The 57671-nt window shown below is 73.9% G+C and carries 37 protein-coding genes and 1 pseudogene (1 of these 38 cut by a window edge); 24 read left to right on the plus strand and 14 right to left on the minus strand.

Going from position 1 to position 57671, the window contains the following annotated elements:
- Positions 1 to 2784 carry the final stretch of an SDR family NAD(P)-dependent oxidoreductase gene (locus ACIQCH_RS00535; RefSeq protein ID WP_402576370.1) on the plus strand. 19959 nt of this gene lie to the left of the window's left edge, so only the last 2784 of its 22743 coding nucleotides appear in the window; the start codon falls outside the window, past its left edge; the stop codon is at positions 2782 to 2784.
- Between the two features lie 82 nt (positions 2785 to 2866).
- Positions 2867 to 20035: a type I polyketide synthase gene (locus ACIQCH_RS00540; protein ID WP_402576372.1), complete on the plus strand. Its 17169-nt coding sequence runs from the start codon at positions 2867 to 2869 to the stop codon at positions 20033 to 20035.
- A gap of 110 nt (positions 20036 to 20145) precedes the next feature.
- Here the strand turns inward: ACIQCH_RS00540 and ACIQCH_RS00545 are convergent, their stop codons facing one another.
- On the minus strand, positions 20146 to 21183 hold the full coding sequence (locus tag ACIQCH_RS00545; protein ID WP_402576374.1) for an ACP S-malonyltransferase: 1038 nt from the start codon (positions 21181 to 21183) through the stop codon (positions 20146 to 20148).
- A gap of 692 nt (positions 21184 to 21875) precedes the next feature.
- Between ACIQCH_RS00545 and ACIQCH_RS00550 the strand changes: the two genes are divergently transcribed.
- Both ACIQCH_RS00550 and ACIQCH_RS00555 read left to right on the plus strand, forming a co-directional pair.
- Positions 21876 to 22526: a thioesterase II family protein gene (locus tag ACIQCH_RS00550; RefSeq protein ID WP_402576376.1), complete on the plus strand. Its 651-nt coding sequence runs from the start codon at positions 21876 to 21878 to the stop codon at positions 22524 to 22526.
- A gap of 80 nt (positions 22527 to 22606) precedes the next feature.
- Complete coding sequence (locus ACIQCH_RS00555) at positions 22607 to 24016, plus strand: class I adenylate-forming enzyme family protein (RefSeq protein ID WP_402576378.1); 1410 nt, start codon at positions 22607 to 22609, stop codon at positions 24014 to 24016.
- 139 nt (positions 24017 to 24155) lie between these two features.
- Here ACIQCH_RS00555 and ACIQCH_RS00560 read toward each other — a convergent pair whose 3' ends face one another.
- From ACIQCH_RS00560 to ACIQCH_RS00575, 4 genes are all read right to left on the minus strand, one after another.
- Positions 24156 to 25817 carry a flavin monoamine oxidase family protein gene (locus ACIQCH_RS00560; protein WP_402576379.1) on the minus strand — a complete coding sequence of 554 codons (1662 nt, stop codon included), beginning with the start codon at positions 25815 to 25817 and terminating at the stop codon, positions 24156 to 24158.
- A gap of 178 nt (positions 25818 to 25995) precedes the next feature.
- Positions 25996 to 26745: a 4'-phosphopantetheinyl transferase gene (locus tag ACIQCH_RS00565; RefSeq protein WP_402576381.1), complete on the minus strand. Its 750-nt coding sequence runs from the start codon at positions 26743 to 26745 to the stop codon at positions 25996 to 25998.
- A complete protein-coding gene (locus ACIQCH_RS00570; protein WP_402576383.1) occupies positions 26742 to 27704 on the minus strand; it encodes a metallophosphoesterase family protein in 963 nt (320 codons plus the stop codon). The genes ACIQCH_RS00565 and ACIQCH_RS00570 overlap by 4 nt, the downstream gene beginning before the upstream one ends.
- The gene (locus ACIQCH_RS00575; RefSeq protein WP_402576385.1) at positions 27685 to 30534 is read right to left on the minus strand and encodes an AAA family ATPase; all 2850 of its coding nucleotides are present in this window, start codon (positions 30532 to 30534) and stop codon (positions 27685 to 27687) included. The genes ACIQCH_RS00570 and ACIQCH_RS00575 overlap by 20 nt, the downstream gene beginning before the upstream one ends.
- Before the next feature lie 711 nt (positions 30535 to 31245).
- Here ACIQCH_RS00575 and speB point away from each other — a divergent pair.
- The 5 genes from speB (at position 31246) to ACIQCH_RS00600 (ending at position 34600) form a co-directional block, all read left to right on the plus strand.
- Positions 31246 to 32235: an agmatinase gene (gene speB, locus ACIQCH_RS00580; RefSeq protein WP_402576387.1), complete on the plus strand. Its 990-nt coding sequence runs from the start codon at positions 31246 to 31248 to the stop codon at positions 32233 to 32235.
- A gap of 74 nt (positions 32236 to 32309) precedes the next feature.
- Positions 32310 to 33104, plus strand: coding sequence for a VOC family protein (locus tag ACIQCH_RS00585; protein ID WP_402576885.1), 795 nt, complete (start codon positions 32310 to 32312; stop codon positions 33102 to 33104).
- Between the two features lie 227 nt (positions 33105 to 33331).
- Complete coding sequence (locus tag ACIQCH_RS00590) at positions 33332 to 33604, plus strand: hypothetical protein (RefSeq protein WP_402576389.1); 273 nt, start codon at positions 33332 to 33334, stop codon at positions 33602 to 33604.
- Positions 33605 to 33620: 16 nt separating this feature from the next.
- Positions 33621 to 33908, plus strand: coding sequence for a hypothetical protein (locus tag ACIQCH_RS00595; protein ID WP_402576391.1), 288 nt, complete (start codon positions 33621 to 33623; stop codon positions 33906 to 33908).
- 488 nt (positions 33909 to 34396) lie between these two features.
- Positions 34397 to 34600, plus strand: a complete 204-nt coding sequence (locus tag ACIQCH_RS00600; protein ID WP_402576393.1) for a CsbD family protein — start codon at positions 34397 to 34399, stop codon at positions 34598 to 34600.
- 139 nt (positions 34601 to 34739) lie between these two features.
- On the opposite strand, the gene ACIQCH_RS00605 is transcribed toward ACIQCH_RS00600, so the two are convergent.
- The gene (locus tag ACIQCH_RS00605; RefSeq protein ID WP_402576395.1) at positions 34740 to 35063 is read right to left on the minus strand and encodes a hypothetical protein; all 324 of its coding nucleotides are present in this window, start codon (positions 35061 to 35063) and stop codon (positions 34740 to 34742) included.
- A gap of 992 nt (positions 35064 to 36055) precedes the next feature.
- On the opposite strand from ACIQCH_RS00605, the gene ACIQCH_RS00610 reads away from it, so the two are divergent.
- The 3 genes from ACIQCH_RS00610 (at position 36056) to ACIQCH_RS00620 (ending at position 39253) form a co-directional block, all read left to right on the plus strand.
- Positions 36056 to 37234 (plus strand): zinc-dependent alcohol dehydrogenase, encoded by a 1179-nt coding sequence (locus ACIQCH_RS00610; protein WP_402576396.1) that lies wholly within the window; start codon positions 36056 to 36058, stop codon positions 37232 to 37234.
- Positions 37235 to 38151: 917 nt separating this feature from the next.
- Positions 38152 to 38427, plus strand: coding sequence for a hypothetical protein (locus ACIQCH_RS00615; RefSeq protein ID WP_402576397.1), 276 nt, complete (start codon positions 38152 to 38154; stop codon positions 38425 to 38427).
- A 388-nt stretch (positions 38428 to 38815) separates the two neighbouring features.
- Positions 38816 to 39253: an acyl-CoA thioesterase gene (locus ACIQCH_RS00620; protein WP_402576398.1), complete on the plus strand. Its 438-nt coding sequence runs from the start codon at positions 38816 to 38818 to the stop codon at positions 39251 to 39253.
- Between the two features lie 58 nt (positions 39254 to 39311).
- On the opposite strand, the gene ACIQCH_RS00625 is transcribed toward ACIQCH_RS00620, so the two are convergent.
- On the minus strand, positions 39312 to 39668 hold the full coding sequence (locus ACIQCH_RS00625; RefSeq protein ID WP_402576887.1) for an STAS domain-containing protein: 357 nt from the start codon (positions 39666 to 39668) through the stop codon (positions 39312 to 39314).
- A gap of 471 nt (positions 39669 to 40139) precedes the next feature.
- On the minus strand, positions 40140 to 41441 hold the full coding sequence (locus ACIQCH_RS00630; RefSeq protein ID WP_402576400.1) for a hypothetical protein: 1302 nt from the start codon (positions 41439 to 41441) through the stop codon (positions 40140 to 40142).
- Between the two features lie 243 nt (positions 41442 to 41684).
- Here ACIQCH_RS00630 and ACIQCH_RS00635 point away from each other — a divergent pair, with 243 nt between their 5' ends.
- The gene (locus tag ACIQCH_RS00635; RefSeq protein WP_402576402.1) at positions 41685 to 42026 is read left to right on the plus strand and encodes a VOC family protein; all 342 of its coding nucleotides are present in this window, start codon (positions 41685 to 41687) and stop codon (positions 42024 to 42026) included.
- 285 nt (positions 42027 to 42311) lie between these two features.
- Here ACIQCH_RS00635 and ACIQCH_RS00640 read toward each other — a convergent pair whose 3' ends face one another.
- Positions 42312 to 43208, minus strand: coding sequence for a hypothetical protein (locus tag ACIQCH_RS00640; RefSeq protein WP_402576404.1), 897 nt, complete (start codon positions 43206 to 43208; stop codon positions 42312 to 42314).
- A 411-nt stretch (positions 43209 to 43619) separates the two neighbouring features.
- On the opposite strand from ACIQCH_RS00640, the gene ACIQCH_RS00645 reads away from it, so the two are divergent.
- The 3 genes from ACIQCH_RS00645 to ACIQCH_RS00655 all read left to right on the plus strand — a co-directional run bounded on the left by ACIQCH_RS00645 (position 43620) and on the right by ACIQCH_RS00655 (position 45608).
- A complete protein-coding gene (locus ACIQCH_RS00645; RefSeq protein ID WP_402576406.1) occupies positions 43620 to 43886 on the plus strand; it encodes a hypothetical protein in 267 nt (88 codons plus the stop codon).
- A gap of 176 nt (positions 43887 to 44062) precedes the next feature.
- Positions 44063 to 44704, plus strand: a complete 642-nt coding sequence (locus ACIQCH_RS00650; RefSeq protein WP_402576408.1) for a TetR/AcrR family transcriptional regulator — start codon at positions 44063 to 44065, stop codon at positions 44702 to 44704.
- A 79-nt stretch (positions 44705 to 44783) separates the two neighbouring features.
- Positions 44784 to 45608 carry an endonuclease/exonuclease/phosphatase family protein gene (locus ACIQCH_RS00655; RefSeq protein WP_402576889.1) on the plus strand — a complete coding sequence of 275 codons (825 nt, stop codon included), beginning with the start codon at positions 44784 to 44786 and terminating at the stop codon, positions 45606 to 45608.
- Between the two features lie 13 nt (positions 45609 to 45621).
- Here ACIQCH_RS00655 and ACIQCH_RS00660 read toward each other — a convergent pair whose 3' ends face one another.
- Positions 45622 to 46278 carry a hypothetical protein gene (locus tag ACIQCH_RS00660; protein ID WP_402576410.1) on the minus strand — a complete coding sequence of 219 codons (657 nt, stop codon included), beginning with the start codon at positions 46276 to 46278 and terminating at the stop codon, positions 45622 to 45624.
- A gap of 110 nt (positions 46279 to 46388) precedes the next feature.
- A complete protein-coding gene (locus ACIQCH_RS00665) occupies positions 46389 to 46721 on the minus strand; it encodes a thioredoxin family protein (protein WP_402576412.1) in 333 nt (110 codons plus the stop codon).
- 269 nt (positions 46722 to 46990) lie between these two features.
- Between ACIQCH_RS00665 and ACIQCH_RS00670 the strand changes: the two genes are divergently transcribed.
- Both ACIQCH_RS00670 and ACIQCH_RS00675 read left to right on the plus strand, forming a co-directional pair.
- On the plus strand, positions 46991 to 47446 hold the full coding sequence (locus ACIQCH_RS00670; protein WP_402576414.1) for a hypothetical protein: 456 nt from the start codon (positions 46991 to 46993) through the stop codon (positions 47444 to 47446).
- 340 nt (positions 47447 to 47786) lie between these two features.
- The gene (locus tag ACIQCH_RS00675; protein WP_402576416.1) at positions 47787 to 49205 is read left to right on the plus strand and encodes a hypothetical protein; all 1419 of its coding nucleotides are present in this window, start codon (positions 47787 to 47789) and stop codon (positions 49203 to 49205) included.
- 124 nt (positions 49206 to 49329) lie between these two features.
- Here ACIQCH_RS00675 and ACIQCH_RS00680 read toward each other — a convergent pair whose 3' ends face one another.
- Together ACIQCH_RS00680 and ACIQCH_RS00685 are read right to left on the minus strand one after the other, a co-directional pair.
- Complete coding sequence (locus ACIQCH_RS00680) at positions 49330 to 49527, minus strand: hypothetical protein (protein WP_402576418.1); 198 nt, start codon at positions 49525 to 49527, stop codon at positions 49330 to 49332.
- 107 nt (positions 49528 to 49634) lie between these two features.
- Entirely contained in the window at positions 49635 to 50375 is a 741-nt protein-coding gene (locus ACIQCH_RS00685; protein WP_402576420.1) for an SDR family oxidoreductase, read from the minus strand.
- Positions 50376 to 50499: 124 nt separating this feature from the next.
- Here ACIQCH_RS00685 and ACIQCH_RS00690 point away from each other — a divergent pair, with 124 nt between their 5' ends.
- Both ACIQCH_RS00690 and ACIQCH_RS00695 read left to right on the plus strand, forming a co-directional pair.
- The gene (locus ACIQCH_RS00690; RefSeq protein WP_402576422.1) at positions 50500 to 51429 is read left to right on the plus strand and encodes a helix-turn-helix transcriptional regulator; all 930 of its coding nucleotides are present in this window, start codon (positions 50500 to 50502) and stop codon (positions 51427 to 51429) included.
- A pseudogene (locus ACIQCH_RS00695) lies at positions 51312 to 51557 on the plus strand (GNAT family N-acetyltransferase); the annotation flags it as partial. The gene ACIQCH_RS00690 and the pseudogene ACIQCH_RS00695, both read left to right, overlap by 118 nt.
- A gap of 426 nt (positions 51558 to 51983) precedes the next feature.
- Here ACIQCH_RS00695 and ACIQCH_RS00700 read toward each other — a convergent pair.
- Entirely contained in the window at positions 51984 to 52583 is a 600-nt protein-coding gene (locus tag ACIQCH_RS00700; RefSeq protein ID WP_402576424.1) for a hypothetical protein, read from the minus strand.
- 185 nt (positions 52584 to 52768) lie between these two features.
- Here ACIQCH_RS00700 and ACIQCH_RS00705 point away from each other — a divergent pair, with 185 nt between their 5' ends.
- The 4 genes from ACIQCH_RS00705 (at position 52769) to ACIQCH_RS00720 (ending at position 57584) form a co-directional block, all read left to right on the plus strand.
- Positions 52769 to 52984 carry a hypothetical protein gene (locus tag ACIQCH_RS00705; RefSeq protein ID WP_402576426.1) on the plus strand — a complete coding sequence of 72 codons (216 nt, stop codon included), beginning with the start codon at positions 52769 to 52771 and terminating at the stop codon, positions 52982 to 52984.
- Positions 52981 to 54036, plus strand: a complete 1056-nt coding sequence (locus ACIQCH_RS00710; protein ID WP_402576428.1) for a cation diffusion facilitator family transporter — start codon at positions 52981 to 52983, stop codon at positions 54034 to 54036. Before ACIQCH_RS00705 ends, ACIQCH_RS00710 begins: the two co-directional genes overlap by 4 nt.
- 277 nt (positions 54037 to 54313) lie before the next feature.
- Positions 54314 to 57031, plus strand: coding sequence for a rifamycin-inactivating phosphotransferase (gene rph / locus ACIQCH_RS00715; RefSeq protein WP_402576430.1), 2718 nt, complete (start codon positions 54314 to 54316; stop codon positions 57029 to 57031).
- A gap of 121 nt (positions 57032 to 57152) precedes the next feature.
- Positions 57153 to 57584, plus strand: a complete 432-nt coding sequence (locus ACIQCH_RS00720; RefSeq protein WP_402576432.1) for a lipocalin/fatty-acid binding family protein — start codon at positions 57153 to 57155, stop codon at positions 57582 to 57584.
- The last annotated feature ends 87 nt before the right edge of the window (positions 57585 to 57671 follow it).

The following is a 57671-nucleotide window of genomic DNA, read 5'->3' on the forward strand; positions in this document are numbered from 1 at the left end:
GGCGCGGCCGTCGAGCTGCCGGACTCCGACGGCTTCCTCTTCACCGGCCGGCTGTCCGCGGCCACCCAGCCCTGGCTCGCGGACCACGCCGTCCTCGGCTCGGTCCTCCTGCCCGGGACCGCCTTCGTGGAACTGGCGGTCCGCGCCGGCGACCAGGTCGGCTGCACCGACCTGGAGGAGCTGACCCTGGAGGCGCCCCTGGTCCTGCCCGAACGCGGCGGGGTCCAGCTGAGGCTCTCCGTCGCCGGGGCCGACGGCTCCGGACGGCGCGCCCTGTCCCTGTACTCCCGCGCCGAGGACAGCGCGGCCGACCTGCCCTGGACGCGCCACGCCACCGGCGTCCTGGCCCCCGCCACCGGCGGGGCGGCCCCGGCCCCGGCGGCCGACCTCACGGCCTGGCCGCCGGCCGGCGCCGAACGGGTGGACCTCGACGGGCTCTACGACGGCCTCGCGGCCGCCGGCTTCGACTACGGTCCGGCCTTCCAGGGCCTGCACTCCGCGTGGCTGCACGGCGACGCCGTGTACGCCGAGGTGGACCTGGACGAGGAGACCGCGGGGTCGGCCGACTCGTTCGGCCTCCACCCCGCCCTCCTCGACGCCACCCTGCACGCCGCCGGACTCGGATCCCTCGTCGAGGACACCGGCCGGGGCCGACTGCCCTTCGCCTGGAGCGGGGTCCGGCTGCACGCCGCCGGCGCCTCCGCGGTACGGGTCCGACTGGCCCCGGCAGGCCGTGACGCGGTCGCGCTGGAACTCGCCGACCCGGCGGGGGCACCCGTCGCCTCGGTCGCCTCGCTGGCGCTGCGCGCGGTCTCGCCCGAGCAGATCGGCGCCGCCCGAGGCGGCCGCCAGGACGCGCTGTTCCAGGTGGAGTGGACGGCCGTACCGGTCACCCCGGTCCCGGCAGCCGAGCAGCGCCCCTGGGCCCTGCTCGGGGACGGCCACCCCGCTCTGGACGCCGTCGGCGTCCGTTACCAGGCCCACGACTCCCTCACCACCCTCGCGGAGCCGTCCGTCGTGTGCCTGCCGCTGTCCGCGGTGACGGGCGGCGAGGAGGTCGCGGGAGCCGTGCACGCGGAGACCGGACGGGTGCTGGCGCTGCTCCGGCAGTGGCTCGCGGACGAGCGGTTCACGGACTCCCGCCTGCTGGTCCTGACCCGGGGCGCGGTGGCCGCCGTACCCGGCGAGGGCCCGTCGGACCTGGTGCACGCCCCGGTGTGGGGCCTGGTCCGGTCCGCACAGTCCGAGAACCCGGGCCGGATCGTCCTGGCCGACACCGACGGCAGCGACGCGTCCCACCGCGTGCTGCCCGCCGTCCTGGCCTCGGGCGAGTCCGAGGTGGCGGTGCGCGGGGGTGAGGTGCTGGTGCCGCGGCTGGCCCGGGCCGGTGTGGCGGTCGCCGACGAGACCCCTGCGTGGGGTGGGGACGGCACGGTGCTGGTGACGGGTGCGAGCGGTTCGCTCGGCGCCCTGTTCGCCCGTCACCTCGTCACGGAGCACGGGGTACGGCGCCTGCTGCTGGTCAGTCGTCGTGGTGGAGCGGCCCCGGGTGCGGTGGAGTTGGCGGCGGAGCTGTCGGGTCTGGGCGCCGAGGCGACCTGGGCGGCGTGCGACGTGGCCGACCGGGAGGCGCTGGCGGCCGTTCTGGCCGGGGTCCCGGCCGAGCATCCGCTGACCGCCGTGGTGCACACGGCCGGCGTCCTGGACGACGGTGTGGTCGGCTCGTTGACGGCCGAGCGGCTGTCGGCAGTGTTGCGGCCGAAGGTGGACGCGGCGTGGCACCTGCACGAGCTGACCCGTGACCTGGACCTGTCGGCGTTCGTGCTGTTCTCGTCCGCCGCCGGTGTGTTCGGTGGTGCGGGGCAGGCCAACTACGCGGCGGCCAACACCTTCCTCGACGCCCTCGCCGCCCACCGCCGGGCGACCGGCCTCGCCGGCACATCGCTGGCCTGGGGCCTGTGGTCCGAGGTCGGCGGCGGCATGGGGGCCGGCCTCGACGCCGACGAGGTCGCGCGGCTGGGACGCGGTGGTGTCCGGGCACTCACCGCCCCCGAGGGCGCGGTCCTGTTCGACACCGCCACGGCCACCGGTCGGGCCCTGCTGGTCCCGGTGAAGCTGGACCTGCCCGCGCTGCGCGCCCAGGCGGGCAGCGGCATGCTCCCGCCGCTCCTGTCCGGCCTCGTGCGTACGCCCGTACGCCGGACCGCGGGCAGCGCCGAACCCGGCGCCGACGGCGCCGCCGCACTGCGCGAGCGCCTCACCGCACTCGCGCCGGCCGCTCGCGACGAGGCCCTGCTGGAGCTCGTGTGCGGCTACGTCGCGGGGGTCCTCGGTTTCGCCGGCCCCGAGGCGGTCGACCCGGCACGGTCGTTCAACGAGGTCGGCTTCGACTCGCTGACCGCCGTCGAACTGCGCAACCGGCTCGGCGCCGCCACCGGCGTCCGGCTGCCCGCCACCCTCGTGTTCGACTACCCGACCCCGACGGCCCTCGTGGCGTTCCTGCGGGGCGAGCTCTGGCAGGACGGCGCCGCCGCGGTACCCCCGCTGCTCGCCGAACTGGACCGGCTGGAGAAGACGCTCGTCACCTCCGCCCCCGACGACGCCGGCCGCGACCGCATCACCGAGCGGCTCCAGGCCCTGCTGGCCGCCTGGAACGACGCCCGTGCGGCGGCCGACGGCGCACCCGTGGACGGCGCGGACGGCGCGGACGTCGCCGAGGCGCTGGAGGACGCGACCGATGACGACCTCTTCGACTTCATCGGCAAGGAGTTCGGCATCTCGTGATCCGGCATCTCACGACGCGGCGGCTGCGCCCCACCCCTTCCCCCCTTTCCCACCTTCCGGCTTCTGTACGAGGGATGCACGCATGAACGAGGAAAAGCTCCGGTACTTCCTGAAGCGGGTGACCGCCGATCTCCACGAGACGCGCCGCCGGCTCCAGGAGGTCGAGTCGGAGGAGCAGGAGCCGATCGCGATCGTCGGGATGAGCTGCCGCTACCCGGGAGACGTCGAGTCCCCCGAGGACCTGTGGCGGCTGGTGTCCGAGGAGACCGACGCCATCTCTCCGTTCCCGACCGACCGGGGCTGGGACACGGGCCGGCTGTTCGACGAGGACCCGGACGGGCGGGGCACCAGCTACGTGCAGGAAGGCGGCTTCCTCCACTCGGCGAACCGCTTCGACCCGGCGTTCTTCGGGATCTCGCCCCGCGAGGCCACGGCCATGGACCCCCAGCAGCGCCTCCTCCTCGAGATCTCCTGGGAGGCCTTCGAGCGGGCGGGCATCGACCCCACCTCGGTGCGCGGCAGCCGCACCGGCGTGTTCACCGGCGTCATGTACCACGACTACGCGGCACGGCTGCGCGCCGTGCCGCCGGAGGTCGAGGGCTACCTCGGCACCGGCGCCTCCAGCAGCATCGCCTCCGGCCGCGTCTCGTACACGTTCGGCCTGGAGGGCCCGGCGCTCACCGTCGACACCGCCTGCTCGTCCTCCCTCGTCACCCTGCACCTCGCCATGCAGGCCCTCCGCAAGGGCGAGTGCTCGCTCGCCCTCGCGGGCGGCGTCACCGTCATGCCGACCCCCGGCACCTTCACCGAGTTCAGCAAGCAGCGCGGCCTGTCCTTCGACGGCCGCTGCAAGTCCTTCGCGGACGCCGCCGACGGCACCGGCTGGGGCGAGGGCGCGGGCATGCTCCTCGTCGAACGGCTCTCCGACGCCCGCCGCAACGGCCACCGCGTCCTCGCCGTGGTCCGCGGCTCGGCCGTCAACCAGGACGGCGCCAGCAACGGACTGACCGCCCCCAACGGGCCGTCCCAGCAGCGCGTCATCCGCCAGGCCCTGGCCGACGCCCGCCTCACGGCCGCCGACGTCGACGTGGTCGAGGCGCACGGCACCGGCACCACCCTCGGCGACCCCATCGAGGCGCAGGCCCTGCTGGCCACCTACGGCCGGGAGCACACCGAGGACCGCCCGCTGTGGCTGGGTTCGGTCAAGTCCAACATCGGTCACACCCAGGCCGCCGCGGGCGTCGCCGGCGTCATCAAGATGGTCATGGCGATCCGGCACGGCCGGATCCCACGGACGCTGCACGTCGACCGGCCGTCGACCAAGGTCGACTGGGCCGCGGGCGCCGTGACGCTGCTCCGCGAGACCGTGGACTGGCCCGAGACCGGACGCCCGCGGCGCGCCGCGGTGTCCTCGTTCGGCATCAGCGGTACGAACGCCCACACCATCATCGAGCAGGCGCCGCCCGCCGCGGCCGCCGGACCGGCATCCGCCGCCCCCGGCACGGACGGGGACGCCGACCCCGCCGCCGGTCCCGTCGAGACCGCCGACGCCGGTGCCGAGGCGCGTGCCGCCGCCACCGACGCCACCTCCACCGACGCCACCTCCACCTCCACCGGCACCGGCGGCACCGGCGCCGCCGGCCCCCGGCCGCCCCGCCCGGTCGTCGTCCCCCCGGTCCTGCCGTGGCCGGTGTCGGCCCGCACGGAGGAGGCCCTGCGCGCCCAGGCCGACCGCCTGCACACCCACCTGCGCGCCCACCCCGGCCACACGCCGCAGGACGTGAGCCTGACGCTGGCCACCGGCCGCGCCGCCCTCGAACACCGCGCCGTCGTCCTGGCCGGCGACCGGGAGCAGGCCCTCGCCGACCTCGCCGACCTCGCCTCGGGCGGCGACACCTCCCCGCGGGTCGTCCTCGGCGAGGCCGGGGTCCGGGGCAGGACCGCATTCCTCTTCACCGGCCAGGGCAGCCAGCGCCTCGGCATGGGCCGCGAACTGTACGACACCCACCCGGCGTTCGCCGAAGCCCTCGACGCGGTGTGCGCCGCCCTGGACCCGTACCTCGGTACCCCGCTCCGGGACGTGCTCCTCGGGGACGACGCGGCGCTGCTCGACCGCACCGAATACGCGCAGCCCGCACTGTTCGCGCTCGAGGTGGCCCTGTTCCGCCTGCTGGAGTCCTGGGGCGTGAAGCCGGACCTCCTGGCCGGCCACTCGATCGGCGAGATCGCCGCCGCGCACGTCGCGGGCGTGCTGTCGCTGGACGACGCGGGCACGCTCGTGACCGCCCGCGGCCGGCTGATGCAGGAGCTGCCGACCGGCGGCGCGATGATCGCCGTCCAGGCCACGGAGGACGAGGTCCGGCCACTGCTCGGCGACCGGGTGGGCATCGCCGCCGTCAACGGCCCCCGGTCCGTCGTCGTCTCCGGCGACGAGGCCGCGGCGGTCGCGATCGCCGGGGCCTTCGAGGCGCAGGGGCGCAAGTCCAAGCGGCTCACGGTCAGCCACGCCTTCCACTCGCCGCACATGGACGGCATGCTCGACGCCTTCCGCCGGGTCGTGGAGGAACTGTCCTTCGAGGCCCCGCGCATCCCGCTCGTGTCCTGCCTGACCGGTGCGCTCGTCACCGACGAGATGACCTCCGCCGACTTCTGGGTCCGGCACGTCCGCGAAGCCGTCCGCTTCCTCGACGCCGTCCGCGCCCTCGAGTCCGCCGGCGCGACGACGTACCTCGAACTCGGCCCCGACGGTGTCCTCTCCGCCCTCGCCCAGGACTGCCTGACCGGCGACACCACCGCGGCCGCCTTCGCCCCGGCCCTCCGCAAGGGCGCCTCCGAAGCCGCCGCGGTCACCACCGCCCTGGCCCTCGTCCACGCCCGCGGCACCGCCGTCGACTGGCACGCGTTCCACGCCGCCACCGGTGCCGCGCAGGTGGACCTGCCCACGTACGCCTTCCAGCGCGACCACTACTGGCTGGACGCCGGCACCCTCGGCGCGGACGTCGGCACCGCCGGCCTCCGGTCCGCCGACCACCCCCTCCTCGGCGCCTCCGTCGCCCTCGCCGACGCCGACGGCCTCCTCCTCACCGGTCGGCTGTCCCTCGCCACCCACCCCTGGCTCGCCGACCACCGCGTCGCGGGCGCCGCGCTGCTCCCCGGCACGGCCTTCGTCGAACTTGCGCTCCAGGCCGGTGAGAAGGCGGGCTGCGACCTGGTCGACGACCTGACCCTGGCCGCCCCGCTCGCCCTCCCCGAGGAGGGCGGCGTCGAGCTCCAGATCACGGTCGCGGCGCCCGACGCGTCGGGCCGCCGGGCCGTCGCCTTCCACTCCCGCGACGGCTTCGCCGCCGACGACGAGCCGTGGGTGCGCAACGCCACCGCGGTACTGGCCACGGCGGGGGAGGAGTCCCCGGCGTTCGACCTGACCGCCTGGCCGCCCCCCGGCGCCGAGGCCCTCGACGTCGAGTCCCTGTACGACGTCCTCGCCGACGCGGGCTTCGGCTACGGGCCGGTGTTCCAGGGGCTGCACGCCGCCTGGCGGCACGGCGACGACGTGTACGCGGAGGTCGGCCTCGGATCCGGGACCGAGCCCGGCGCCGAGCGGTTCACCCTCCACCCGGCCCTCCTCGACTCCGTCCTGCACGCCGTCAACCTGGGCTCGCTGGTGGCGGACACCGGCCGGGGACGGCTGCCGTTCTCCTGGTCCGGGGTCTCGGTGTACGCGGCCGGGGCGGACGCCCTCCGCGTCCGGCTCTCGCGCGCCGGCCGCGACGCGGTCCGGCTGGAGCTCGCCGACGCGGCGGGCGCACCCGTCGCCTCGGTCGACGCCCTCGCGCTGCGCGCCTTCTCGCCCGAGCAGTTCGGCCGGCCGGCCCACGGCCGCGCCGACGCCCTCTACCGCGTGGAGTGGGTCGAACCTGCTGCGGCGGGCGGCCCCTTCGACGACTGGATGCTGCTCGGCGAGGGCACCCAGGCCTTCGCGGACCTGGCTGCCCTGGGCACCGCCGTCGTCAACGGCGGCCGGATCCCGTCGGCGCTCGTCGTACCCTGCACGGAGTCCGCGGCCGGCGACGTGGCCGCCGGCGCGCACGCGGCGGCGGGCCGCGCCCTGTCGCTGGTGAAGGAGTGGCTGGCCGACGACCGGTTCGCGGACGGTCGCCTCGTCCTCCTGACGCGGGGCGCGGTGGCCGCCGTACCCGGCGAGGGCCCGTCGGACCTGGTGCACGCCCCGGTGTGGGGCCTGGTCCGGTCGGCGCAGTCCGAGAACCCCGGCCGGATCGTCCTGGTCGACCTCGACCTCGACCCCGACCTCGACGCCGATGCGGACGCCGCCCAGGGGATCGCGGCGGCGCTCGCCCCGGGCGAGTCCGAGGTCGCCGTGCGCGGGGGCAGGGTCCTCGTGCCGCGGCTGGCCCGTGCCGACGCGGCCGCCGGCTCCGCTCCTGAGTGGGGTGGGGACGGCACGGTGCTGGTGACGGGTGCGAGCGGTTCGCTCGGCGCCCTGTTCGCCCGTCATCTCGTCACCGAGCACGGCGTACGGCACCTGCTGCTGGTCAGTCGTCGTGGTGGAGCGGCCCCGGGTGCGGTGGAGTTGGCGGCGGAGCTGGCGGGTCTGGGCGCCGAGGCGACCTGGGCGGCGTGCGACGTGGCCGACCGGGAGGCGCTGGCGGCCGTTCTGGCCGGGGTCCCGGCCGAGCATCCGCTGACCGCCGTGGTGCACACGGCCGGCGTCCTGGACGACGGTGTGGTCGGCTCGTTGACGGCCGAGCGGCTGTCGGCAGTGTTGCGGCCGAAGGTGGACGCGGCGTGGCACCTGCACGAGCTGACCCGTGACCTGGAGTTGTCGGCGTTCGTGCTGTTCTCGTCCGCCGCCGGTGTGTTCGGTGGTGCGGGTCAGGCCAACTACGCGGCGGCCAACACCTTCCTCGACGCCCTGGCCGCCCACCGCCGGGCGACCGGTCTCGCCGGCACATCGCTGGCCTGGGGTCTGTGGTCCGAGGTGGGCGGCATGGGCGACGCGCTCGCCGCCGACGAGGTCGCGCGCCTGGGCCGCGGCGGCGTCGGCGCCATCGGTGCCGCCGAGGGCGCGGCGCTCTTCGACGCGGCGTGCGCCGCCGACCAGGCGCTCCTCGTCCCGGTGAAGCTGCACCTGCCCGCACTCCGCGCCCGGGCCGGGACCGGCATGCTCCCGCCGCTCCTGTCGGGCCTGGTGCGGACGCCCGCACGCCGTGCGGCCCGCGCCGCCGGCGGGGCGTTCGCCCGCCAGCTGGCCGCTCTGCCGCAGGACCGGCGGCAGGCCGCCGTCGCCGAGCTGGTCCGCGGCCAGGTGGCCGCGGTGCTCGGCTTCGCCGGCCCCGAGGCGGTCGACCCGGCACGGTCGTTCAACGAGGTCGGCTTCGACTCGCTCACGGCGGTCGAACTGCGCAACCGGCTCGGCGCCGCCACCGGCGTCCGCCTGCCCGCCACCCTCGTCTTCGACTACCCGACCCCGGCCGTCCTGGCGGAGTACCTCCTCGCCGAACTGCTCGGCGCCCGGGAGACCGCGGCCGCCACGACGCCGGCGCCCGGCGCCGCGTACGACGACGAGCCGATCGCGATCGTGGCGATGTCCTGCCGCTTCCCGGGTGGTGTGCGGTCCCCCGAGGACCTGTGGCAGCTCGTCCTCGACGGCCGCGACGCGATCACGGACATGCCGGACGACCGCGGCTGGGACCTCGCCGGCCTGTTCAGCGCGGACCCCGACGAGGCCGGTACGAGCTACAGCACCGCCGGCGGCTTCCTGCACGACGCCCACCACTTCGACCCGCTGTTCTTCGGCATGTCGCCGCGCGAGGCCCTCGCCACCGACCCGCAGCAGCGGCTGCTGCTGGAGGCGTCCTGGGAGGCGTTCGAGCGGGCCGGCATCGACCCGGCGTCGATGCGCGGCAGCCGTACCGGCGTCTTCGCCGGCGTGATGTACAACGACTACGGCACGCTCCTGCACCGCGCCCCCGCCGGTCTCGAGGGCTACATGGGGACCTCCAGCTCGGGCAGCGTCGCGTCCGGCCGCGTCTCGTACACCTTCGGGCTGGAGGGGCCGGCCGTCACGGTCGACACCGCCTGCTCCTCCTCCCTCGTCACCCTGCACCTGGCCGCCCAGGCGCTGCGCAACGGCGAGTGCGACCTCGCGCTCGCCGGCGGCGTGACCGTGATGGCCACCCCGGGCACCTTCATCGCCTTCAGCCGCCAGCGCGGCCTGGCCACGGACGGCCGTTGCAAGCCCTTCGCGGCCGGGGCCGACGGCACCGCCTGGGGCGAGGGCGTCGGCATGCTGCTCGTCGAGCGGCTCTCGGACGCCCGCCGCAACGGGCACCGGGTGCTGGCGGTGGTGCGCGGTTCCGCGGTCAACCAGGACGGTGCCTCCAACGGCCTGACGGCCCCGAACGGCCCCTCCCAGCAGCGCGTCATCCGGCAGGCGCTGGCCAACGCCGGTCTGACCGCCGCGGAGGTCGACGTGGTCGAGGCGCACGGTACGGGCACCACGCTCGGGGACCCGATCGAGGCGCAGGCGCTGCTGGCCACCTACGGCCGGGAGCGCGCCGCCGACGAGCCGCTGTGGCTGGGTTCGGTCAAGTCCAACATGGGCCACACGCAGGCCGCCGCCGGTGTCGCCGGTGTCATCAAGATGGTCGAGGCGATGCGCCACGGGGTGCTGCCGAAGACCCTGCACGTCGACGAGCCCACCCCGCACGTGGACTGGTCCGAGGGCGCCGTCGCGCTGCTCACCGAGACCGTGACCTGGCCGGAGACGGGCCGCCCGCGCCGCGCGGCCGTGTCGTCCTTCGGCATCAGCGGCACGAACGCCCACACGATCATCGAGCAGGCCCCGGACGAGGCCCCGGTGCCCGACGCCGCGGCGACGGGCCGCTCGACGCCGGCCCCGTCCGTGCTGCCGTACCTGGTGTCCGCCAAGTCCGACGACGCGCTGCGCGCACAGGCGGCCCGCCTGCGCGCCCGCCTCGCCGACGCGTCCGAGACCCCCGAGATCGACGTCGCCTGGTCGCTGGCCACGCGCCGGGCGGCCTTCGACCACCGTGCGGTGGTCGTGGCCGGGGACCGGGACGAGCTGCTGCGGGGCCTGTCCGCGCTCGCGGACGGCGACCCGGCGGAATCCGGAGTCGCACGCCACACCGTGGCCGCCACGGGGGCGGGGAAGCTGGCCTTCCTGTTCACGGGTCAGGGTAGTCAGCGCCTCGGTGCGGGGCGTGAGCTGTACGACACTCAGCCGGCGTTCGCGGCGTCCTTGGACGCGGTGTGCGCGGAGCTGGACCCGCGGCTCGAGCTGCCTCTGAAGGAAGTCCTGTTCGGTGCGGACGCGACCGTGCTGGACCGGACGGAGTACGCCCAGCCGGCGCTGTTCGCGATCGAGGTGGCGCTCTTCCGGCTCCTCGAGAGCTGGGGCGTGCGGCCGGACTTCGTCTCCGGTCACTCGATCGGCGAGATCGCCGCCGCCCACGTGGCCGGCGTCATCTCCCTGGCCGACGCGTGCGAACTCGTCGCAGCACGCGGCCGGTTGATGCAGGCCCTGCCGACCGGCGGCGTGATGATCGCGGTCCAGGCCTCCGAGGCGGAGGTCGCGCCGCTGCTCACCCGGGGCGTGGGCATCGCCGCGGTCAACGGACCGCAGGCCGTCGTGGTCTCCGGCGATGAAGACGCGGCCGCAGTGATTGCCGGGGCCTTCGAGGCGCAGGGTCGCAAGACCAAGCGGCTCACGGTCAGCCACGCGTTCCACTCGCCGCTCATGGACGGGATGCTGGCCGACTTCCGCGAGGTCGCGGAGGGGCTGTCGTTCGAGGCGCCCCGCATTCCGGTCGTGTCGAACCTGACCGGTGCCGTGGTGACCGACGAGATGGGTGCGGCGGACTTCTGGGTGCGGCACGTCCGGGAGGCCGTCCGCTTCCTCGACGGCATCCGCACCCTGGAGACCGCCGGGGTGACGACGTACCTCGAACTCGGCCCCGACGGCGTGCTGTCGGCGACGGCCCAGGACTGCCTGACCGCCGAGGACACCGGATCGGCCGCCTTCGTCCCGACCCTGCGCAGGGACCGTACCGAGGCGGAGAGCACCACCACCGCCCTCGCCGTGGTCCACGTCCGGGGAGGCTCCGTCGACTGGGGGAACTGGTTCGAGGGCACCGGTGCCCGGAGCACCGACCTGCCGACCTACGCCTTCCAGCACGAGCGGTACTGGATCGACGTCCCCCCGGGCGCCTTCGCCGACGCGGCGGCGGCCGGCCTGCGGTCCGCCGCCCATCCGCTCCTCGGCGCCGCCGTCACCCTCGCCGACGCCGACGGCCTGCTCCTCACCGGCCGGCTGTCCCTCGCCACCCACCCGTGGCTCGCGGACCACCGGGTGATGGGTTCGGTGCTCCTGCCCGGCACGGCCTTCGTCGAGCTGGCCCTGCGGGCGGGGGAGCGGACTGGATGCGACCTCGTGGACGAACTGACCCTCGCCGCACCCCTGGTGCTCCCGGAGGACGGCGCGGTCGAGCTGCAGGTCTCCGTCGGCGCGCCCGACGACGCCGGTCGCCGCCCGGTCGTCTTCCACTCCCGTGACGCCCGGGCCGAGGACGAGGAGCCGTGGACCCGCAACGCGACCGCGACGCTGGGCGCGGCCGAAGGCGCGGCACCGGCGTTCGACCTCACGGCATGGCCCCCGGCGGGGGCGGAGCAGGTTCCCGTCGACGGACTGTACGAGGGCCTGGCGGACGCCGGCTTCGGGTACGGGCCGGTGTTCCAGGGCCTGCGGGCCGCCTGGCGGCGCGGCGACGACGTGTTCGCCGAAGTCGCCCTGGACGCCGGAACGGAGTCCGACGCCGCACGGTTCACCGTCCACCCGGCGCTCCTCGACTCCGTCCTCCACGCCATCGGGCTCGGCCCGCTCGTGGCGGAGTCCGGTGAAGCACGGCTTCCGTTCTCCTGGTCCGGTGTCGCCGTGCACTCCGCCGGGGCCGACGCCCTCCGCGTCCGGCTCTCGCGCGCCGGCCGGGACGCGGTGCGCCTGGAGATCGCCGACACCACCGGCGCACCCGTCGCCACGGTGGACGGCCTCGCCCTGCGGGCCTTCTCGCCCGACCGGCTCGGCGCCGGGGCGCCGGGGCTGCGCGACTGCCTCTTCCGCGTGGACTGGGTCGGTCAGGCTCCTGCCGACCGGTCCGCGGCCGCCGGGGACTGGCGGTTCCTCGACGCGGGCGAGGGCGACGACGCGGTGCGTGTGCTCGCGGACCTCGACGAGGTCCCGTCGGTGCTGGTCGTGTCCTGCGCCGAGCCCGCCGCTGCCGCTGCCGCTGCCGCTGCCGGCGCGGACGCCGACGCCGACGTCGCCGGGGCGGTGCACGCGGCGACCGCCCGCGCGCTCGCGCTCGTCCGGCAGTGGCTGGCCGACGAGCGGTGCGCCGACGCCCGCCTGGCGTTCGTGACGCGGGGCGCGGTGGCCGCCGTACCGGGGGAGGACCCCGCGGACCTGGTGCACGCCGCCGTGTGGGGACTGGTCCGGTCGGCGCAGTCGGAGAACCCCGACCGCTTCGTCCTCGTCGACGTGGACGAAGCGGCGGGGGTCGAGGCCGGCCTCTCGTTCGTCCTGGCCTCGGGTGAGTCCGAGGTGGCGGTGCGCGGGGGTGAGGTGCTGGTGCCGCGGCTGGCCCGGGCCGGTGTGGCGGTCGCCGACGAGACCCCTGCGTGGGGTGGGGACGGCACGGTGCTGGTGACGGGTGCGAGCGGTTCGCTCGGCGCCCTGTTCGCCCGTCATCTCGTCACGGAGCACGGTGTGCGGCGCCTGCTCCTGGTGTCGCGTCGTGGTGGAGCGGCGCCGGGTGCGGTGGAGTTGGCGGCGGAGCTGTCGGGTCTGGGTGCCGAGGTGACCTGGGCGGCGTGTGACGTGGCCGATCGGGAGGCGCTGGCGGCCGTTCTGGCCGGTGTTCCGGCGGAGTATCCGCTGACCGCCGTGGTGCACACGGCCGGTGTCCTGGACGACGGTGTGGTGGGTTCGTTGACGGCCGAGCGGCTGTCGGCGGTCCTGCGCCCCAAGGTCGATGCGGCGTGGCACCTGCACGAGCTGACCCAGGACCTGGACCTGTCGGCGTTCGTGTTGTTCTCGTCCGCCGCCGGTGTGTTCGGTGGTGCGGGGCAGGCCAATTATGCGGCGGCCAACACCTTCCTCGACGCCCTGGCCGCCCACCGCCGGGCGACCGGTCTCGCCGGCACATCGCTGGCCTGGGGCCTGTGGTCCGAGGTGGGCGGCATGGGCGACGCGCTCGCCGCCGACGAGGTCGCGCGGATGAACCGGGGCGGCGTACGGGCCCTGAGCGCCGCCGAGGGCCTGGCCCTGTTCGATGCCGCGTCGGGCGCCGGACGTTCCGCCCTGCTCGTCCCGGTGAAGCTGGACCTGCCCGCCCTCCGCGCCGCCGGGGGCGCCGGGATGCTGCCGCCGCTGCTCTCCGGCCTGGTACGGGTGCCCACGCGCCGTGCCGCCCGGAACGGAACGGCCGCGGGCGGTGCGTTCGCCCGCCACCTGGCCGGACTGGGTGCCGACGAGCGGGCGGTCGCGGTTCTGGAGCTGGTTCGCGGCCAGGTGGCCGCGGTGCTCGGCTTCGCCGGCCCCGAGGCGGTCGACCCGGCACGGTCGTTCAACGAGGTCGGCTTCGACTCGCTCACGGCGGTCGAACTGCGCAACCGGCTCGGCGCCGCCACCGGCGTCCGCCTGCCCGCCACCCTCGTCTTCGACTACCCCAACCCCTCCGTCCTCGCCGACTTCCTGCACGCCGAACTCCTCGGCGGCCAGGACACGGCAGCCACCGCGACGCCGGCCGCCGGCGCCGCGCACGACGACGAGCCGATCGCGATCGTCGCCATGGCGTGCCGCTTCCCGGGCGGCGTCAGCTCGCCGGAGGACCTCTGGCGGCTCGTCAGCGAGGGCCGCGACGCCATCTCCGACCTGCCCGACGACCGCGGCTGGGACCTCTCCGGAGTGCTCGACCCGGACCGTCCGGACACCGGATTCAGCCCGACCGGCGGCTTCCTCTACGACGCGCACCACTTCGATCCGACCTTCTTCGGCATCTCGCCGCGCGAGGCCCTCGCCACCGACCCCCAGCAACGCCTGCTGCTGGAGACCACGTGGGAGGCCTTCGAGCGCGCCGGCATCGACCCGGCGAGCATGCGCGGCAGCCGCACCGGCGTCTTCGCCGGCGTGATGTACAACGACTACGGCACGCTGCTCCACCGCGCCCCGGAAGGGCTCGAGGGGTACATGGGCACCGCCAGCTCGGGCAGCGTGGTCTCCGGCCGCGTCTCGTACACCTTCGGGCTGGAGGGGCCGGCCGTCACGGTCGACACCGCCTGCTCCTCCTCCCTCGTCACCCTGCACCTGGCCGCCCAGGCGCTGCGCAACGGCGAGTGCGACCTCGCGCTCGCCGGCGGCGTCACGGTGATGGCCACGCCGGGCACCTTCCTCGCCTTCGGCGTCCAGCGCGGTCTGGCGACCGACGGCCGTTGCAAGCCCTTCGCGGCCGGGGCCGACGGTACCGCCTGGGGCGAGGGCGTCGGCATGCTCCTCGTCGAGCGGCTCTCGGACGCCCGCCGCAACGGCCACCCCGTCCTCGCCGTGGTCCGCGGCTCCGCCGTCAACCAGGACGGCGCCAGCAACGGCCTGACCGCCCCCAACGGCCCCTCCCAGCAGCGCGTCATCCGGCAGGCCCTCGCCTCCGCCGGACTCACCGCGGCCGAGGTGGACGCCGTCGAGGCCCACGGCACCGGCACCACCCTCGGCGACCCGATCGAGGCCCAGGCCCTGCTGGCCACCTACGGCCGGGAGCACACGGACGAGCAGCCGCTCTGGCTCGGCTCGGTCAAGTCCAACTTCGGGCACACGCAGGCCGCCGCCGGCGTCGCCGGCGTCATCAAGATGGTCCAGGCGATCCGGCACGGAGAACTGCCCCGCACCCTGCACGTCGACGAGCCCACCCCGCACGTGGACTGGACCGCGGGATCGGTCGCGCTCCTCGAATCGGCCGTCGCCTGGCCGGAGACGGGCCGCCCGCGCCGCGCGGCCGTGTCGTCCTTCGGGATCAGCGGCACCAACGCGCACACGATCATCGAGCAGGCCCCCGAACCGGCGGCACCCGCGGCCCCGGCCCCCACGGTCGACGACGACGCCGCCCCCGCCGCGGACGACGACGCCACCGCGCTGCCCTACGTCCTGTCCGCGAAGACGGCCGACGCCCTGCGCGGCCAGGCGGCCCGCCTGCGGGCCCGTCTGGCCGAGCCGGACGCTCCCGCACTCGCCGACGCGGCCTTCTCGCTCGCCACCACGAGGGCCGTGTTCGACCACCGCGCGGTGGTCGTGGCCCGGGGCCGGGACGAACTGCTCCGGGGCCTGACCGCCCTCGACGACGGGACCGCGGCGGCCGGCGTGGCCCGCGGCACCGCCGGCAGCGGCAAGACGGCGTTCGTCTTCCCGGGCCAGGGCTCCCAATGGGCCGGCATGGCGGTGGAACTGCTCGACACCGCACCGGTGTTCGCCGCCCGGATCCGGGACTGCGCCCGGGCCCTCGAGCCCTTCACCGACTGGTCGCTCACCGACGTCCTGCGCGGTGCGCAGGGCGCGCCGTCCCTGGACCGGGTCGACGTGGTGCAGCCGGCGCTCTTCTCGGTGATGGTGTCGCTGGCGGAGCTCTGGCGCTCCGCGGGCGTCCGCCCCGCGGCCGTGGTCGGCCACTCGCAGGGCGAGATCGCCGCCGCGTGCGTGGCGGGGATCCTCTCCCTTGAGGACGCGGCCCGGGTCGTGGCCCTGCGCAGCCGGGCCATCGGGCGCGTCCTCGCGGGACGGGGCGGCATGGTGTCGGTGCCGCTGCCCGCGGCGGACGTGCGCGAGCGGATCGCCCCCTGGGGCGAGGACCGCATCTCCGTCGCCGCGGCCAACGGCCCGTCCTCGGTGGTCGTGTCCGGCGAGGCCGATGCCCTGGACGAGTTCCTCGCCGCCTGCGGGGCGGACGGAGTGCGCGCGAAGCGGATCGCGGTGGACTACGCCTCCCACTCCGCGCAGGTCGACCTCCTCGCGGAGGAGCTGGCCGGGCTGCTCGCACCGATCACCCCCCGGCCCGCCGAGATCCCCCTCCTGTCCACCGTCACGGGGGAGTGGGTGCAAGGCCCCGAGCTCGACGCCGGGTACTGGTTCCGCAACCTGCGCCGGACCGTCGAGCTGGAGGACGCCACCCGCACCCTCCTCGACCGGGGCTTCGACGTCTTCGTCGAGTCCAGCCCCCACCCCGTGCTGACGGTCGGCCTCCAGGAGACGGCCGAGCACGCCGGGCGCGAGGCGGCCGTCCTCGGCTCCCTGCGCCGCGACGAAGGCGGCCTCGACCGCTTCCGGCTCTCCCTGGCCGAGGCGCACGTCCGCGGTGTGCCGGTCGACTGGGACGCCGTCCTCGCCGGCACCGGCGCCCGGCGCGTCGACCTGCCCACGTACGCCTTCCAGCGCGAGCGCTACTGGATCGACGTGCCGACCGGCGGGACCGGTGACGTGGCCTCCGCCGGACTGGACGCGGCCGAGCACCCACTGCTCGGAGCCGCCGTCGAACTGCCCGACTCCGAGGGGCTCCTGTTCACCGGCCGCCTCTCCCTGCGCACCCACCCCTGGCTGGCCGACCACCGGGCGGCGGACGCCGCCCTGCTGCCGGGCACCGCCTTCGTGGAACTCGCCCTGCACGCCGGCCGGCGCGTCGGGAGCGTCCTCCTCGAAGAGCTCACCCTGGAAGCGCCCCTGGTGCTCCCCGAGCACGGTGCGCTCCAGCTCCGCGTGTCCGTGGCGGAGCCCGACGGCACCGGCCGGCGGGCCCTGGGCGTGCACACGCGCCCGGAGAGCGCGGGCGGCGAGGACGGCCGGGTCCAGGACGAGCCGTGGACCCGGCACGCCACCGGCGTGCTCGGGGCGTCCGACGCGCCGGCCCCGGCGCCCGACGCGGCGCCCGGCACCTGGCCGCCGGCGGGCGCCGAGCGGCTCGACGTGACCGACCTCTACGAGCTGTTCGCCGCGGGCGGGTACGCGTACGGCCCCGCGTTCCGCAACCTCAGGGCCGCCTGGCGGCGCGGCGACGAGCTCTTCGCCGACCTCACCCTGCCCGAGGGCGCCGATGCCGGGGCCGCACACTTCGCGGTCCATCCCGCACTGCTCGACGCGGGCCTGCACGGCCTCGCGCTGGGCTCCTTCTTCCCGGAGGACGGGGAGCAGGGCGACGGAGCCGTCCGGATGCGGCTGCCGTTCTCCTTCACCGGCGTCGGACTGCACGCCGTCGGCGCCGGCGCCCTCCGGGTGAGGCTGGCCCCCGCCGGCCCCGGGGCGGTGTCCCTCACGGCCTTCGACGAGCAGGGCGGAGCGGTCGTCTCGGTGGAGTCGCTGCTGCTGCGCGAACTCGACCCCGCCCGACTCCGGGCGGCCGGGTCCGCGTTCCACCCGTCGCTGTTCCGACTCGAGTGGCCCGCCGTGACGGCGCCCCCCGCCGCGGACGGCGGACGCTGGGCCGTCGTCGGCACGGACGTCCTCGGGCTGGAGGCCGCGCTGGGCGCGGCCGGCCTGACCGTCGACGCCTACGCCGACCTGGACGCCCTCGCCGGGGTGGTGGCCGCCGGGAAGCCGCGGCCGGACACCGTCCTGGTCCCGTTCGCCGCCGCGCCCGAGGTGCTCCGCGCGGTCCGCGCGAACGCCGTGCCGGACGCCGGGACCGCCGTGCCGGACGCCGCCGGGACCGCCGGGGCGGCCCGCCGTGCGGCCCGGGACGCCCTCGGCCTCGTGCAGGACTGGCTGGCCGGGGACCAGCTCGAAGGGACCCGCCTGGCCGTGGTCACCCGGGGGGCCGTCGAGGCGCGCCCGGGCGAGGGCGTGCCCGACCTGGCGCACGCGCCGGTCTGGGGCCTGTTGCGGTCCGCGCAGTCGGAGAACCCGGACCGGTTCCTGCTCCTCGACCTCGACGCCGCCCAGCCGGGCGGCCCGGACGGCACCGACCCCGAAGACCGACCGGTCCGCACGGCCGGGGACGCTCCGGCGGACCTCGGCGCGCTGCTGGCCGCCGCCGCGGCCACCGGCGAACCCCAGCTCGCCGTACGGGACGGAGCCCTGCACGCCGCCAGGCTCGCCAGGGTTCCCGCGGACCGTCCCGGCCCGGGTACGGACGCCGGCGACACGACCGACACCGCACCGGGCGCCGGACACGACGCCGTCCCCGCCGGACTCGACCCCGAGGGCACCGTCCTCGTCACCGGCGGCACCGGGGTGCTCGGCAGCCTGCTGGCCCGCCACCTGGTGACGCACCACGGCGTCCGGCGCCTGCTGCTGACCAGCCGTCGCGGCCCCGGCGCCGCCGGCGCCGCCGCACTCGTCGGCGCACTGGCCGCACTGGGAGCCGAAGCCGAGGTCGTCGCCTGCGACGCCGCCGACCGGGAGGCGCTGGCCGCGCTCCTGGCGGCCGTCCCGGCCGCGCACCCGCTGACCGCCGTGGTCCACGCCGCGGGCCACCTCGACGACGGATCCGTACCGTCCCTGACACCGGAGCGGCTCGACGCGGTGCTGCGCCCGAAGACGGACGCCGCCCTGCACCTGCACGAGCTGACCCGGGAGGCGGACCTCGCCGCGTTCGTGCTGTTCTCCTCCGCCGCCGGCACCCTCGGCAGCCCCGGCCAGGCCAACTACGCCGCGGCCAACGCGTTCCTCGACGCCCTCGCGCAGCACCGGCGGGCGGCCGGACTGCCCGCCGTGTCGCTGGCCTGGGGCCTGTGGGAGCAGCGCAGCGAGATGACCGGCGACCTCACCGACGCCGACGTCCGGCGGATGGCACGGGCCGGACTGGCACCCCTGTCGTCCACCGAGGGCCTCGCCCTCTACGACACGGCGTCGGGCCTGGCGGACCGCGGCGGCGTCTTCGTCGCCATGCACCTGGACACGGCACCGCTGCGGGCCCAGGCGGACGCGGGAGCCCTCCCGGCCGTCTTCCACGGCCTGGTGCGCGGCGGACCGCGCCGGGCCGCGGCCCACGGGGCGGCCGGCGCCTCCGCGTCCGCCGCCGCGCGACGCCTCCAGGGCCTGTCCGCGCTGCCGGAGGAGGAGCAGGAGCGGATCCTGCTGGAGGTGGTGCGGGCCACGGCCGCCGCCGTGCTCGCCTACCCCTCGCCCGAGGCGGTCGGGGAGTCCCAGCAGTTCCTGGAGCTCGGCCTGGACTCCCTGACCGCGGTCGAGCTGCGCAACCAGCTGAACGCGGCGACGGGCCTGCGGCTGCCCGCCACCCTGCTCTTCGACCACCCGACCCCGCTGCTGGTCGCGGAGCGGCTGCGCACCGAGCTCGCCGGCACCGCGGGCGGCGCCGGCGCGGCGGAAGCGGACGGGGCGGACGCGGCCGAGACCGGCGGCACGTTCGGGGCGATGCTCCACGAGGCCGGCGCGCAGGGTGCGTCCGGCCCGTTCATGGAACTGCTGATGCAGGCCTCGCGGTTCCGGCCGTCCTTCGCCTCACCGGCCGAACTCCGCAAGGCGCCCGCCCTGGTGCGCCTCTCCCGCGGGGAGACGGGCCCCGGCCTGGTGTGCTTCTCGTCGATCCTGTCCATCTCCGGGCCGCACCAGTACGCCCGGTTCGCGTCCGCGTACCGCGGCCGGCGCGACGTCCACGCGATGGCCGCGCCCGGGTTCGTCCGGGGCGAGCAGCTGCCCGCCACCGCCGAGGCGGTGATCGAGGCGAAGACCGAGGCCGTCCTGCGGCACGTCGACGGAGCGCCGTTCGTCCTCCTCGGCCACTCCTCGGGCGGCATCTTCGCCCACGCCGTGGCCGGCAGGCTGGAGGACGCCGGGGTCTTCCCGGAGGCCGTGGTCCTGATCGACATCTACTCGCACGACGACGACGCGATCCTCGGCATCCAGCCGGGACTGGCCAAGGGCGTCGACGAGCGGCAGGACACCCACGTGCCGGTCGACGACCACCGGCTGCTGGCGATGGGCGCCTACTTCCGGCTGTTCGGCGGCTGGAAGCCACAGGAGATCAAGACGCCCACCCTGCTGGTACGGGCCGAGGAGCGGTTCTTCGACTGGACCCGGCCGGCGGACGGCGACTGGCGCTCCTACTGGGACCTCGAGCACGGCGTCCTGGACGTGCCCGGCAACCACTTCACCATGATGGAGCGGCACGCGGACACCACCGCACGGGCCGTGGAGGGCTGGCTGGACGCCCGGCGCTGAGGCCGGCGCGGCGGCACGACGAAGGCCGGACCCCCACCCGGGAAGGGTGGGGGCCCGGCCCGTCCGGTCGGACGCGACGGCGTCCGACCGGGCGTACGGCGGACGGCGGGTCAGGCGCCGCGACTGCCCCGGGCCGCCCGGGACCGGTCCCGCGCGCGCTGCCGCTCCCGCTCGCGGTCCCGCTTCTTCGGCAGGCCCACGGCGACGACCTCGAACGCGTCCTTGGTGACGTCCAGCCGGTGGAAGAGGTTGTCGGGACCGGTGACGTACAGGGTGCCCACCCCCAGCGCCCGCAGCGAGTCCACCATCCTCGGCCAGTGGATCGGCCGGTCGAAGGTGTCCAGCATCATCGTGCGGATCCCGGCGGCGTCCCGGACGACCGAGCCGTCGTGGTCGACGACCACGGGCAGCGACGGATCGGCGAACGCGTAGGCGGGGAAGACCTCTTCCTCCGCCTTGCGGCGCAGCGCCGAGAAGGCCGCCGCGTGCACGGGCGGCCGCATCGAGTACATGGAGTAGCCGCCCGCCGCGCTGATGTCGGCCTTCAGGCCGTCGAGGTCCCGCTCCCGCACGGAGAGCATGTGGAACCGGGTGTCCAGGCGGCCCGAGCGGTCGTACCAGGCGCCGCGGTCGTCGAACCCGGCGAGGATCTCGTCCAGCGCGTCCTGCGGGGTGCGGACGAAGCAGTGCGTGACCACGTCCTCGTAGGCGCCCGCGAAGTACTCCTCCTCGCACGCGGCCAGTTCGGCGGTCAGCCGCACCACCTCGGGGAAGGACAGCGACCCGACGAAGGCGGCGGTCGCCTTCTGGCCGAAGCTGGGCCCCGCGCACACGTCGGGGGTGACGCCGAGGACGTCCACCGCCCGGTCGGCCAGCGCCATCGAATTCACCAGGAAAGCGATCTGGAAATCGACCGAGTAGTCCTCGGCGGCGTCGCGGAACCGGTCGAAGACCGAATAGCCGAGCACCTCGTCGGCCTCCGCGAGGCGGGCCCGCGCATAGGGGTCGAGGAGGAGGAATTTCCCGACCTCGGCGAAGGAGGCCGGACCCATGCCGGGGAACACGATCGCGGTTCCGGAGCGGGAGGGGGAGGAATCCGCGGCGTTCTGTGCGGGGGTTTCTGCGGGGGCCTCGGCGGAACGGGTCATGGTCCGTGAATACCTTTGCTTTCGGGACGGTGGACATGGGGAAAGGCCCCGTGTCCGGTCCGGCGCGGAGTGCACCGGTCCGGACGCGGGGCCGGAAAGGCAAGGGCGGCGGGGTCAGTCCCGAGCCTCGCCCTGACGGACCGGGACCACGACGGCCGAATCCACGGGTCGTTCGGATTCCATTCTTGCCTGCGAATCACGCATGCGGCGACGACGGCCGTCCGGCGGTCCGTGCGGAAAGCTCCGCAGGGCCGGTCGCGCGTCGGGCGCCGACTGAAGGGGACACGGAAATGATCTGCGTCATGTCTAGCATGCGCGGACCCGCGCCGGACCGGGCCGGCCATGCCCCTAGGGGGAATGGGAAAACGCTTAGGGGGACGTAGGGGTGATCCCGTATTACCGCCGCGAAATATGCTCACAGCATCGCCGTGTGACCGCGCCGGACCCCTCCGACCGCCTCACCGTTCCGCGAGGAGACCCCCGTGAACGCACACGACCTCCCGGGGGGATCCGGCACCCGTCTGCGCCCCCGCCCACCGGCCCGGCCCGCCTCCCGCGGGCACGGCCCCGGGCAGCGGGCCGCGGCCCGCGGCACGGCACGGATCCGACCAAGAGGCGCCTTCCGCACGGGAGGAGCCGACCGCACGCCCGGCCACGAGCCGGGCACCGTCCGAGGCGGAGTTCCAGGGAGCATGACCCATGCGCACAGCCGGCCCACCGGCGGGGGCGACACCCCCGCCGAGGTGAGCCTGATCCAGGTCCGGCAGCCCGCGCTCCCGAGCAGCTACCGCATGATCTGCTTCCCCAGCTCGCAGAACTCCCCGCTGTGCTACCTCGCCATGGCGGACCTGCTGCTGCCCACGGTGGAGCTGCTCATCGTGCAGTACCCCGCCGTCCACGCGGCCGAGGACCCGGACCCGGACCCGGACACGGGCGCCCTGCTCGCCGACCAGGTCTTCGAGTCCGTACGGGGCTGGTCCGACCGGCCGTTCGCCCTGTTCGGGCACCGCTTCGGCGCCGACCTCGCCTACTCGGTGAGCCGCCGGTTCGAGCGGGAGACCTACGCCGCACCGCTGACCCTCTTCGTCTCCGGGCGCAACGCCCCCGGCCCCCGGCGCAGTCTCGGCCCGCCCGACCTCAACTGCCGTGTCGTCGCGCTGACGGCCGACCACGACCCGAGCGTCACCCTGCCCGGGGTCCGCGCCTGGCGCCGGGCCACCTCCGGCGGGTTCGACCTGGAGGTCTTCCCCGGCGCCCAGGGATACCTGCGGTCGTACCGGCGGGAGGTCGTCAACATCGTCCACGACCAGCTGATCTCGCTCGGCGAGCCCGACCCCGACTGAGGCGCCCCCGACCCACCGCCGGCCGGCGCACGTACGGCGCCGGCCGTGCCACGTCCCACAGGAAGGACATTGTGCGACCGATGAACGCGAAGATACTGGCACCCGACTCCGTACGGACCGTCGAGGACTTCGAACAGGACGCCCTGCGCGTGGCCGAGGCCATCCGTGAACGGGGCGTCGGCCTCGGCACCCGCGTGATGCTCAAGGCCGGCAACTCGGCCAACTACGTGTGCGTGCTCTACGCACTGATGCACGTCGGGGCCTCCATCGTCCTCGTCGACCAGCAGGAGCACCGTGAGGAGACGCGCCGCATCGCGGTCCGCACCGGCGTGAAGGTCACGTTCGTCGACGACGACACGCCCGTCTACGCCGACGCCGACCCCGTGCACCTCTACGAGCTGATGGTCGCCGTCACCGACCACGAACCGACCGCGCCCGCCCTGGACTTCACCGCCTGGGGCGAGCTGACCGACGGCCTCATCATGTGGACCTCCGGCTCCACCGGGTCCCCCAAGGGCGTGGTGAAGTCCGGAGCGTCGTTCCTGCGCAACCTGCGGCGCAACGCCGACCAGGTCGGGCACCGGTCCGACGACGTGCTGATGCCGCTGCTGCCCTTCGCCCACCAGTACGGCCTGTCGATGGTGCTCATCGCCTGGCTCACCCGCTGCTCCCTCGTGATCGCCCCCTACCGCCGGCTCGACCGCGCCCTGCGCATGGCCCGCGACGCGGGCGTCACCGTCATCGACGCCACCCCCTCCAGCTACCGCAGCGTCCTCGGGCTGATCGCCCGCAAGCCGGCGCTCCGGGACCACCTGGCCGCCACCCGCATGTTCTGCGTCGGCGCCGCCCCGCTCGACGCCCCGCTGGTCGAGCGGTACGTGGCGGAGTTCGGACTGCCCCTGCTCGACAGCTACGGCTCCACCGAGCTCGGCAACATCGCGTTCGCCACCCTCGACAACCCGGTCGCCACCGGCCGGCCCATGGAGGACATCCGGCTGCGGATCGTCGACGAGGACGGCCGCGAGCTCTCCGCGGGCGAGACCGGCGAGATCCAGGTCGACACCCCGGACGCCCTGCTCGGCCAGGTCGCCGAGGACGGCACCATCGTGCCGGCGCACGCGACCGGCTGGCAGGCCACCGGCGACCTCGGGCACCTCGACGCCGAGGGCAACCTGCACGTCCTGGGACGCAAGTTCGCCGTCCACCGCATGGGGTACACCCTCTACCCCGAGCTCATCGAGCGGAAGGTGGCCGGCCACGGCTGCGCCACCCGCATCGTGCCGGTGCCCGACGAACTGCGCGGCTCCCAGCTGGTGTTCTTCGTCGAGGACGAGGAGATGCGGGACGCCGGCCACTGGCGGGAGCGGCTCTGCGAGCTGCTGCCCGCCTTCGAGCAGCCCAACAAGGTGGTGGTGCTGGAGCAGTTCCCGCTCAACCGCAACGGCAAGCCCGACAAGAAGGCCCTCGCCGTGCTCGCCGCCGGGTCCTGAGGACCGGGGCCGCACGCCGAGGACGCCCCCGCCCGGCGGCGGGGGCGTCCTCGTGCCCGGCGGCGCGGCAGGGGCCGTCCCCCGCAGGGCCGTACCCCTCCCCGTACTCCTTTCCCGTGCCCCTCCGGGCCGCACACCCTCAGCCCTCGTAGGGCAGCTCGACCGGCGCCAGCGAGTCGAAGAGGTCCCCGGGACCCGGGTTGTCCGGGTGCGTCGCCCCGCCGAGGAGGTCCACGACGCCCCAGACGGCGTTCAGCGCCGTGGTGACGGCGCCCTCCGCGAACCCGCCCGTCCACGACACGTCGTCGCCGCACAGGAAGAACCCGCGCTCGACGTCCGGCAGCCCGCGCTGCATGAACTGCGTGAACAGCCGGCGCTGGTAGCGGTAGTGGCCCGGCAGGTTCGCCTTGAACGCGCCCATGAAGTGCGGCTCGTTCTCCCACGTGATGGTGAGGGGACCGCCGACGACGTGCGACCGGACGTCCAGCCCCGGGTAGATCCCGGCGAGCTTGCCCAGCAGGACGTCGAGCCGCTCGTCGGGGCTCAGCGTCGCCATCTTCAGCGAGTCGTCGTTCCACGTGTACGACAGGCACATCACCCCGGGCCGGTCCGGCCCGTCGTCGAACAGGTAGACCCCCCGCGGCATCCGGTCGGTGAGCGTCATGCTCATCACCGGCAGCCCCGTCGCCGGGTCCACGTCGTGCCAGAACGGCCGGTCCGTCAGCACGAACAGCTTGGACGAGCCCATGTAGTGGGTGCGCTCCACCGCCGTCCACAGCGGCGCGCTCAGCAGGGCGGGGTCCGCCTCCACCCGGTTCAGCAGCGTCCACACGTGCGGGGTGTACACCACCGCCGGATACCGCTCGCGCCGGCCCTCGGCGTCGGTGACGGTGAACCCCGCGCCGTCGCGGGCCACGGCCCGCACCCCCGGCCGGGGCGCCCCGCCGTGCAGGGAGGCCAGCGAGGTGCCCGCGGGCCAGTGCGCGCAGTCCCGCGGCCGGTGCTCCCACAGCCCGCGCGGCACCTGCTGGGAGCCGCCGTGGATGGCCACCTGGTGGTCGTCGGCCTCGGTGTAGACCACGCGCAGGATCTCCAGCAGCGAGTTGGGGAAGTCGGTGTCCCAGCCGCCGGTGCCGAAGCCCACCTGGCCGAAGACCTCCCGGTGCCGGAACGACCGGAACGCCGAGGCGGTGGCGAGGAAGCCGTGGAAGGACTGGTCGTCGAACTCGCGGACCAGCCGGTCCCAGACGTGCTTGATCGTCCCGATGTCGCGCCGCCGGACCGCGTCCCGCATCGTCGCCAGCTCCGCCCGCTCCTGCAGCGCCTTCTCCCAGGCCGCGGCCACCTCCTGGTACACGTCCGGGAGCTGCTCCGGCGTGCGCGCGGTGTGCCGTACGCCGCCCAGGTCGATCAGCGTGCTCGGGGTCGCCGGGGCCAGCGGGTTGGGGAACGGACCGGTACGCAGCCCGAGCAGGTCGATGTAGTGGAACAGCGCGCGGGCCGACAGCGGGAAGCGCATCGCGCCCATCTCCGCCACACAGCCGGAATCCCCGGGGAAGGGCACGGAGCGCATCCGCCCGCCCAGCTGGTCGGCCTCGTGGACGACCGGGCGCAGCCCCAGCCGCATCAGCTCGTACGCGGCGGTCAGGCCCGCCATGCCGCCCCCGACCACGGCCACCGGCGTCCCGGCCCGCCCGGCCGGCAGGGAGCCGAGGCCGGCCGGGTGGCGCAGCCAGCCGTCGTACGAGAACGGGAAGTCCGGCACGAGCATGGAGGTGCGGGCCGGGCTTGCTGATGTCATCTGAGTACCTCTCGCGCCGGTGCGACATCGCTTCCAGGGGAACCGGGGACGCGCCGGGCGCAGCCGGGAGCGCGGCATCGCAACAGGGCGGGGACGGCGGGAGAGCCACGCGCCGTACGCCGTGCACAGTCGGTCCGGTCCCCGCACGCTATGCAGCGGCCCGCGGACCGGACAACCCCTACCGACCCGGGACCCCGCCCGCCGGGGCGGCGCCGCCCGCGGAGCGCCGGGCGGGCACCGTGACCGCGGTGACGACCAGGCCGCGGTGCACGATCCAGCGCCCGGTGAGGGCCGACACCGGGTGCCCGTCGGGACCGGCCCCCGGCCGCGAGATGCGGGCGCGGAACGAACCGGTGCGCGCGCCGGCGGCCGGGCCGCCGCCCGCAGGGGCGCCGGGGCCGTCCTCGCGGAAGGCGATGACGGCGTCTTCGAAGTCCAGCTCGGTCCCCACCAGGGGGTACCAGGCCTTGTACACCGCCTCCTTCGCGCTGAAGAGCACCCGGTCCCGGTGCAGCGGCGCGGCCCCGGCGGGCGGGGTGCGCACCCAGGCGAGCTCCTGCGGCAGGGCCGTGGCCTCCAGCACGCCGCGGGGCAGCGGCCGGTGCGGCTCGGCGTCGATGCCGACCGCCATCAGGTCGCCGTCCCGCGCCAGGACCGCGGCCCGGTACCCGGCGCAGTGCGTCATGCTCCCCACCACGCCGGGCGGCCACCGGGGCGCGTTGCGCCTGCCGGGGAGGACGGGCGCCGGCGGCAGGCCGAGGGCCGCCAGCGCGCGCCGGGCACAGCCCCGTACGGTGGTGAACTCCTCCCGCCGCTCGTTGGGTGCGGCGGCGACCAGGGCCGCCTCCTCGGGGTAGAGGACCGCGGCGCCGTCCGGGCCGAACGCCTCGCTGGCCCGGGCCTCCTGCGGTACGACGTCCTCGATCACCGAGCTCCTCCGCCGTCGGTCGTGGCGGCCGTCCGCCGGGGCGGTGCGGCGGTGGCGGACGCACCGCCCCCGGGCGGGCCGGCGTACGGCAGGATCTGCCGCAGCAGGCCCCGGGGGTGGCCGCGGCGGCGCCACTCGCGCGGGTAGCCGATGGACACCTCCTCGAAGCGCACGCCGTCGTACCAGGTGGTCCGCGGGATGTGCAGGTGCCCGTAGACCACCGCGGCCGTGCGGAACCTGCGGTGCCAGTCGGCGGTGAGCACGGTGCCGCACCACTGGGCGAACTCCGGGCGCCACAGCACGTCCGTGGGTTCGCGCACCAGCGGGTAGTGGTTGACGAGGACCAGGGGCAGCGCCGGGTCGTGCGCCTCCAGCCGGGTCAGGGTGTGGGCGACCCGGGCCCGGCACCACGCGTCCCGGCCGGGGTACGGATCGGGGTGCAGCAGGTACTCGTCCGTGCAGACCACGCCCTCCTCGTGCGCCTTGGCCAGCGACTGCTCCTTGGTGGTGGTCCCCGGCGCGCGGAAGGTGTAGTCGTACCCCACGAACAGCGGCGCCACGGCGACGGGGCCGCCGGGCCCGCGCCACACCGGCCACGGGTCCTCCGGGGTGACCACGCCCAGCCCCCGGCACAGCTCCACCAGGTGGCGGTAGCGTTCCGCGCCCCGGGCCTGGACCGGGTCCTCGCGGGGAGTCCACAGCTCGTGGTTGCCGGGGGCCCACACCACGGTGCCGAACCGGTCGGCCAGCAGGCGCAGCGCCCAGGCGATGTCCTCGGTCAGCTCGCCGACGTCGCCGGCGACGAGCAGCCAGTCGTCCGGGTGGCCGGGGCGCAGCGACTCGAGCAGGGGCCGGTTGTCGGCCATGCCGATGTGCAGGTCGCTCACGGCGAGCAGCCGCGGTCCGGACGGGGCGGAGGCCCCGGCGGGGGAGCCGGGGTCAGGCAGTATGTGCGACAACGGAGTCCCAACTCACAGGCAGGTCTTGACGACGCGTGATGTTGATCTTGCGGTAGACGCGGGTCAGGTGCTGTTCCACCGTGCTCACCGTGATGAACAGCTTCGCGCTGATCTCGCGGTTCGTGTAGCCGTGCGCGGCCAGCGCCGCCACCCGCCGTTCGGCGTCCGTCAGCGAGGAGACCGCCTCCGGCGCCGACGGCTGGACGGGGCCCGGTTCGACCGCCTCCGCGGGGGCCGCCGGCTCGCCAGGCGGTACCTGGTCGGACTGGAGGCCCCGGGTCAGGTCGCGGGCTCCGCAGGCCTCGGCGATCCGCCACGCCCGGCGGGTGCAGCTCTTGCCCTGCGCCGCGTCACCGAGCTCCTCGTACGCCGCTCCCAGCTCCGTCAGCGCCCGGGCCAGTTCGTGCGAATCGCCCTCCCGCTGGAGCAGGGCCACCGCCTGCTCCAGCAGCGCGGGCCGCTCGGGCAGCGGCCGGGCGCCCGCGAGCACCCGCAGGGCCAGGCCCCGGACCCGGGGGCCGGCACCCGTGGCCAGCTGCTCCCTGGCCAGCCGCTCGGCCTGCCCGGGGTTGCCGAGGGCCAGGGCGGCCTCCGCGGCACCGACCCGCCAGGGCGCGAGTCCCTCCCTGTCCATGTTCCAGTCGCGCATCCGCTTCCCGCAGGCGGTGAAGTCCGTCAGCGCCGCGTGGTGCCGCCCGGTGGCGAGCCGGTGCCGTCCCCGCGCGTACAGGTAGTGGAGGCCGTAGCGGGTCAGCAGCAGCTGCTCCGGCACCGGGTGGTCCACCAGGGCGGCCACCGCCTCGTGGTCGCCCATGGCCGTCCGCGCCTCGATCAGCGCGGACAGCGGGAGACCGATGCCCACCCCCCAGCCGTGCGGCGGCAGGTGGTCCAGGGCCTCCTCCGCGAGCGTCCGGGCCCGGGCCAGTTCGCCGCGCCGCAGCGCCATGTGCGCCCGGATCGCCTGCATCACGGCCGTCCATCCGGGGGCCCCGCGCTCGGCGGCCTCCGCCAGCATCCGGTCCGTCCACGCCGTGGCCGCGCCCAGCCGCTCCGCGTACAGCAGGGCCAACAGGCAGGCCCGGACGGTGACGTGGGTCTCCTCGTCGAGACGGGTCCCCGCCAGGATCTGCTCGGCCTGCGCGGTGAACCGCGCGTCCGTGGCCGCCCGGTCCCGGCGGCCGGCCGGCGGGCCGGGCTCGGCCGCCGCGCCGGGCTCGGCCCCCGAGCCCAGCACGCCGTGGAGCGCCTCCAGACCTCCCGCCAGACCGTCCGCCGGACCGCCCGAGAGGGGCTCCGCGTGCGCGAACGCCGCCCGCAGCGCGGCGTCGTCCATCAGCGTGGGGTAGGTGGACGCCAGCATCAGCCGCACGCACCGCAGTTCGGCGGCCGAGGGCGCCTCGCCGGATCCGGGCGCCGCGTCGAGGGCGTACCGTACGGCGACCGCGGCGTCCTTGATCCAGCCGTTCCACAGCAGGTCGCCGACGAGCTGGAGGGATTCGCTGACCGGCAGCGTGCCCTGGGCCAACGCGGCCTGCAGCGGCGCGAGTTCGTGCAGCCAGGCGGACGGCTTGAGCCGCCAGATGAACTTGGCGGTGCTCGCCCGCAGGTGCAGCCGCTCCCGCTCGTCCCGCGAGCACTCCTCCGCGAGGCGCAGGCAGCGCACCGCGAACCCGACGTGCTGCGTGGCGAGCGCCGTGTGCGCCGCGGCGCTGAGCACCCCCGGCACCCAGTCCTCGTCGAGTCCACCGGGCCCGTGGCCCAACAGGTGCGCGGCGATGTCCATCGGCGCGGCTCCGGCCTCGTAGAGGAGCCGCGCCGCGCGTCTGCGCAGGTGCACCACGGTGTCGTCGGTCAGGGTCTCCAGCACTGCCGTCCGTACCGCGTCGTGCCGGAAGCGCTCGCCCCGGAGGATGCCCGTGGCCCCGAGCGCGTCCACCACCTGCCGCACGGTCGCCTCGTCGACCGTCACCAGCCGGCCCAGCAGCGGCCGGCGCCCGGCACTGCCCAGCAGTGCGATGCCCTGGGCGACCCGCAGTGCGTCGCCGCCCGCGCGGTGGATGCAGATCAGCGCGTTCTGCAGGAACTGCTCACCCGCGGGGAACGATCCCGGGTCCGTGTCCTGCTGCCCGGAGGCGTCGTCGAGGAGGCTGCGGACCAGCAGCGGGTTGCCGCCGGTGGCCGCGTGCAGGTCGGCGGCCCGGCAGTCGGTGCCGCCCGCCCGGTCGCTGCCCCCCGCCCGGGCGGTCAGCAGCCCGGCGATCCCGGGCGCACTCAGCGGGCCCAGGTCCAGGCGCAACGCCTCCACCTGTCCCAGGAGTTCCGCCAGGACGGGCGGGGGGACCGCGCCCGCGTCGGGTCCGTGGGTCGCCACCAGCGACAGGCGCACCCCGGCCGTTCGGGCCCGGCCCAGCGCGTACCGCAGGCAGTGCAGGGACTGGGGGTCGGCGTACTGCACGTCGTCGACGCCGATGAGCACGGGCCGGCGCGCGGCGAGCCCGGCGAGCCGGGCGTGGAACGCGACGAGCGTGTGCACGGGTACGAGGTCGCCGGCGCCGGTGGGCCCGTGGAGGGGGAGCGGACCGCCGGCGTCCCGGGTGTCGCGGAGCAGCTCCTCCACCACGCCGAACGGGATGTGACGCTCGGAAGCGGAGGTCACCGCGCTCAGGACCCGGACGCCCGAGTCGGCCGTCCGCTCCAGCACGCGGTGGAGCACGGACGTCTTGCCGGACGCCACCGGGCCGCCTATCAGGGCGATCCGGCCCTGCGGCCGGTCCGGGCCGGTCGCCCAGGAGGTCAGTTCGGTGATTTGCTCATCCCGCTCCACCAACATGGCTGCCTCCCCGATGAGATGCGAAACGGCGCACGCCGGTTCCGAGAACAGGGCGTGGCTATTCCTTCGAGTTCACGTGCCCGCAGGAAGAACGGCGCCCGAAGAGCGCATGGAAATGCAGTGCTCGCCGGTGGTCAAACGGCGGGCGGTTTCGTCCCGTTCGGCAGGTTGGAATGTACCGTACCAACCTTCTGACGGTGCTCCGCCTGCGTGTCTTTCCCATGAATGTAACGAAGCCCGCACCGCGTTCACCCCGTCGGAGAGGCGCCCGAATCGCCCGTTTGAGAAACCTCAAGAAAACCTCAAGAGGCGGGTGTTCGGGGTTTTGCCGCTCTAGGGGTGGCCGGGCCGAAAATAGGGGTCGGTGGCGGTGGAACGACCGTGCCGGCCGCTCGTTTAATGGCGGCGTGACGACGAACCTTGACGGGAAAGCGGCCGAGCCTCGGACCCCGCGTGAGCAGGCGCACCGCGGCCCCGGTGAGCGCGTGACCGGGGCGCAGCGCGCGAAGCGCGGGCCGACGCCGGGCGAGCGCATCGGGCCGTCGCTCGGCGCGCGTTCCTGCCGCGAAGCGGAGCAGCCGCGCCGGCACCGTGGCCGGGGCATCGGCCGCAGGCCCGCACGTCGTATACGACCGCGCCCGACGACCCCGCCGACCTGACCTCCCGCACGGCAACCCGCCGCAGCCACCCCCGGAAAGGCCCAGACGCACCATGACCACCCAGCCCAACGGCGTGGTACCGCCCCAGCCGCCGACCGAGACCGACCGCACGCTGCACTACGCCGGCCCGGCCACGTTCGGCCGCGTCCCGCGCCTCGACCAGGTGGAGAAGGCCGACATCGCGGTGGTCGGGATCCCGTTCGACGGCGGAGTCACCTACCGCCCCGGGGCCCGCTTCGGAGGCAACGCCATCCGGGAGGCGTCCCGGACCCTGCGCCCCTACAACCCGGCGCAGGACGTGTACCCGTACCACTTCAGCCAGGTGGCCGACGCCGGTGACATCAGCGCCAATCCCTTCGACGCGGCGGAGGCCGTGGAGACCATCGAGGCCGCGGCCGACGACCTGCTCGGCACCGGCGCGCGGCTGATGACGCTGGGCGGCGACCACACCGTCGCGCTCCCGCTGCTGCGGTCCGTCGCCAAGAAGCACGGACCGGTGGCGGTCCTGCACTTCGACGCCCACCTGGACACCTGGGACGACTACTTCGGCCAGCAGTACACGCACGGGATGCCCTTCCGGCGCGCCGTGGAGGAGGGCGTCGTCGACACCTCCGCCCTGTGCCACGTGGGGACCCGCGGTCCCATCTACGGCAAGCAGGACCTCGACGAGGACGCCAAGCTCGGCTTCGGCATCGTGACCTCGGCGGACGTCATGCGGCGCGGGGTGGACGAGATCGCCCAGCAGCTGCGTGAGCGGGTCGGCGACCGGCCCCTCTACATCTCCATCGACATCGACGTCCTCGACCCCGCCCACGCTCCCGGTACGGGGACGCCGGAAGCCGGCGGCATGACGTCCCGCGAGCTGCTGGAGATCCTGCGGGGCCTGGCCGACTGCCACCTCGTCTCCGCCGACGTCGTGGAGGTCGCGCCCGCCTACGACCACGCGAACATCACCTCGATCGCCGCGTCGCACGCCGCCTACGAGCTGATCACGATCATGTCGAAGCAGATCGCCCCGGTCCGCTGGGGCGTGGGGAACTAAGGGGCTGTTGCGGTACCCGGACCGCGGCGGGCAGGGTGATCGACGACCGTGTCGCCGTACCCCTGGAGGACCGCATGCTCGGTACCGACTTCCGTACCGGATCGCCCAACTGGCTCGACCTCGGCAGCCCGGACACCGCTGCGGCGGCCGCCTTCTACGGGGCGGTCTTCGGCTGGGCGTTCGTCCCGGCCGGACCCGGGGCCGGCGGGTACGGCTTCTTCCGGTTCGGCGGGAAGACCGTCGCCGCGCTCGGTCCGCTGGCGGAGGAGACCGCGCGCTCCGCGTGGACGGTGCACTTCCAGAGCCCCGACGCGGCGGCCACCGCCGAGGCCGTGCGCGCCGGGGGCGGGTCGGTGCGGACGGAGCCCGTGGACGTCATGGGCGAGGGCCGGCGCGGCCGGTTCACCGACCCGCAGGGCGCCCCGTTCGCGTGCCGGCAGCCCGGGAAGACCGGCGGGCTGGAGACCGCCACCACCGAGAACGCCCTGGAGTGGGTGGAGCTCCACGTACCCGACCCGGTCGCCGCGATCGGCTTCTACGCCGGACTGTTCGGCTGGCGGCATGCCGACGGCGAGATAGCGGGGACGGCGTACCGGGTGCTGAGCGTCGGCGAGGGCGACCAGGAAGAGGGTTCGTTCGGCGGCGTGGCACCGCAGCGCGAGGGCATGGGCGGCGCGACGTCGACGGTGCCGTGCTGGGTCCCGTACTTCCGGGTGCCGGACGTCGACGCCGCCGCCTCGGCGGTCGAGGGCAACGGCGGCGCGGTCCTGACCCCCGCCGCGGACGTACCCGAAGTCGGCCGGATGGCTTGGGTCTCCGACCCGGCCGGAGCGGTGTTCGCCCTGCTCACGTCGGTCCCGAGGACGTAACGGCACCGGCGGCCGGCCCGGCAGCGACCTTCGGCCGCCATCACGCTCGGCGCCGCCGACCGGAACCAGGCGCGAATCCCCGCGTGACGCCCCCGTATGGGCGCACCGAACCCGTCGGTCGGTGTGGCATATCGCACTCGTTCCAGGGATGAATCCCGGCCTCTTCAGCCCCTCTGAGCCCGACGCATTCCAGGCGTCGTCCCACCTTTCGAAATGAAAGGAATGTAGTGACCGCTCTCCTCTCTTCCCCTGCCGCTGTCCTGACCGGCGACGGGCGGCTCGACTTCTTCGCGACCGATTCCGTCGGTGCCGTCTGGCATATGCGGCAGAATGCTCCGCACGGCCCGTTCGGCCCCTGGGAATCCCTCGGTGGAGAGGTGCGTGATCCCTGCGCCATCCAGAATCAGGACGGTCGGATCGAGCTGTTCGCGATCGAAGCGGACACAGGGGCCGTGCTGAATGGGAGGCAAAGCGTCCCCGGCAGTGGTACGCGAAGGTGACCCGCTCGGAGGGAGCGTGAGCAGTCCGTTCGCGATCCAGAATCAAGACGACACGATCATGCTGCTCACGATCGGAGCAGGGGCTGACCGGGCCGTATGGTGCCGACGCCAGCAAGTGCCGAAGGGCGGATGCGGCGAATTGCGGTCACTCGGCGGAAATATCCGCACCGTGTTCGCCATCCACAACCAGGATCGACGGATTGAACTCTTGACTGTGGGTCTCGACGGAGTGATCCGGCATCGCTGGGAAACGGCTCCCAACGGCCCGTTCGCTGAATGCGACAAATTCGACTCGCCTTCATAGCGAGCGTCCGCTCGGAGCCCGGCAATGCTGACCGGATTCCCCGCCCCGCTGAGCGACCCGTTCATGGAACTCTCGAAACGACTGTTCCATAGACGGGCCGCCCGACGTGCCGGCCTTTCGGTAACTGCCGTCGCACCCACCCTCTCCGTCCATTTCCGGTCGTCGGTGGAGCACGAGAAGCTGTACCTCGGCCGCAACTACCCCGTTTTCGAGGAGGGGCTGGCGCAGGACCGCATCGCCGTAGCCGCAGGACGTCGAGAAGGACGGCGTCGAGATCCTCCACCGCGACCTCGGCGACATCGACCCCTGACCACCGTCGCACGCTGTGCGGGCGGGCCCCACCCCAGGACGGGCGGGCCCCACCCCAGGACGGGCGGGGCCCGCCCGACAGGTGCCTCGCCGTCGCTCCGGCCTCGACGCGCGAATCCTCCCGATCTCGCCTAGCTTGTGGAGCGACCAACCGTTCTTCGGAAAGGGAGTGTTTCCTCATGGCGGAGAAGGCCAAGGGAAAGATGGAGCAGGCCAAGGGCAAGGCCAAGGAAGTCGCGGGCAAGGCGACCGGCAGCGAGCGGATGCAGGCTGAGGGCAAGACGGACCAGCTCAAGGGCAAGGCCCGCGAGGCCGCCGGCAAGGCCGAGGAACAGGCCCGAGGCATCAAGGACTCCCTGGGCGACCGCCGCCAGGAACCCTGAACCGGCCACGACCGTTCGACGGTCCCTGACGGCGGGTCCCCGGCACGAGGTGCCGGGGACCCGCCGTTCGGGTCCGGGGTGCCGCCGCGCGTCCTGGGCGTGCGCCACCCGACGTGCTCGGACGGCCGCCCGGCACCGTTCACAGTTCCGGCTGGTGGTCAGGTTGGACGATCAGGAGCCAGTCGTCGCCGTGGGTCTCGACGGTGAAGCCCGCGCCGCGGAACGCCGCGGCCAGGGCCAGCCCGAAGGCGTGCCGCAGACCTGCCAGCTCGCCGAGGCCGCTCCGGTGGCGGCGAGGACGGCGCCGCAGCCGCGGGATGTCCTGAGGCACCCAGCCCACCGCGACCCCGCGGGCATGGCGCACCGTGTGGATCCCCTGCGCACCCGCGGACGGATCGCGGAAACCCGCCTCCTGCAGCACGCTGCGCACGGTGGCCAGGAACTGCTCCTCGTGATCGTTCACGGCAGACACGTGGGAACCCGCAATCGCCGTCGGTGGATGCACTTCCCCCTCGGGATCGGACCAGGCGCCTACCCCCGCTCCGCCGCCCCAATCACCCGGAACGGCCCCCTCGCGGTGCGATGGTTTGCCGGGTGCGGACTGGGCAATCGCGGTGTAGGTGCCGCTGGGGCTGGCGTTGATCTCTCCCCCCAGGATCCGCCGGGCCTCGCGGCACCGTCGTTTCCGCCCTGCTCCGCCCGATCACCAGGAGCGCACGGCTCCACGACGCGGTGACCGTAGCCGACCAGGCGCCTGCCACCGCGCCTGGCCGGAGACCGGCCAGGCACGGTGGCAGGAGATCGAAACGCCCCGCCGGACGACCTCGGCGGTGGTACCTCTGCGGAACCGTCAGTCGGGTGGCTCCTGCGGCGGCTGCGAAGGCTCGTGATCGGGTGCGGGCCGGCGGTCGGGCGGTGGTTCCCGGCGTGGCTGCGCCGGCCGTGGGTCGTGGGGGACCGGGTGGGGGCCGCGGGGCCGGGGAGCGGGGTTCGCCGGCTTGCCCTCGGTGCGGATGACTCGTGCCGTCGTGTCGGCCCTGACCTGCGACATCTGCTCACTCCTCGGGAAGGGTTTCGGGCAGGTGCAAGCGCACCGCGGTGCGGGAGCACGGCTTGGTGCGCCGCCGTCGATGGCGCGCCTGCCCGGTCTCCCCGACCCCATGCGTGCGACGTCTGCCGTCTCTTCGGTCGCGGACGGCCCGCTGCGGGACGGGGGCCGGATCGAGTACGCGCCGCCGAACCGGGCACACGGCAGGACATGGACGCAACGAATCCCTCTGCGGTCGTAACAGGCGCTTCGAGCGGAATCGGATACGAGCCGGCGCGGCAGCTGGCCGACCGCGGCCACGATCTCGTCACCAACCCCGAGGACGACGCCCGGCTCCAGCAGGCCGACCGGCAGAACCGAGGGGCGGGCACGCACGTGGGGGCCCCAGGGCACGAGGAAGGATCGCGATGAAGGCACTGACCTGGCACGGCACGGCCGACGTGCGCGTCGACACCGTCGCGGACCCGGTGATCGAGGACCCGACCGACGTGATCGTCAGGATCACGACCACCGGCCTGTGCGGCTCCGACCTGCACCTGTACCAGGTGTTCGGCCCGTTCCTCGAAGAAGGCGACGTCCTCGGGCACGAACCGATGGGCATCGTCGAGGAAACGGGACCGGAGGTCACCGCCGTGCGTCCCGGCGACCGCGTCGTGGTGCCGTTCAACATCTCCTGCGGCACCTGCTTCATGTGCGCACGGGGCCTGCACTCGCAGTGCGAGACCACCCAGGTCCACGAGCACGGCAAGGGGGCGGCCCTCTTCGGCTACACCAGACTCTACGGCCAAGTGCCCGGCGGACAGGCCGAGTACCTGCGGGTGCCGTTCGGCAACACCCTGCCCATCAAGGTCCCCGACGGCCCGGTCGACGACCGGTTCGTCTACCTCTCCGACGTGCTCCCGACGGCCTGGCAGGCCGTCCGGTACGCCGCCGTCCCCGCCGGCGGCAGCCTCGCCGTGATCGGCCTGGGCCCCATCGGCGACATGTGCACGCGCGTCGCCGCCCACCTCGGGGTGGACACGGTGATCGGCATCGACCTCGTACCGGAACGACGGGAGCGGGCGCGTCGGCACGGGGTCCACGTCTTCGACGTCCGACAGGACGACCTCGTGGCCGACGTCCGGGAGCTGACCGACGGCCGCGGCCCGGACAAGGTCATCGACGCCGTCGGCCTGGAAGCCCACGGCGCGCCCGTGGCGGCAGGCGCCCAGAAGGCCACCGATCTCCTGCCCGACGCCCTGGCAGCGGCACTGATGAAGCGGGTCGGCGTGGACCGCCTCTCGGCCCTGTACCTGGCCATCGAGCTGGTCCGTCGGGGCGGGACCATCTCCCTGTCCGGCGTGTACGGCGGGACGGCCGATCCCATCCCCCTGCTGACGCTGTTCGACAAGCAGGTCCAGCTGCGCATGGGCCAGGCCAACGTGCGGCGCTGGGTCGACGACCTGCTGCCCCTGGTCACCGACGGCGACCCCCTGGGCGTCGAGGACTTCGCCACCCACCGGCTCCCCCTCCTTCAGGCGCCCGAGGCCTACGCGATGTTCCAGAAGAAGCAGGACGGAGCGGTCAAGGTCCTGTTCACCCCCTGACAGACCTCCCGGGTCTCACCGCGCCCGTGACGGGCGCACGCGACGACAGGCCATCCAGGAAGGGATCACGCCGCTGCGGAGCCGGGTGGGGACCCGGCTGACGGGGATGCGCAGGTCCTGCTCCGGCATGTCCCTGTCGTGATCGCACGCGCCCGGCGGGATGACGGCCCGGTCGGCGTCCGCATCGCCCATCCGTGTGCACCGGCTGGTCCGACCTGTTGACACGACACGTGTGCCGCGGTGGGGGGAGGCGATCTGCCGCAGTGCCCCGGTGAGCATGACCGGCGGTGCTCGGGGCTCGCCCGGGCCGCTCGGAGCGTGCGGCCGGGCGAATCCTAGGCAAGGAGCAGTCGAAGGTGACTTCCGTGTACAGGTCGGCGTCGGGTCTGGGTCCACTTCCCCGGCGGACGGGTTGGATGGCCGGGGGAGCCGCTGCCGCGCTCGCCCTCGTACTGAGCTGCCCCGTCGGGCAGGCCGCGGCCGCGGCCCGGGCCCTGCCGCCTTCGTACGGTGGGCAGAGCGTCGTCCAGCAGGACCGGGACTGCGGGCGCGAGAGGCACGACCAGGACGCGGACGAGGGCCGCCTCGGTACAGCGGGCCGCGGCGGTGGCGACGGGGACGACCGGTGCCGGTCCCGCGGCGCCACGGGCGCGACCGGAGCCACGGGCCCGCAGGGAGCCGCCGGGCCCACGGGTCCGCAGGGCGACAGCGGCCCGACCGGACCGGCGGGGCCGACCGGATCGCCGGGACCGACCGGTCCGACCGGATCGGCGGGAGGAGCAGGAGCGACGGGACCCACCGGCCCGCAGGGTGCCACGGGCCCCACCGGACCGACGGGGTCTACAGGAGCCACGGGTGCCACAGGAGCCACGGGTGCCACCGGAGCCGGGGTCCGCGAACCCGCCTTCGACCAGTTCTTGCCGACCCAGATCGTGGGCGGGGCGATCCTCACCTGCGCGAGCACCTCGACGACCGCGACCAGCGCGACGTGTGGGGGCCCGAAGCTCGACACCCTCGACATCCGGCTCGCGGTCAGCGAGGCGTCGGCCATCTGCGCCGTCGTGACCCGCAACAACTTCAACACGGCGAGCGGGTCGGGATCGGCGAGCCCCCTCGCCATCTGGAACGGCACGACGTGGGAGCTCAGCTCGGTCGCGGACACGCCAATGACCAACATCGTCTGCAACCGCTGATCGATACCGGCCGGCCTCCGGCGGGCAGAGGCCGCCCGCCCGGGCGTGGACCCGACCGGTCCCTCGAGGTCATCTGTCATGCCGTCGGCAACAGGAACGGCCGCAGACCCGGAGGGGTCGCAGCCCGTCTACGCGGTCGGTGACCTGCCGTGATACCTGAGGGAACGGAGTTGAGTCCGGCACGGCGGCACGCTGTCCTCACTCGCCGAGGCCTGGTTCGGCACGACCTGAAGGAGAGGGGGCCTTGGGACGGTGCCCCCTCTCGAACGGCGCGGCCTTCACCGCAGCGTCTCACTCCCTGCGTGCGGTCGGGCACCGTGGCGGCACAGGCACTACTGTGCCGCCGGGGGCTGCGAGGGTCTCGTCCTTCGACATGGGAGTGAGTTGCGTGTCCGAACTGGAAGTGACGTACCGAGGGACCGTGTATCCCTGGCACTGCGATCACATGGGACACATGAACGTCATGTGGTACGTCGGGAAGTTCGACGAGGCCACCTGGCAGTTCTTCTCCGGCCTGGGACTGACGTCCGCATATCTGCGGGACAACGGGCGGGGCATGGTGGCGGTGGAGCAGAAGATCGCCTACAAGCGTGAAGTGCACGCCGGCGACGTCGTGTTGGTGCGATCCGTCCTCTTGGAAGTGAGGGACAAGGTCATCCGTTTCTGCCACCGCATGGAGAACGCCGCCACCGGTGAGCTGGTAGCCGTGACGGTGCTGACCGGAATCCACATCGACACGACCGTCAGGCACTCGTGCCCGATGCCGCCCGAGATCGTCTCGGCGGCACAGAAGGCGGTCGTACCCGGCTTCGAGCCGGGTATCTGACGCGCGCCGTCGGTGCACGCCGGGGTCGGCTGCGCGTGTGTTCGGTGGCTGCTGCTGGTCAGGGGGCGGGGCAGGGGCGGACGGTGAAGAGGTGGCGCGTGCCGGTGACGTCCAGGACGTGCTGTGCCTGGCGGGGCAGACCGGCCAGTTCCAGGGTTCCGCCTTCGGCGTGGGCGCGGTTGCGGAGGTCGAGGAGCATGTTCAGGCCGGAGGAGTCCATGAAGGTCACGGCCGCCATCTCCAGCGTGAGGGTCCGGCCGTGCAAGGGGACGGCGTCGGTGGTCCCCCTGATCTGCGTGCAGGAGTCGAAGTCGAGTTCCCCGGACACGGCTACCACCACCCGGTCGGGGCGGGTGGTGACGTCGGTCGTGATGGCGCCAGGCATGAGCTGGTCCGCCTTCTCGTCGGAGCCCATCACGGTCGGCTCCCACGAGGGGCGGAGGAGGCCGTCAAGCGCACGGCACCGAGCCGCGCACAGCCGAGCAAGACCCCCCGTACCGTCCACGGGCCACCCTGACGGTGACCGGCTGGCAGCGCGGGGTCTCCCACCAGACCAGGCTGGTCCCATCGCGTCTTCCCGGTACCGCCCGCGGTACGCCTTCCCCGTCGGGGCGACGGTGTGCACCCGGTGCCGGTGCCGCGACCGGCCGGACGACGCGGTGGAGGTCCGCCCGCCCCCCGAGGACGGCAGGCGCGCCCACCCGCCGCCCCCTGAGCAGGGGCCGCGCCGGCGCGTCGCCTCGTCACCCCCGGCGCAGGAAGCCCAACTGACGTACCGGGAACGGGAACCGGAGTGATCATGCCGACGTGAATGTCGGTGACGCCGCGGCACGACGTCGACGGCGTGCTCACCCTCTATGAGGCGGGCGTGAAGAGCACACCGCGGCTACCGCTTCGCGTCCTTGAGGAATTCCTCGATGGTGCGCTCGGCGGAGCGACTGGCGGTCACCATCCCGTACGGTTCCTGCTCCGCGTCGTCGAGGACCTCCTCGCCCTCCGGGTCCTTCGAGATGGACACCTTCAAGTAGGGGGAGGTGTCGCCTTCGGCGAAGTCGCTGTCCTTGCGCCACTTCGGGATGACCCACCACGCGGACGCGTAGTCCGTGGCGTGCGTCAGGTTCAGCATCTCGCTGCTGTGATAGACCTTCGAGTGGTAGCGGTAGAACTCGTCTCCCGGTTCCGCCAGCCAGCCGGGCGCGTCCCACACGTGCTTCTGCGCAGCGGACTCCGTGTCCCACGAGGCCTCGTAGTTCCGGGAGTAGTCGTTGCCGAGCTTGCCCCGGTCAGCTCTGACGAAGGACGCCGTGGCGGAGATCCCGACCCGCCCGAGCCCCGAGCGCAGGGGCACGTCCACCACCGTGTCCCCGGAAACGTCGTCCCCCGGGTCGAGGCGCGAGCCGGGATCGACGAACTTCCCGACACCCAGCATGCGCGAGGGCCCGTAGGTGACGTGCCTCAGCGTGCCTTCCCACTCCCACATGTCGCGCTTCCAGTCGGCCATCCCGCTGCCGTGCGGGTGGAGCGTGACGGGGTACCCCGTCACCGTCCACAGCGTCCCCACCACGTAGATGCGCACCGACCCGGAATTGCGGAACTCCACATGGGCCGGCAGATGCAGGAAGGCCCCGTCCGCGCTCACCGTCGGCTTGCCGAACGACACGGTGAACGGGATGTCCACCGGCGTCGAGTACGGCACGTACATCTGCGAGTAGCCCACCCCCGCCGCGCCGACCACACCCGTCACCACCACGCTCAGGGCGACGCTCCTGGGATGCGGGACCGAGGCCCACACCCCGAGGCGCGCCAAGGCCCACAGCGCCCAGGCCACCCACAGCAGCAGGCCGATCCACAGCCACAGGAACGGCGTGTACGTGCGCCCCTCGATCTGCGTGATCAAGAACATCAGGTCCGTGACCAGCACCGCACCGACCCCGACGAGCACTGCTGCGCCCGAGTACCGCACGGCCCGCCTGCCCCAGAGGTCGCACACCGCCACCACGGCGGCCAGCTCCACCAGCGCAGCCGCCACGAACACGACGCCCACCAGCCGGCCGCCGTACGCGAGCGCGTTGAACGCATCCGTCGTCCCCACGTGGAACAGCACCGCAGCCGACGCGAGCAGCCCCGACGCCACGAGGGCGCCGGTCGCCCGACCACGGGGCTCCCACATCGAGCGGAGCCTGGTCACGACGGGGAGGGACGACGCACGCACCGCCCCAGAGTGGCGGCCCCGGGCAGGGACGTCGCGCACCGACACACGTGGGACGAGCCAGCCCGCCCCGAAGCTCCGAGCACAGCGCTCTGCCCGGGGCGGGCCGGGTCACGAACGAGCTGGCCGACGTCGGCAGGCCAACCGGGACGGAAGCGTTCGACGAAGTCCGTGAGCCGGACGGCCTTCGCAGGCACGCGTGAAGATGTGATGATATTGACCATGGCTATCGATTCAGTGGTCGTGCGTCAGCGTGTCGAGGACCTGGATGCGGCCGTGCCGTTCTACGAGCAGCTGACCGGAAGCACCGCATCGCGGTTCGCCTTTTCCGGGGTCGACCTGGCGAGCGTCGGGCCGTTCTTGCTGTTCGCCGGGCCCGATGAGGCGGTGCAGCGTGTGGCAGGCGTGGCGGCGACCCTCGCTGTCGTCGACCTGAACGCAGCGGTCGAGGGGGCCGAGGCGGGAGGGGCGGAAATCGTGATGCCCATTCAGCCCACACCCAACGGCCGCCGTGCGGTGCTGCGACACCCGCAGGGCGGCGTCTTCGAGTACGTCGGCCCGTGACCGTGTGATTCAGCCGTCGTCCCGGCATCGAACAGACCAGTGACCGGCGCGGCGGTCGTGGCGGCGATCCGGGCGGCGTACGTGCGGGTTCTCGTCATGTCGCCTTCCCCCGTGGGGTGGTCCGGCGGTCCGGTGGCCGTTCAGCCCTGGGGCCGGGCGTCGTTGAGGGCGGTGGCCGGGACGGTGGGTCGGGGCGCGTCGACGGCGGTCCGCGGGCCGGGGCGGCGCGTGAGGAGCGAGGAAGGCCCGGTCAGGCAGGTGTGGCACAGGTGTGAAGGCGTCGCCCTATCCCTTGTGGAGTATGTGGAGTTCGCCGGTGTCCGGGTCTCCGAGGGTCATGAAGAGCTCGGGTCGGGCGGTCGTGCCGCCCACGTCCCAGGGCCAGGACGAGATGCCGTCGCAGGCGGGTACGTCCAGTTCCACCGATTCCCGCCCGTCCGTCTCGGCCGGGCGCAGCTGCCACGATCCCCGGCCCGTACAGGACTTCGGCACAGCCATGTCGTCGTAGGGCACCTCGGTCAGGACGGCGCGGCCGCCTTCTTCGAGGTGCAGCCGGATCCCGCCCTCGGACCAGGTGCCGACGTAGCCCCGGGCGCCGAGCTCGGGTGCGTGGTAGGGGCCGGCGAGGAGGCCCGAGGCGTCCGCGGTGGCGACGAGCAGCATCAGCGGCGTGATCGCCGCGGCGAGCGCGGCGCCCACCCGGGACGCCGTGCCACTGCCCGAGAGGCCGTGGGTGGTGTGCCAGTGGGCCGCGACCGCCGGCAGCACCGCCCAGCCCGTGCTCAGGGCCCACGCGGGCCGGAACGGGGCCCCGCCGGCCGCGAGCAGACCCGCGAGGACGAACGCTGCGGCCGCCGGGACGGCGAGCACCCACAGAAGGGTCGACGCACCCCACCGTCGTGTCAGCCGCTGCCCCAGCCACACCAGCGGCACGGCGAAGAGGAAGGCCTCTACCAGAGCCCCCGCGAGGACGAGCGCTCCAGCGACGGGCAGGAAGACCACCGTCCCGACGAGCATGCCGATGCCGATGCCCGTGTCACCGTACGAGTCCTGCGAGATCGTCGCGCCCACCATCCACACCAGGCAGCACAGGGCCGTCTGCACTGCCGCGAAGGCGGTGCTGATCACCACTGTGCGGTCGCTCCACAGGCTTCTCGGTGTCTCGGCCGTCAGCGTCTCCATGAACCCCCCTTATTTGAACGCGTTCAAGTCGTACGCTACACCCCCGCTCCCGAAGCCGTCCGGCGGCGTGCTCCACCCCGCTGGGGTGTGTGCGCCACGGCGGCCGGCCCGGGCGCACGCCGCGGATGTCGCCCGGCGGCGGGACGTCGCCACGCCGGGGAACGCCGCCGCCCGCTCCCGGCGGCCGGAACTCGCGAGGGTGTGTGGGTGCTGGGCTAGGAGGATGCGGAGCTGGCCCGGCGGACCGCCGCCGGTCTTGCCGAAGCGGTCGGCCCGACCGCCGGGTGGGAGGCGCTGGCGGCCATCGAGCGGCTCGAGCACCTGCGTGGGGCCCTGGCCGTCCTCGCGCCGGGTACCGCGCGCACCCACGGGCAGCTGGCGTGGTTCCTGGCTCAGGCGAGCACCGCTCTCGTGCCCGTCCTGCACTGGCGGGCCCTGTCCGCCGACCGACGCGCCTCCTTCGGCACCGTCCCGCCCACCCCCGCCGAACTCCTGGACGCCGAACGGGCCGTCCGTCACGTGCGCACCACCCTGGCCCGCGCCGCCACCGCCGCAGAGCCCGTGCCCCCGACCCCGCTGGGAGCCGACCGTGCGGGCCCGCCGAACCGGCGGCTCCGAGGCGCCGGCGTCGCACCCGGAGCCGGAGAAGCGGTGGCCGAGGCCCCGGCGCGAGAGTGACCGGGATCTTGGTGCTCGAGCCGGCCCACCGGGCGTATTTCGCCAGCTCCACGGCGGCCACGCTTGTTACCGACCCCTCCCGAGCGATACCGACCGGTATCGCTCGGGAGGGGTCGGTAACGTAACATGATCCGAGGGCCGCCGGTCAACGTGAACGAAGCGAAGCGAGACACGCCGTGACGAGCAACTTCCCGAGGCCGGGCCGGAATTCGAGAATCGCCCGCCTGCCACCCCGCGAACGCATCCTCGACGCGGCCGAGGAGCTCTTCCTCCGCGAGGGCATCAGGGCCGTCGGGGTCCAGGCCGTCGCCGAACGGGCGGACACCACGAAGATGGCGCTCTATCGTCACTTCGCCACCAAGGACGCGCTGATCGAGGAGTGGCTGAGGATCGTCGCGGCCGGGTACTCGACCGCCCTCGACCACGTGGAAGCCGCGCACCCGGACGACGGCCGGGCCCAAGTACTGGGGACGGCGCGCTTCTTCGCCGAAGGCCTGCCGGACGTCGCCCGTAGGGGCTGCCCCTTCGTCAACTCCGTCGCCGGCCTGCCCGACCCCGGCCATCCGGCCCGTCGGCTGATCGAGAACCACAAGGCGGACCAGCGGCGTCGCCTCACGGCCATGTGCGAGCGGGCGGGTGCGCACGTACCCGACGACGCCTCCGCGGAGATCACCTTCCTCCTGGAAGGCGCCCAGATCAGCGCCCAGAACGGCAGCGTCGACCACGCCGGAGACAGGCTCGTGACCGCGGTCTCGGCCGTCCTGGACAGAGCCACCGCACCGCGGGGGCAAGAGCCGCGCGGCCGGCGCGCCGTGTGATGACGTGCGTCCACTCGGGGAGGCGACGGTGCTGAGAAGGGGCGTGCGGTGGGCGGCGGGCGCGCTGGCCGCGGTCTGCATGGTGCTGCTCCTGGGCCCCGGCGCGCCGACGGGCGATGTCCCTCCCACCGGGCTGTTGCCGCTCGACGCCGCCGAGGAGGTCGTACCCGGCCGGGTCGGTACGTGGAACACCTGCAATCCGTGCGGGAGAGGGCACGACTTCGGCCGGGCGACGGAGATCGCCACGTACGCGCCGCAGGTCATCGGCCTGCAGGAGGCGTGCGTACGTGACGTCGAGCAGATCCGTACGTACCTGGAGGAGGTCTACGGGCTGGTCTACCGGGTCGCGTACGGGCCGGTCCTGCGGAACTGGAACCGCTGCGGGGGGCTGCCGTGGCGGCCGGGCGGCTTCGGCCAGGCGATCCTGTCGGCGACGCCGATGACGGACCGCGTGAGCGTCGAGTACCCCGACGGCGGCTCCGAGGACCGCGGATACCTGGCCGTTACGACGCTGGTGGGCGGCCGGCCCGTCCGCGTCTTCAACACCCACCTCGCCGAGCGTCGGCAGGAGGAGGTGCGGGCGGGCCAGGTGGCGGTACTCGCCGCGGAAGTCGCCCGTTACGACCGTGCGGTCGTCCTCGGCGACTTCAACGCCGTGCCGGACGCGCCCGAACTCGGGCCGATGTGGGCCCTGGCCACGGACGCGGACCCTGGCTGCCGGCCCCCGACCGGTGGCGACGACGCCTGCACGGTGACCACCGATTGGAACAGCAAGTTCGACTACGTCTTCCTGCGCGGCATCACCCCGGCCACCCACCGCGTCCGCCCCAGCCCGTACTCGGACCACCACATGCTGTACACCGACCTGACTCCGGGATCGGCCTGGCCGCGGGGCCGCGGCTGAAGCCGATCCGCTCCTACGGCCGCGGTGTGCTGTCCGAGCGCCACGTGGTGAGACGAGGGTGCCCCGGCAGTTCGGCGCGGCCGGTGGCCCACAACAGGGTGAGCCAGGGATCCGCGCCGGCCGGAGCCTCTGGAAACAGGCGGGCGAGCACCCGCGAGCAGAGAGCGGAGGGAGGGGTCCAGGCGAGCCCGAAGCCTTCCGCCACATCGTGCATGTGCACCAGCACCTCTTGCAGCCCCAGCGCCGCGAAGCCTTCGGGGTCCGACACCCCGGCGGCGTGGTGGGCGCGGACCTCGGGCGGCGTCGTGCGCACCATGGAGACCAGCAGCGCGCCGCACGCCTCCAGCACTTGCACCAGGCCGGCCGGACCCGCGTCACGGTCCGCGTGGACGAAGACCATGGGTCCGTCCTGCCTCTTCCGGCTCAACGCGAAAGGCACGTGGGTGTCCAGCGGCGGGCTCTGCGGCCCCAGCTGCACGGCGTAGTAGAACAGGTCGTTGGCGAGGTGCTCGACGGTCTCCCAGCAGTCCCACGCCAGCGAGCCGGCCTTACTGCGCCATGCCTCCGGGGGCGCGTCCCGAAGGATGCCCACGGCGAGCCGCACGGCAAGGTCGACGTCGTCCGCGGTGACGGGAGACGGGACTGATGCGGTTTCGACTGATCGAGACATGACAGCACCGTATCCCGGGAGAAGAGGACGACCCCATCCGGCTCGTGCGTAGGTCCTCCCGCAGCCGTTCGCGGGCGAGGCCCGGCATCCGCCGGCCGGGGTCCGGCTCCCTAGAGGTACGGCTCGACCAGAGCCCTGACCTCGGCGGCCGTCATCGGGCCGGTGGCGGTGGCCACCGTCTTGCAGTCGCGGATGACGACGAGGGTGGGGGCGGACTTGACCTCGAAGCGGCGGGTGGTGGCGGGGCAGCGGACGATGTCCGTGCGGACCAGCGAGAGGCGGCCGGCGTACTCCCGGGCCAGTTCGCGCAGGACCGGCTCGAGCTCCTTGCAGGCCTCGGACCACACGCCCCAGAAGTAGGCCAGCACCGGCCCTTCGACGTGCGCCATCACGAAGTCGAACTCCGCGTCCTCCAGTGCCTGGTGCACCCTGACCGCCGCCATCGGCTGCCCTGCCTCTCCTTGATCCACGGACGGGCGTCCGTACGCTCCGCCACGGCCATTCTCCCGGGCCGCGCGGGCCCGCGGCACCCGGGACGGCACCCGGGACGGCCGCCGCGGGCCCGCACGAACCCGCGCAGGACCAGCCGCACGGGCCGGTGGACGCTCCTCTCCCTCTCCCGTGCGTGGAGCGTTCCGCCGGCCTCGGCCCGGCGCTGCGCAGCCGGCGGTGTCACGCGCGGGGATAGCACCTTCGTCAGCTGGCCAACCTGGTGGACTTCTACTGGGATGACTCGGTACTGCGCGTGGTGAACGGCAACTCCCGCGTGATACCGATGCGGCTCACGCTTCCCGAGCGCAAGGTGTTCTGGGATCTGGACCTCGTGAAGCCGTGCAAGTCCCTCCTGATCCCAGACTGGTCGTTGCAGGCCTCCATGGTGGCCGAGGAGCCCTCCGTGACGCTCACGGAGGGCGACCTGGCGAAGATCCGGCTGGAGTTCATGGACCCGAACGGCAACGCGTGGGAGCGCATCAGCGGCAGAGGGCTGACCAGGACCGGAGCCCTGGAAGCCGTCAGGCAGGCCCAACGCCGTGAGCGTCGAAGAATGGAACGTCAGCCCAGAAGCTTCACCCCAGTGCGACAAGACCTGAGGGTGCCGTGGCCGACCGAGCGGTGCGTCGGGTTCCGGCCGGCGGGCCACCTCGACCTGCACAGGCGGACTCCGTGACCCCTGACGCCCGACGCGTCGCCACCCCGCTCACCCCCACCGCGGCGGCCGCTCCCGGCCGACAAACGCATGCGTAGCCGGCCACCGGCAGCAGGCCGCACCCGCGGGGCCCTACCGACCCGGGCGGGGCCGTGCTGGTGAGTGCCTGACCCTCCCGTACGTCGACCGCCGCGCCCGCCTCGAAGCCCTCTTCGCCGACCACGCCCTGACCGCCCCAGGGACCCTGTGCGACCGGCACCGGCTCCGGGAGGCCGCCTGCGGGCACCCGCCGTCCGGCGGTGACTATGCGTCAATTTGTTAGTCTCGGCGCTCTTTGATCATTCTTGCGAGGGAGACACTCATGCGCGCGACGAAGGCGACGGCCGCCCTGGCCGCCGTGCTGACGGCCGCATTGCTGGGCGGCTGCAGCAACGCGCCGAGCCCGGACGACACCGGCCGTCCCGGCGGCACGGCGAGCGCGGACGCCAAGGCGCCGGCCAGGTTGGCCGTGCCGCCGGCCTACGACGGTGCCAAGGGCTGGGACGAGTCCTTGCCCTGGGTCCCGGAGAACGCGGACGCGCCGGTGGCGGTCCTGCCCGGTGCCGAGGGCGTGGCCGTACTGACGGTGGGCGACGCCGGCGGTTTCGCCGTGCGGACCAGGGCCGCCGACACCGGAGAGCTCCTGTGGACCTCGGCGGTCTGGAAGCCGCCGCTGCCGCTGGAGTACGCGGACAAGGACGATATCCCGGCCGTGCTCGGCGTCGAGCAGGACGGCCGGAAGTTCGTGGTCGTGTCCGCGCACGGAACGGTGGGCAAGGACGACCTGCACGAGGGCACCGAGGTGGTCCGCCTCGCCGTGTTCGACGCCGCCGACGGCCAGGCCACCGGCCGCAAGCCGCTGCGGGAGATCGACGTGCCGGTGACGGTGAAGGCGGACGACGGCGGCTGGCGGGTGGGCGCCGACGGCGGCCGGGTCCTGGTCGCCCACGGCGAACACGGCCGCTACCCGGGCCGGGGGGCCACCGTCGATCTGATCAGCGGCAAGGTGACCACCTTCGGGCACCCCTCCGGGCTGCTGAAGCAGTGCGAGGGGAAGTCCCTGGAGTGCGGTTGGAGCCGGGTGGTCGCAGTCGGCCCGAAGGGCCCGCTGGTCGGCCTCGGCCAGGGCTTCGGCGTCCCGGGCGGCTGGTTCAGCGACGCCGTCATGCCGGCGGGCGCGGCACGGACGTACTCCTTCGGCTTCTCCGACTCCTGGAACGGCGACGTCTACGGCGTGGCCGGCGGCCGCTTCCTCGCACAGTGGCACGGCACCGAGAAGAACGGTTCCGACGGGCCTACCGTGTGGTCCGTGCACGAGGTCGGCTCGGGCGCCCCGCTCGCCCGGATGGAGTGCGCGTACGACGACTTCCCCACCGTCACCTCCCAGGGCATCTACCGCGACTACCCGGTCGTCACCTCGCCCTCGGGCCGCTACCTCGCCGCCGGCCCCGTCGCCTTCGACCTCGAGCGCAAGCAGGGCGTCTGCCTGCAGGGCGATGGCAACCGCAAGACGATCGCGGTGGGTGCCGTCGCCGACGACGGCGCCGCCTACGGCACGGTCGTCGGCGACACGTCCGACCGGGTGGTCGCCCGGCTCGACCTGAAGACGGCGACCGGCGACGCCAAGGTGCTCGGCGCCGGGGTCGAGGTCCCGCAGCACACCTCCGTGGCCGGCTCGGGCCTCTTCGTCACCCGCGACCAGAACGAGAACGTGCTCGTCGCGCTGCGTCCCCTGCGCTGACCCGGGCCGACTGCTGACCCGGACCCGGACCCGGACCCGGCCCCGGCGCTCGGCGCTCGGCGTCGTCCACGGCGAGGTCCCACGCAGCTCGGTGCCGACCGCTGACGACTGCCGAGCCCGTGCATCACCGCGGTGCGAACGCGTCTCGGGGCGCGTCGCCGTCGGTCCACCAGACCCCGAGCTGCTGCCGGGTCAGGAGCCACCCCTGCCCGGGGTCTCGGCGGAAGGCCCGGTCGTAGGGGCCGCTGACGGCGTCCTCGGCCCAGCAAGCGGCCCAGGCCGCCCGGTCCTTGCGGTCCAGGGCCCGCCAGCCACGGGTCATCAGGGCGCGCGGAGACTCCTCGTCCTCTGGGGCCCGCAGCCGGTGCGCCGGACGGTCAAGGCCGTCGTCGACCGCGCTGCACCTGGGGCAAGGACGCCCGGCCCGCTTCACCGGGCGCTCGCGCTGGGACGGACCACGACCTCGTTGACGTCCACCTCCGGTGGCTGGGAGACGGCGTAGGCGATCGCGTCCGCGATGGCGCCGGCCGGCAGGGCGACCGAGCGGTAGCTCCGCATCGCCTCCCGGGCGGTCGGGTCCGCGATGCCGTCGGCGAGTTCGGAGACGGTCACACCGGGCGAGACGATAGTCACCCGGATGTCGCCGGCGGACTCCTTGCGAAGTCCCTCGCTGATCGCGCGGACGGCGAACTTGGTGGCGCAGTAGACGGCGGCGGTGGGCACGACCTCGTACGCCCCGACGGAGGCGACGTTCACGATGTGCCCGCCGCCTTGGGCACGCATCACCGGCAGGGCCGCGGCGATCCCGTTGAGGACTCCCCGCAGGTTCACGTCGATCATCCGGTCCCACTCCTGGGTCCTGAGCTGCTCCAGCGGCGAGAGCGGCATGATGCCGGCGTTGTTGACCAGCACGTCCACCCGCCCGTAGAGGTCACGGGCGGCCTGGACGAAGGCGTGGACATCGGCGGCGTCGGTGACGTCCAGCCGCCGTGCCGCGGCCGTGCCGCCCAGGGCGGCGATCTCCCCGGCGAGCGCATCGAGACGCTCGGTGCGGCGTGCTCCGAGGAGCGTGCAGTGGCCGTCGGCGGCGAGTCGGCGCGCGGTCGCCTCACCGATCCCGCTGCTCGCTCCGGTGACGGCGATGACCTTGGCCGTGTGGGTACTCGACATTTCCCGCTCCTTGTCTCGGCAGAGCACCGAGTCTCGGCCGGGTCCCGGCCGCCGCCCAGGCCGGGAGCCGCCTGGGTGCGGCACACCCGGGCACCCCCTGCGGTGAGCGGCCTAGCCTGGGTCGGTGAGCGACAACCACCTGGGAGACTTCCTGCGCGCGCGCCGCGCCGCCGTCCGGCCCGACGACGTCGGCATGGCAAGCCACGGCGTACGGCGGGTCGCCGGGCTGCGCCGCGAGGAAGTCGCCGTACTGGCGGGGGTGAACGCCGACTACTACACGCGCCTCGAGCAGGGGCGCGAGCGCCACCCCTCGGCGCAGGTCGTGGACGCCCTTGGTCGCGCCCTGCTGCTGGACACCGACACCGTGGCCCATCTGCACCGGTTGGCCGGCACGGCGCCGTCCCGCCCGTACTCGGCCGGCGCGGTCCGGGTGGACCCCGCCCTGCGCACCCTGATCGACGGCTACCCCGACACCCCCGCGTTCGTCGTCGACGCAACGCTCGAGATCCTGGCCGCCAACGCCCTCGCCGAAGCCTTGTACTCCCCCTTCGACCGGGCGGACAACCTGGCCGCGATGGTCTTCCTGGACCCGGCGGGCCGCCGCTTCCACGCCCGGTGGGACCACACGGCCGAGGCCGTCGTGGGCCATCTGCGCGAGGCCGCCGGCCTGGAACCCGGCAACCCCCGGCTGCGCGCCCTCGTCGGCGCACTCACCGAACGAAGTACGGACTTCGCCCGGCTCTGGAGCACCCACACGGTGCGCGGAAAGACCCGCGCGGCCAAACACTTCCTCCACCCGGACGTCGGCGCCCTGTACCTGACCTACCACGCCTTCGACGTACGCGACGCCCCAGGCCAGCAGCTCATCGTCTACCACGCCGACCCGGCCGGCCCGAGCGCCGAAGCACTCCGTCTGCTCGGCTCCGTGCACGCCACGGCTCGATCGCCGGGTTCACCGAGCTCGTCATCCCCGGCAACGGCGCAGGTGACGGCCAGCACTACGGCACCGGTGTGCTGCCCGAGCACCGAGGACACGGCCTCGGCCGCTGGATGAAGGCCGAGTCGATCCGACAGGCCCGTAGGGACTATCCGGACCTTGGTGGCCTCCTGACGGACACCGCCGACAGCAACACGCACATGAGACAGATCAACGACGGTCTCGGCTACACACCCACGCACACGACGGCACCAGTGATGACGGGCGGTGGCCGGACCGTGGACGGCGGACCGCCTCCTTCAGCCACCGGGCCGCGCTCGGCACGCCGGGCGATGCGATGCGGTGCTGTTCGTGGACCGGCACGGCGACGGACGCGGCTACCGGCGCCTCGACCACCAGCTCACGAGCAGGACAGCTGGGCCCGTGAACGCGAGGACGCTGCGTTCGGCGTTGCGGCTCACGTCGAGCTCACCGCGGTTGCGTACCGGGACAGGGCTCCACCCCCGTGGGGGCTCTGTTCCTTGGTGTGCGGTGCTCCGCGCCGTGCGAGAACGGGCACCACGCTATGGCCGGGAAGGGACCTTGAGACGGGACGGCCCACGCCAGCCAGGGGACCGTGCGCGCCACGGGGAAGCTGGGATGCCCTACTGGTGGCGACGCCACGCCCGCACTCAGCAGCGCAGGCCGAGCACGCCCCAGCCGCGGCGCTCCGCCTCCGTGACCACCTCTCCCCAGTCGGCGAGGAAGCGGGCGAAGGCCTCGAAGGTCGTGATCCACCCACCGTGGTCCGGGTCGGCCTGCGTGAAGGGAGCGCGCAGGAGCTCCAGTCGGGGTGCCGCCTGCCGCCACCAGCCGCAGATCACCGGTACGTGTTCCGGCGGACGGGACAGCAGCAGGTCCACGTCCCAGGTGGACGGTTCCTCGGGCAGTCCCGAGCCGGCCCCGGTGGTGTCCTCGAGACCGTGCCAGAAGAGCGCGTCGTTGAACGGGTCGAGCACGTCGCGCAGTTGCGCTTCGACCAGCTCGCGCATGTGGTCCCAGCGGTGAGCGGCCCAGAAGTGCGCCTTGTACGAGCCGAGGGTGTTCTGGAAGGCGTACCTGCGGAACCAGTCCTCACCCGGCTGCGCGGAGCACGACCAGCCGTGCTCGTGGAGGTCGTCGCCGTACGCCTCGCCGAACGCCGCGTCGATCAGCAGGTCCTGTCGGCCGTCGGGCTCCATCCCCTCCACCCGCGCCCAGTCCACGATCAGTACTTCTATCCCCACACCCATCACGCCAGCGTAGTGCCCCCTCACAGCACCGGTCGGAACCGGATTCGGGCCACTGCGCTCCCGTCCGGGCGGGACGTCGCCGGCGGGCCGTCCGGCGGGTGGCGGGGCACAGGGGTTTGAACGCGGTGCCCCCGAGCATGCGCCCTGTGAAGCGCAGGACGGCCCCGCGAAAGGAGGGATGCGGCATGGCCGCGGACACGCAGGGCAACGAGGACGTCGTAGCCGCGCTCCTCGAGGACCACATCGACGAGATCGAGCGGACCGTTCGCGACGGCACCCGCGAGAACGCTCCCGACGCGCGCAGGGACGAGCTCGGGGCGGCCTACCCCCGGGAGGGCGACCGGCGGCTCCCGACCGCCTGCGGCAGCGTCGAGAGCGTGCGTGCGGTCGTACGGGGATGACGAAGCAGGAACCGTCGCCCGTGGAGGACCGCGCGCCGGCCGACGGGCCCGGGCAGGGCGCCGGCCACGGGCCGGGCACCCCGTCCGATGTCGGGCGGGACGACGAGACGCGCAGGACCGTCTGGGTCGCCCTCGCCGCCAACCTCGCCATCTGCGTCGCCAAGGGCGTCGGCGGCGCGATCGCGGGTTCCCCCGCTCTGCTGTCGGAAGCGGCGCACTCGATCGCGGACAGTCTCAACGAGGTCTTCCTGCTGGCCTCCCTCAAGCGCAGCCGGCGCCCGGCGGACGCGCGCCACCCCTTCGGCTACGGAATGGAGCGCTTCTTCTGGTCACTGCTCGCCGCGGTCGGGATCTTCGTGACGGGAGGGTGCTTCTCCGTCTTCCAAGGCATCGAGGCCTTCCGGTCCGGCGGATCCGAATCGCGCGAGGGCTACCTGATCGGGCTGGCCGTCCTCGTCGTCGCCCTGGCCGCCGAGGGAGCCTCGCTCGCCCGGGCGCTGGTCCAGGTGCGCAGGGCCGCGCGGACGGCCGGCCACGGCATGACGGCCGAGATCCGGGCGGGACGCGATCCCGCCCTGCGGACCGTCCTGGCCGAGGACGGCACGGCCTGCGCCGGAGTGGTCCTGGCGATCGTCGGCATGGCCCTGCACATGGCGACGGGCGAGATCGTCTACGAGGCGTGCGCCTCCATCCTGATCGGCCTACTGCTGGTCTACGTGGCCTACACGCTCGGGCGGGCGGCCCGCGTGCAGTTGATCGGCGAGGCGGCCGACCCGGGCATGCAGCGGGAGGTGCGGGAGTTCCTGACGGGCCAGCCGGAGATCTACTCGGTCACCGCGCTGCTGACCATGCGGCTGGGCATCGACTCGGTGATGCTGGCCGCGCGGGTGGACCTGAACCCGGGCTACGACAGCGAGACCGTCGAAGATGCCATGGTGCGCATCCGCACCGAGGCGCGCAGCCGCTGGAACGAACTGGACCAGGTGTTCCTCGACGTCACCGACGTGGCGGCGGGCCAGCGGGGTACGGCCGCCGACGCCCGCCGTCACTGATCCGGCTCGACGCCCGGTGACGCCCGTACCGGACCGGACCGCTCCTCGTGGCGGCCGCGGGTGGCCGGTGCGCCGCCCCGCACGGGCCCGGGACAGCGCGAAGGCAAGGAGAGTGATCTCCTTGCCCTCTTCAACGTATAGCGCACGGGGGGCCTTGCGGCAAGGCCCCCACCACGACGCACAATCGTCGACCTCAGGCCCGCACGCCACGGCCCGCGCAGACGCGCACGGCGTGGGCGGGCCGTTCCTCAGCCGTCGTCCCAGAGGTGGGTAGCGAGTGATCGAGCAGTACGTGGTGGACCTGCAGGAGATCGACGCGACACACATCGCGCGTGTCGGCGGAAAGGGCGCGCACCTGGGCGCCCTGTCGCGGATCGAGGGCGTCAGCGTGCCGGACGGCTTCTGCGTGACCACGGACGCCTTCCGGCGCGTCGTGGCGGGCGCGCCGTCGCTCACGGATCTGCTCGACCGGCTGGCCGGCGTCGACCCGGACGACCGGGACGGGGTCCGCACGCTGAGCGCGCGGATCCGCCGCGCCCTCGAGGACGTCGAGCTCCCGAAAGATCTCGCGGCGGCGGTCACCGACGGGTTCGCCCGGCTCGGTGCGGACGTCCCCTGCGCCGTCCGTTCCAGCGCGACCGCCGAGGACCTCCCCACGGCCTCCTTCGCGGGCCAGCAGGACACGTACCTGAACGTCGTGGGGCCTGCGGAGGTCCTCCGGCACGTCAGCCGGTGCTGGGCATCGCTGTTCACCGAACGGGCCGTCACCTACCGCCGGCGCAACGGAATCGACGACCGTGCGGTCCACATGGCCGTGGTCGTGCAGCGGATGGTGTTCCCCCGGGCGTCCGGAATCCTGTTCACCGCCGACCCCGTGTCGGGAAACCGGAAGGTCGCCACCGTGGACGCCGGCTTCGGCCTCGGCGAGGCCCTGGTCTCCGGCCTGGTCAACGCGGACGTCTTCGCGGTGCGCGACGGCGAGGTCGTCTCGCGGACGATCGCCGCCAAACAGCGTGCCGTGCAGCCCCTTCCGGGCGGCGGTACGGAGGAGGTGGCGGTCGGCCGGCAGCAGCAGGAGCAGCCCGCGCTGACGGACCCGCAGGTCCTGGAACTCGTGCGGCTCGGACGGCGCATCGAAGCCCACTTCGGCCGGCCGCAGGACATCGAATGGTGTCTGGATGCCGACGGCGGCTTCCGGATCGTGCAGAGCCGCCCGATCACGACGCTCTTCCCCGTCCCGGGGGCGGACGACCAGGACAACCACGTCTACGTCTCGGTCGGTCACGGGCAGATGATGACCGACGCCATGAAGCCCCTGGGCTACTCGATGTGGCAGATGACGGCCATGGTGCCGATGCACGAGGCCGGCGGACGGCTGTTCGTCGACGTCACGGCGCGCCTCGCCGCACCCGCGACCCGGGCCGGCCTCCTGGACGTCATCGGGAAGGGCGATCCCCTGGTCAGGGACGCCCTGGAAACCGTCCTCGAACGGGGTGACTTCGTCCCGTCGCTCCCGGACACGGAACCCGGCGGGGTTCCGGCGGCCGGGGGCGGGCGCAGCGGTGCGCCCGGCGCGGTCGAGACCGATCCCGCCGTGGTCGGCGAGCTGATCGAGCGCAGCCGGACGTCCGTCGCGGCGCTGGAGCGCGACCTCCGGTCGAAGAGCGGACCGGAGCTGTTCGACTTTCTGGAAGAGGCCTTCGAGGAGCACAAGCGGGTGGTCGGCGACCCGCTGAACATGCGGGCGATCATGGCCGGCATGGAGGCCACGTGGTGGCTCAACGACACACTGCACGACTGGCTGGGCGAGAAGAACGCCGCCGACACCCTCACCCTGTCCGCCCCCGGCAACATCACTTCGGAGATGGGGCTGGACCTGCTCGACGTCGCGGACGTGGTCCGCCCGCACCCGGAAGTGGTCGCGTTCCTCCAGGACGTCCACGACCGCGGCGTCGTGGACGGCGGCTTCCTGGACGGACTCACCGGGCTCCCCGGCGGGCCCGGAGCCCGGAAGGCCATCGAGGACTACCTCACCCGGTACGGCATGCGCTGTGTCGGCGAGATCGACATCACCAGGCCGCGCTGGCACGAGCGCCCCGGCGCCCTCGTACCCGTGATCCTCGACAACGTCAGGAACTTCGAGGCCGGCGCTGCCGCCCGCCGCTTCGAAGACGGCTGCCGGAAGGCGCACGCCAAGGCCCAGGACGTACTGGCGCGCCTGCGTGCCCTGCCTGACGGCAACCGCAAGGCCGACGAGACCGAACGGATGATCGACACGGTCCGCGCCTTCATCGGGTACCGCGAGTACCCCAAGTACGGCATCGTCAGCCGCTACTTCCTCTACAAGCGGGCCCTGCTCGGGGAGGCCGCGCGCCTCGTGCGGGCCGGCGTGCTACCCGAGCGGGACGACGTCTTCTACCTCACCTTCCAGGAGCTCCGCGACCTCGTGCGCCGTGACGCGTCCGCGTCCGCGTCCGCATCCGCATCCGCGTCCGATGCCGCATCCGCACCCGCGTCCGATGCCGACGACCGGTCCGCGCGGGCCGGTCGGCTTGGCGAGCTGATCCGGGAGCGCAAGGAGGAGTTCCGGTCGCACGAGGCGCTCACCCCGCCCCGGGTGCTCACCTCGGAGGGCGAAGCCCTCACCGGGGCGTACCGGCGCGAGGACGTGCCGCCCGGAGCACTGACCGGGCTCCCGGTCTCCGCAGGGACCGTGGAGGGGCGGGCCCGTGTCGTCCTCGACATCGCGGACGCCGACCTCGAGGCGGGCGACATCCTCGTGACGACCTTCACCGACCCCAGCTGGACACCCCTGTTCGTCGGCGCCGCGGCCCTGGTGACGGAGGTCGGTGGCCTGATGACACACGGAGCGGTGATCGCCCGCGAGTACGGCCTGCCGGCGGTCGTGGCCGTGGACCGCGCCACCCGGCTGATCCGGGACGGCCAGCGCATCCGCGTCCACGGCACCGCCGGCTACGTCGAGATCCTCTCCTGAACCGGGCGCGCCGCACGGGCCCGGGAGTCCGTGCCGTCGGCGGGCTCGTGGGCGAGGCGGGACAGCGCGCCCCAGCAGGCCTCCAGGTCGACGCCGGGCGCGGAGCCTACGCTGCGCGCTGTTGATCGTCTTCGAGTGGCAGGGGCGGGTTGTGGTGGACTGCGTGGGCACGTTCGAGATGACGTCGTCGGAGAACTTCGACGCGTATCTGCAGGCCGTGAGCGTGGGGACGGTGACGCGGAAGCTGGCGAACACCAGCAGGCCGCCCACCGTCGAGGTCGCGGTCGACGGCGAGGAGTGGACGATCCGGACGGTCACCGCCTTCAACACGGTCGAGCTGGTGTTCACCTCGGGTGTGGAGTTCACGGAGAAGACCATGGACGGCCGCACGAGCGCCACGACGATCACCGTCGAGCGGGACCGCCTGGTCCAGGTACAGCGGGTGGACGGTGTGGAAGCCCGCACCACGTGGACGTTCGCTCCGGACGGCGGCTTGAGCATGGTCCACACCGCGGGCGATGCCACCGCTACCCGTGCCTTCCGGCGGCTCTGAGGAGTCCTGGGCGAGACTGCCCCTGATGACTGAACGATCTTGTGAGTACGGAGCGACCTTCCGGACGTCGAGCGGCCTGGTGCGGGG

The sequence above is a fragment of the Streptomyces sp. NPDC093225 genome, from assembly GCF_044753805.1.
Lineage (GTDB): Bacteria > Actinomycetota > Actinomycetes > Streptomycetales > Streptomycetaceae > Streptomyces.

What these genes read in the sequence shown, in the direction of transcription:
- ACIQCH_RS00540 (WP_402576372.1), top strand. Translation starts at nt 2,867, where the DNA reads ATGAACGAGGAAAAGCTCCGGTACTTCCTGAAGCGGGTGACCGCCGAT.
- ACIQCH_RS00545 (WP_402576374.1), bottom strand. Translation starts at nt 21,183, where the DNA reads ATGACCCGTTCCGCCGAGGCCCCCGCAGAAACCCCCGCACAGAACGCC.
- ACIQCH_RS00550 (WP_402576376.1), top strand. Translation starts at nt 21,876, where the DNA reads ATGACCCATGCGCACAGCCGGCCCACCGGCGGGGGCGACACCCCCGCC.
- ACIQCH_RS00555 (WP_402576378.1), top strand. Translation starts at nt 22,607, where the DNA reads ATGAACGCGAAGATACTGGCACCCGACTCCGTACGGACCGTCGAGGAC.
- ACIQCH_RS00560 (WP_402576379.1), bottom strand. Translation starts at nt 25,817, where the DNA reads ATGACATCAGCAAGCCCGGCCCGCACCTCCATGCTCGTGCCGGACTTC.
- ACIQCH_RS00575 (WP_402576385.1), bottom strand. Translation starts at nt 30,534, where the DNA reads ATGTTGGTGGAGCGGGATGAGCAAATCACCGAACTGACCTCCTGGGCG.
- speB (WP_402576387.1), top strand. Translation starts at nt 31,246, where the DNA reads ATGACCACCCAGCCCAACGGCGTGGTACCGCCCCAGCCGCCGACCGAG.
- ACIQCH_RS00585 (WP_402576885.1), top strand. Translation starts at nt 32,310, where the DNA reads ATGCTCGGTACCGACTTCCGTACCGGATCGCCCAACTGGCTCGACCTC.
- ACIQCH_RS00600 (WP_402576393.1), top strand. Translation starts at nt 34,397, where the DNA reads ATGGCGGAGAAGGCCAAGGGAAAGATGGAGCAGGCCAAGGGCAAGGCC.
- ACIQCH_RS00610 (WP_402576396.1), top strand. Translation starts at nt 36,056, where the DNA reads ATGAAGGCACTGACCTGGCACGGCACGGCCGACGTGCGCGTCGACACC.
- ACIQCH_RS00625 (WP_402576887.1), bottom strand. Translation starts at nt 39,668, where the DNA reads ATGGGCTCCGACGAGAAGGCGGACCAGCTCATGCCTGGCGCCATCACG.
- ACIQCH_RS00635 (WP_402576402.1), top strand. Translation starts at nt 41,685, where the DNA reads ATGGCTATCGATTCAGTGGTCGTGCGTCAGCGTGTCGAGGACCTGGAT.
- ACIQCH_RS00640 (WP_402576404.1), bottom strand. Translation starts at nt 43,208, where the DNA reads ATGGAGACGCTGACGGCCGAGACACCGAGAAGCCTGTGGAGCGACCGC.
- ACIQCH_RS00655 (WP_402576889.1), top strand. Translation starts at nt 44,784, where the DNA reads ATGGTGCTGCTCCTGGGCCCCGGCGCGCCGACGGGCGATGTCCCTCCC.
- ACIQCH_RS00660 (WP_402576410.1), bottom strand. Translation starts at nt 46,278, where the DNA reads ATGTCTCGATCAGTCGAAACCGCATCAGTCCCGTCTCCCGTCACCGCG.
- ACIQCH_RS00665 (WP_402576412.1), bottom strand. Translation starts at nt 46,721, where the DNA reads ATGGCGGCGGTCAGGGTGCACCAGGCACTGGAGGACGCGGAGTTCGAC.
- ACIQCH_RS00675 (WP_402576416.1), top strand. Translation starts at nt 47,787, where the DNA reads ATGCGCGCGACGAAGGCGACGGCCGCCCTGGCCGCCGTGCTGACGGCC.
- ACIQCH_RS00680 (WP_402576418.1), bottom strand. Translation starts at nt 49,527, where the DNA reads ATGACCCGTGGCTGGCGGGCCCTGGACCGCAAGGACCGGGCGGCCTGG.
- ACIQCH_RS00685 (WP_402576420.1), bottom strand. Translation starts at nt 50,375, where the DNA reads ATGTCGAGTACCCACACGGCCAAGGTCATCGCCGTCACCGGAGCGAGC.
- ACIQCH_RS00700 (WP_402576424.1), bottom strand. Translation starts at nt 52,583, where the DNA reads ATGGGTGTGGGGATAGAAGTACTGATCGTGGACTGGGCGCGGGTGGAG.
- ACIQCH_RS00705 (WP_402576426.1), top strand. Translation starts at nt 52,769, where the DNA reads ATGGCCGCGGACACGCAGGGCAACGAGGACGTCGTAGCCGCGCTCCTC.
- ACIQCH_RS00710 (WP_402576428.1), top strand. Translation starts at nt 52,981, where the DNA reads ATGACGAAGCAGGAACCGTCGCCCGTGGAGGACCGCGCGCCGGCCGAC.